Source organism: Streptomyces sp. NPDC031265 (genome assembly GCF_055570295.1).
In genome coordinates this window covers 423142-480812 of record NZ_JBVIHM010000002.1, presented here as the reverse complement: position 1 = coordinate 480812, position 57671 = coordinate 423142, and the positions used below count along the sequence as shown (strand labels likewise).

At 72.1% G+C, this 57671-nt stretch carries 49 protein-coding genes (1 of these 49 running past the window's edge); 19 read left to right on the top strand and 30 right to left on the bottom strand.

Going from position 1 to position 57671, the window contains the following annotated elements:
* Positions 1-564, bottom strand: partial view of an ATP-binding cassette domain-containing protein gene (locus ACZ499_RS06320; protein WP_468672805.1) — the 5' portion only. 462 nt of this gene lie to the left of the window's left edge; only the first 564 of its 1026 coding nucleotides appear in the window; the start codon lies at positions 562-564; the stop codon falls past the left edge of the window.
* A gap of 273 nt (positions 565-837) precedes the next feature.
* Positions 838-1716, bottom strand: a complete 879-nt coding sequence (gene panB, locus ACZ499_RS06315) for a 3-methyl-2-oxobutanoate hydroxymethyltransferase (protein WP_468672803.1) — start codon at positions 1714-1716, stop codon at positions 838-840.
* Between the two features lie 304 nt (positions 1717-2020).
* On the opposite strand from panB, the gene ACZ499_RS06310 reads away from it, so the two are divergent.
* A complete protein-coding gene (locus ACZ499_RS06310; protein ID WP_468672801.1) occupies positions 2021-3043 on the top strand; it encodes an endonuclease/exonuclease/phosphatase family protein in 1023 nt (340 codons plus the stop codon).
* Positions 3044-3061: 18 nt separating this feature from the next.
* Here ACZ499_RS06310 and ACZ499_RS06305 read toward each other — a convergent pair whose 3' ends face one another.
* The 3 genes from ACZ499_RS06305 to ACZ499_RS06295 all read right to left on the bottom strand — a co-directional run bounded on the left by ACZ499_RS06305 (position 3062) and on the right by ACZ499_RS06295 (position 6952).
* The gene (locus ACZ499_RS06305) at positions 3062-4810 is read right to left on the bottom strand and encodes an NAD+ synthase (RefSeq protein WP_468672799.1); all 1749 of its coding nucleotides are present in this window, start codon (positions 4808-4810) and stop codon (positions 3062-3064) included.
* A gap of 78 nt (positions 4811-4888) precedes the next feature.
* Complete coding sequence (locus tag ACZ499_RS06300) at positions 4889-6484, bottom strand: multicopper oxidase family protein (RefSeq protein ID WP_468672797.1); 1596 nt, start codon at positions 6482-6484, stop codon at positions 4889-4891.
* Between the two features lie 66 nt (positions 6485-6550).
* Complete coding sequence (locus tag ACZ499_RS06295) at positions 6551-6952, bottom strand: hypothetical protein (protein ID WP_468672794.1); 402 nt, start codon at positions 6950-6952, stop codon at positions 6551-6553.
* A gap of 70 nt (positions 6953-7022) precedes the next feature.
* Here ACZ499_RS06295 and ACZ499_RS06290 point away from each other — a divergent pair, with 70 nt between their 5' ends.
* The 4 genes from ACZ499_RS06290 to ACZ499_RS06275 all read left to right on the top strand — a co-directional run bounded on the left by ACZ499_RS06290 (position 7023) and on the right by ACZ499_RS06275 (position 9815).
* Positions 7023-7724 (top strand): DUF998 domain-containing protein, encoded by a 702-nt coding sequence (locus ACZ499_RS06290; RefSeq protein ID WP_468672792.1) that lies wholly within the window; start codon positions 7023-7025, stop codon positions 7722-7724.
* Complete coding sequence (locus tag ACZ499_RS06285) at positions 7721-8575, top strand: alpha/beta fold hydrolase (RefSeq protein WP_468672790.1); 855 nt, start codon at positions 7721-7723, stop codon at positions 8573-8575. The genes ACZ499_RS06290 and ACZ499_RS06285 overlap by 4 nt, the downstream gene beginning before the upstream one ends.
* 117 nt (positions 8576-8692) lie before the next feature.
* The gene (locus tag ACZ499_RS06280) at positions 8693-9340 is read left to right on the top strand and encodes an XRE family transcriptional regulator (RefSeq protein WP_468672788.1); all 648 of its coding nucleotides are present in this window, start codon (positions 8693-8695) and stop codon (positions 9338-9340) included.
* Between the two features lie 4 nt (positions 9341-9344).
* Positions 9345-9815, top strand: coding sequence for an NUDIX domain-containing protein (locus ACZ499_RS06275; protein WP_468672785.1), 471 nt, complete (start codon positions 9345-9347; stop codon positions 9813-9815).
* Between the two features lie 200 nt (positions 9816-10015).
* Here the strand turns inward: ACZ499_RS06275 and ACZ499_RS06270 are convergent, their stop codons facing one another.
* From ACZ499_RS06270 to ACZ499_RS06250, 5 genes are all read right to left on the bottom strand, one after another.
* The gene (locus ACZ499_RS06270; RefSeq protein WP_468672781.1) at positions 10016-11926 is read right to left on the bottom strand and encodes a S53 family peptidase; all 1911 of its coding nucleotides are present in this window, start codon (positions 11924-11926) and stop codon (positions 10016-10018) included.
* A 254-nt stretch (positions 11927-12180) separates the two neighbouring features.
* Positions 12181-12813 (bottom strand): DUF305 domain-containing protein, encoded by a 633-nt coding sequence (locus tag ACZ499_RS06265; protein WP_468672778.1) that lies wholly within the window; start codon positions 12811-12813, stop codon positions 12181-12183.
* Positions 12810-13469, bottom strand: coding sequence for a DUF3105 domain-containing protein (locus ACZ499_RS06260; protein WP_468405617.1), 660 nt, complete (start codon positions 13467-13469; stop codon positions 12810-12812). Before ACZ499_RS06260 ends, ACZ499_RS06265 begins: the two co-directional genes overlap by 4 nt.
* A gap of 203 nt (positions 13470-13672) precedes the next feature.
* Positions 13673-13993: a hypothetical protein gene (locus tag ACZ499_RS06255; RefSeq protein WP_468672775.1), complete on the bottom strand. Its 321-nt coding sequence runs from the start codon at positions 13991-13993 to the stop codon at positions 13673-13675.
* Positions 13994-14186: 193 nt separating this feature from the next.
* A complete protein-coding gene (locus tag ACZ499_RS06250; protein WP_468672773.1) occupies positions 14187-16175 on the bottom strand; it encodes an APC family permease in 1989 nt (662 codons plus the stop codon).
* A gap of 274 nt (positions 16176-16449) precedes the next feature.
* Between ACZ499_RS06250 and ACZ499_RS06245 the strand changes: the two genes are divergently transcribed.
* The 3 genes from ACZ499_RS06245 (at position 16450) to ACZ499_RS06235 (ending at position 18767) form a co-directional block, all read left to right on the top strand.
* Positions 16450-17811 (top strand): glutamine synthetase family protein, encoded by a 1362-nt coding sequence (locus ACZ499_RS06245; protein WP_371652380.1) that lies wholly within the window; start codon positions 16450-16452, stop codon positions 17809-17811.
* A gap of 107 nt (positions 17812-17918) precedes the next feature.
* Positions 17919-18263: a VOC family protein gene (locus tag ACZ499_RS06240; RefSeq protein ID WP_468405611.1), complete on the top strand. Its 345-nt coding sequence runs from the start codon at positions 17919-17921 to the stop codon at positions 18261-18263.
* 144 nt (positions 18264-18407) lie between these two features.
* Positions 18408-18767, top strand: a complete 360-nt coding sequence (locus ACZ499_RS06235; protein ID WP_468672767.1) for a 5-carboxymethyl-2-hydroxymuconate Delta-isomerase — start codon at positions 18408-18410, stop codon at positions 18765-18767.
* 104 nt (positions 18768-18871) lie between these two features.
* Here ACZ499_RS06235 and ACZ499_RS06230 read toward each other — a convergent pair whose 3' ends face one another.
* The 7 genes from ACZ499_RS06230 to ACZ499_RS06200 all read right to left on the bottom strand — a co-directional run bounded on the left by ACZ499_RS06230 (position 18872) and on the right by ACZ499_RS06200 (position 29250).
* Positions 18872-19894, bottom strand: a complete 1023-nt coding sequence (locus ACZ499_RS06230; RefSeq protein ID WP_468672764.1) for a TolB family protein — start codon at positions 19892-19894, stop codon at positions 18872-18874.
* Positions 19891-21210 carry an MFS transporter gene (locus ACZ499_RS06225; RefSeq protein WP_468672762.1) on the bottom strand — a complete coding sequence of 440 codons (1320 nt, stop codon included), beginning with the start codon at positions 21208-21210 and terminating at the stop codon, positions 19891-19893. Before ACZ499_RS06225 ends, ACZ499_RS06230 begins: the two co-directional genes overlap by 4 nt.
* A gap of 1 nt (position 21211) precedes the next feature.
* On the bottom strand, positions 21212-22102 hold the full coding sequence (locus ACZ499_RS06220) for an alkaline phosphatase family protein (RefSeq protein ID WP_468405603.1): 891 nt from the start codon (positions 22100-22102) through the stop codon (positions 21212-21214).
* 302 nt (positions 22103-22404) lie between these two features.
* Positions 22405-25395, bottom strand: a complete 2991-nt coding sequence (locus ACZ499_RS06215; RefSeq protein WP_468672870.1) for a bifunctional [glutamine synthetase] adenylyltransferase/[glutamine synthetase]-adenylyl-L-tyrosine phosphorylase — start codon at positions 25393-25395, stop codon at positions 22405-22407.
* 99 nt (positions 25396-25494) lie between these two features.
* Positions 25495-26415 carry a phosphatase PAP2 family protein gene (locus tag ACZ499_RS06210; RefSeq protein ID WP_468672759.1) on the bottom strand — a complete coding sequence of 307 codons (921 nt, stop codon included), beginning with the start codon at positions 26413-26415 and terminating at the stop codon, positions 25495-25497.
* A gap of 155 nt (positions 26416-26570) precedes the next feature.
* Complete coding sequence (locus tag ACZ499_RS06205) at positions 26571-27593, bottom strand: LacI family DNA-binding transcriptional regulator (protein WP_468405599.1); 1023 nt, start codon at positions 27591-27593, stop codon at positions 26571-26573.
* 25 nt (positions 27594-27618) lie between these two features.
* Positions 27619-29250 carry a glycoside hydrolase family 13 protein gene (locus ACZ499_RS06200; protein ID WP_468672754.1) on the bottom strand — a complete coding sequence of 544 codons (1632 nt, stop codon included), beginning with the start codon at positions 29248-29250 and terminating at the stop codon, positions 27619-27621.
* Positions 29251-29569: 319 nt separating this feature from the next.
* Here ACZ499_RS06200 and ACZ499_RS06195 point away from each other — a divergent pair, with 319 nt between their 5' ends.
* From ACZ499_RS06195 to ACZ499_RS06165, 7 genes are all read left to right on the top strand, one after another.
* Positions 29570-30844: an extracellular solute-binding protein gene (locus tag ACZ499_RS06195; protein WP_468672752.1), complete on the top strand. Its 1275-nt coding sequence runs from the start codon at positions 29570-29572 to the stop codon at positions 30842-30844.
* 33 nt (positions 30845-30877) lie between these two features.
* Positions 30878-31885: a carbohydrate ABC transporter permease gene (locus ACZ499_RS06190; RefSeq protein WP_468672750.1), complete on the top strand. Its 1008-nt coding sequence runs from the start codon at positions 30878-30880 to the stop codon at positions 31883-31885.
* A 2-nt stretch (positions 31886-31887) separates the two neighbouring features.
* Positions 31888-32724: a sugar ABC transporter permease gene (locus ACZ499_RS06185; protein WP_468405765.1), complete on the top strand. Its 837-nt coding sequence runs from the start codon at positions 31888-31890 to the stop codon at positions 32722-32724.
* Positions 32725-33354: 630 nt separating this feature from the next.
* Entirely contained in the window at positions 33355-35016 is a 1662-nt protein-coding gene (locus tag ACZ499_RS06180) for a glycoside hydrolase family 13 protein (protein WP_468672748.1), read from the top strand.
* Positions 35001-36038 carry a LacI family DNA-binding transcriptional regulator gene (locus tag ACZ499_RS06175; protein ID WP_468672746.1) on the top strand — a complete coding sequence of 346 codons (1038 nt, stop codon included), beginning with the start codon at positions 35001-35003 and terminating at the stop codon, positions 36036-36038. Before ACZ499_RS06180 ends, ACZ499_RS06175 begins: the two co-directional genes overlap by 16 nt.
* Positions 36039-36175: 137 nt before the next feature.
* Positions 36176-38215: an ATP-binding protein gene (locus ACZ499_RS06170; protein WP_468672745.1), complete on the top strand. Its 2040-nt coding sequence runs from the start codon at positions 36176-36178 to the stop codon at positions 38213-38215.
* Positions 38216-38318: 103 nt separating this feature from the next.
* On the top strand, positions 38319-39911 hold the full coding sequence (locus ACZ499_RS06165; protein WP_468672743.1) for a SpoIIE family protein phosphatase: 1593 nt from the start codon (positions 38319-38321) through the stop codon (positions 39909-39911).
* Positions 39912-39917: 6 nt separating this feature from the next.
* Here ACZ499_RS06165 and ACZ499_RS06160 read toward each other — a convergent pair whose 3' ends face one another.
* The 6 genes from ACZ499_RS06160 to ACZ499_RS06135 form a co-directional block, all read right to left on the bottom strand.
* Entirely contained in the window at positions 39918-40451 is a 534-nt protein-coding gene (locus tag ACZ499_RS06160; protein ID WP_468672741.1) for a GNAT family N-acetyltransferase, read from the bottom strand.
* A gap of 49 nt (positions 40452-40500) precedes the next feature.
* On the bottom strand, positions 40501-41214 hold the full coding sequence (locus tag ACZ499_RS06155; protein WP_468672737.1) for a TetR/AcrR family transcriptional regulator: 714 nt from the start codon (positions 41212-41214) through the stop codon (positions 40501-40503).
* A 13-nt stretch (positions 41215-41227) separates the two neighbouring features.
* Positions 41228-42301 (bottom strand): PDR/VanB family oxidoreductase, encoded by a 1074-nt coding sequence (locus tag ACZ499_RS06150; RefSeq protein WP_468672734.1) that lies wholly within the window; start codon positions 42299-42301, stop codon positions 41228-41230.
* 1 nt (position 42302) lies between these two features.
* Positions 42303-43190, bottom strand: a complete 888-nt coding sequence (locus ACZ499_RS06145) for a metal-dependent hydrolase (protein ID WP_468672731.1) — start codon at positions 43188-43190, stop codon at positions 42303-42305.
* Positions 43191-43277: 87 nt separating this feature from the next.
* The gene (locus tag ACZ499_RS06140) at positions 43278-45194 is read right to left on the bottom strand and encodes a hypothetical protein (RefSeq protein WP_468672730.1); all 1917 of its coding nucleotides are present in this window, start codon (positions 45192-45194) and stop codon (positions 43278-43280) included.
* Between the two features lie 599 nt (positions 45195-45793).
* Positions 45794-46609 (bottom strand): tyrosine-protein phosphatase, encoded by an 816-nt coding sequence (locus ACZ499_RS06135; RefSeq protein ID WP_468672728.1) that lies wholly within the window; start codon positions 46607-46609, stop codon positions 45794-45796.
* 656 nt (positions 46610-47265) lie between these two features.
* Between ACZ499_RS06135 and ACZ499_RS06130 the strand changes: the two genes are divergently transcribed.
* Complete coding sequence (locus ACZ499_RS06130) at positions 47266-47661, top strand: hypothetical protein (RefSeq protein WP_371652356.1); 396 nt, start codon at positions 47266-47268, stop codon at positions 47659-47661.
* A gap of 87 nt (positions 47662-47748) precedes the next feature.
* Here ACZ499_RS06130 and ACZ499_RS06125 read toward each other — a convergent pair whose 3' ends face one another.
* From ACZ499_RS06125 to glnII, 6 genes are all read right to left on the bottom strand, one after another.
* A complete protein-coding gene (locus ACZ499_RS06125) occupies positions 47749-49284 on the bottom strand; it encodes a DUF1996 domain-containing protein (RefSeq protein WP_468672725.1) in 1536 nt (511 codons plus the stop codon).
* 116 nt (positions 49285-49400) lie between these two features.
* Positions 49401-50546, bottom strand: a complete 1146-nt coding sequence (locus ACZ499_RS06120) for a methyltransferase (RefSeq protein ID WP_468672868.1) — start codon at positions 50544-50546, stop codon at positions 49401-49403.
* 213 nt (positions 50547-50759) lie between these two features.
* Positions 50760-51407, bottom strand: coding sequence for a response regulator transcription factor (locus ACZ499_RS06115; RefSeq protein WP_468672723.1), 648 nt, complete (start codon positions 51405-51407; stop codon positions 50760-50762).
* A complete protein-coding gene (locus tag ACZ499_RS06110) occupies positions 51392-52663 on the bottom strand; it encodes a sensor histidine kinase (protein WP_468672721.1) in 1272 nt (423 codons plus the stop codon). The genes ACZ499_RS06115 and ACZ499_RS06110 overlap by 16 nt, the downstream gene beginning before the upstream one ends.
* A gap of 195 nt (positions 52664-52858) precedes the next feature.
* Positions 52859-53446 carry a winged helix-turn-helix domain-containing protein gene (locus ACZ499_RS06105; protein WP_468672718.1) on the bottom strand — a complete coding sequence of 196 codons (588 nt, stop codon included), beginning with the start codon at positions 53444-53446 and terminating at the stop codon, positions 52859-52861.
* 454 nt (positions 53447-53900) lie between these two features.
* A complete protein-coding gene (gene glnII / locus ACZ499_RS06100; RefSeq protein ID WP_468405561.1) occupies positions 53901-54929 on the bottom strand; it encodes a glutamine synthetase in 1029 nt (342 codons plus the stop codon).
* Between the two features lie 188 nt (positions 54930-55117).
* Between glnII and ACZ499_RS06095 the strand changes: the two genes are divergently transcribed.
* Together ACZ499_RS06095 and ACZ499_RS06090 are read left to right on the top strand one after the other, a co-directional pair.
* Positions 55118-56068, top strand: a complete 951-nt coding sequence (locus tag ACZ499_RS06095; RefSeq protein WP_468672715.1) for a Gfo/Idh/MocA family protein — start codon at positions 55118-55120, stop codon at positions 56066-56068.
* 145 nt (positions 56069-56213) lie between these two features.
* Positions 56214-56738 (top strand): carboxymuconolactone decarboxylase family protein, encoded by a 525-nt coding sequence (locus ACZ499_RS06090; RefSeq protein WP_468405557.1) that lies wholly within the window; start codon positions 56214-56216, stop codon positions 56736-56738.
* Between the two features lie 20 nt (positions 56739-56758).
* Here ACZ499_RS06090 and ACZ499_RS06085 read toward each other — a convergent pair whose 3' ends face one another.
* Positions 56759-57118 (bottom strand): arsenate reductase family protein, encoded by a 360-nt coding sequence (locus tag ACZ499_RS06085; protein WP_468672711.1) that lies wholly within the window; start codon positions 57116-57118, stop codon positions 56759-56761.
* A gap of 140 nt (positions 57119-57258) precedes the next feature.
* Between ACZ499_RS06085 and ACZ499_RS06080 the strand changes: the two genes are divergently transcribed.
* Complete coding sequence (locus tag ACZ499_RS06080) at positions 57259-57540, top strand: hypothetical protein (RefSeq protein WP_468672709.1); 282 nt, start codon at positions 57259-57261, stop codon at positions 57538-57540.
* Positions 57541-57671 lie beyond the last annotated feature (131 nt).

The window sequence follows — 57671 nt, the reverse complement described above, 5'->3', positions numbered from 1 at the left end:
CTCGTCCCACACCTCGTTGCGGGTGCGCGGGTCGAGACCGGTGGTCGGCTCGTCCAGGTACAGCACGGCCGGGTTGCCGATCATCGAGGCCGCGAGGTCCAGGCGGCGGCGCATGCCTCCCGAGTAGTTCATCGCGGGCCGCTTCGCCGCCTCGGTGAGCGAGAACCGCTCCAGGAGCTCGTCGGCGCGGGCCCTGGCGTCCTTGCGGGACAGATCGAGCAGGCGCCCGATCATGTACAGGTTCTCCCAGCCCGACAGCTTCTCGTCCACCGAGGCGTACTGCCCGGTGAGGCCTATGGTGCGGCGCAGCTGGCGGGGCTGCTTCACCACGTCGTACCCGGCGACGGTGGCGGTGCCGGCGTCCGGCACGAGCAGGGTGGAAAGGCAGCGGACGAGGGTGGTCTTGCCGGCGCCGTTGGGCCCCAGGACTCCGAGGACCGTGCCCTCGCGTACGTCCAGGTCCACGCCGTCCAGCGCCTTGGTGTCGCCGAAGTGCTTCACCAGCCCCCGCACCGTGACGGCGTTGGCCGCGCCGTCCTCGGGGTTGTTGTCGATTCGCGTCATGACCACAAAGGTGCCAGGCGCCACCGACAATCCACCGACAGCGCACCTACAGGGACCGACAGCGCGCCGACAGAGACATCGTGCCGAGCTCCGAAGGCGGCTGCTGCGGACCGTGGGTGGCTGGTCGCTCCCCCAAGTTCTCGGCTTCGCTCGAACAGGGGGACGCCCATCGCGGCGGAGCCGCACATGTCACAGCCCCGCGCCCCCAGGTGGTCAGGGGCGCGGGGAACTGCGCGAGCAACCCAGCACGGTCCGCAGCCAACCAACCACGCACTAGTGGAACGTGTGCTCCTCCGCAGGGAACTGCGAACCGATCACCTCATCGGCGAACGCCTTGGCCGCGTCCCCGAGCACGCCCCGTACGTTCGCGTACTGCTTGGTGAAGCGCGGCACCTTCCCCCCGGTCAGCCCCACCATGTCCGTGTAGACCAGGACCTGCGCGTCGCACTCCACGCCCGCCCCGATCCCCACGGTCGGGATGTGCAGCGAGCGGGTGATCTCCGCGGCCACCTCGGCCGGTACGAGTTCGAGCACCACCGCGAACGCGCCCGCGGACTCCGCGGCCTTCGCGTCGCGCAGCAGCTGGTGCGCGGCCTCGTCGGAGCGGCCCTGCACCCGGTAGCCCATGGCGTTCACGGACTGCGGGGTCAGGCCCAGGTGGGACATGACCGGGATGCCGGACTGCACCAGCAGCTCGGTCTGGGGCAGCGAGCGCTCGCCGCCCTCCAGCTTGACGGCCCCGACGCCGGTCTCCTTGATCAGGCGGGTGGCGCTGCGCAACGCCTGCACCGGGCCCTCCTGGTAGGTGCCGAACGGCAGGTCCGCGACGACGAGGGCGCGCTTGGTGCCCCGTACGACGGCGGCGGACAGCATGGTCATCTCGTCGAGCGTGACCGGGACGGTCGTGTCGTAGCCGAGATGGCAGTTGCCCATCGAGTCGCCGACGAGCAGCACCGGGATCCCGGCCTCGTCGAAGACGGACGCGGTCATCGCGTCGTACGCGGTGAGCATGGGCCACTTCTCGCCCCGGGCCTTGGCGGCGGCGATGTCGTGGATCGTGACGCGGCGCGTGGACTTGCCTCCGTACAGCGCCTTGCTGCTGTCGGAACGTTCTACGGGCGGATTCTGCGCAGCCTTGAATTGTTGCGTCATCGCAACGGCTCCTGTTCGTCATCTCGAAGCGCCCTGACGGCGTCTCCGGACCACTTCCATGGTGGCATCCCACCCCCGCCGACGGGAAGTGGGTGCCTCAGTCACGCAAATACATGAGCTTTAAACCACCTGCCTGGCAAATATGCGCGTTTTGTCACAGCCACCCCCTCAACCGTGACCTGCTGGAACCCGGCGAGGTGCCCTGTCGTCATCGAGGCAGTACGACGACAGGGAAAGCCACCCTCCATCGCCTAGGGTCATCGGTGCGGCGGAGTGCGAACGGCAAGGCAGTGAGGACGACGGTATGACGCGGGCGTACGTGACGGAGACGGGGATCGGCAGCGCGGAGGGCGAGCGCTCCGGATCCCGGGTCCGGCGCCTGCTGGACGGCTGGAAGAACGATCCCGGCATCTGGCGGCGGGGCCTGGTCCTGGCCGGGCTCGCGGTGCTCATCGCCCTGGTCATGCTGGTCCACGCCAAGATCCCCAACCGGATCGGCAACCTGGGCAGCCTCACGGAAACCTTCCTGCCGTGGCTCGGGATCTTCGTCCCGGTGCTCTTCGGCCTCGCCCTGTGGCGCCGCTCGGCGACCGCGCTGATCGCCCTGGTCCTCCCGGCGGTCGTCTGGCTCAATCTGTTCGGCGGGCTGCTCACCGACAAGGAGAGCAAGGGCGGCAACCTGGTCGTCGCCACGCACAACGTGAACGCCGACAACCCCGACCCGGCCGGCACCGCCCGCGACCTCATCGCCTCCGGCGCCGACGTCCTCGCCCTGGAGGAACTGCCCGGCAGCAGCGTCGGCGCGTACGAGAAGGCGCTGGCCGGGACCTACCCGCACCACTCGGTGCAGGGCACGGTGGGCCTGTGGTCCAGGTTCCCGCTGAGCGACGCCGAGCCGGTCGACATCAAGATGGGCTGGACCCGCGCCATGCGGGCCACGGTGAGCACGCCCGCGGGCCGGGTGAAGGTGTACGTGGCGCACATGCCCTCGGTACGGGTGAAGCTCAGCGCCGGGTTCACCGCGCGCCAGCGGGACGCCAGCGCGGACGCCCTGGGCGACGCGATCGCGAGCGACCCGCTGAAGAAGGTGGTCCTGCTCGGCGACCTCAACGGCACCATGAACGACCGCGCCCTGAACAACATCACCTCGCAGATGCGCTCCACCCAGGGCGCGGCGGGCAACGGCTTCGGCTTCACCTGGCCCGCGTCGTTCCCGATGGCCCGGATCGACCAGATCATGGTCAAGGGCGTCGAGCCGAAGTCGTCGTGGACGCTGGGCCGGACGCCGAGCGACCACCTGCCGATCGCGGCCAGGCTGAAGATCTGAGCCAGGAGCCGATATCTGTCAGGCCGACTCGCGCCACCGGTTGGTGATCGGCAGCCGCCGGTCCTTGCCGAAGCCCTTCGCGGAGATCTTGGTGCCCGGCGGGTACTGGCGCCGCTTGTACTCGGCGGTGTCGACAAGGCGCAGCGTCCTCGCCACCAGCTCCGCGTCGAACCCCGCCGCCACGATCGCCTCGCGGCCCTGGTCGCGGTCGACGTACATGGCCAGGATCGCGTCCAGGACCGCGTAGTCCGGCAGCGAGTCCGTGTCGACCTGGTCGGGGCGCAGCTCGGCGCTGGGCGGCTTGGTGATCGAGTTCTCCGGGATGGGCGGAACCTCGCCCCGCCCGGCCGCCGCCTTGTTGCGCCAGTTGGCGAGGCGGAACACGGTCGTCTTGTAGACGTCCTTGATCGGGCCGTACGCGCCGACCGAGTCGCCGTACAGGGTCGAATACCCCACCGCCAGCTCGGACTTGTTGCCCGGCGCGAGCACGAGGTGGCCCTCCTGGTTGGAGATCGCCATCAGCATGGTGCCGCGCAGCCGCGACTGGAGGTTCTCCTCGGCGAGCCCCGTGAGGCCGAGCGAGGCCATGTACGCGGTGAACATCGGCTCGATGCTCACCGTGCGCAGATTGAGGCTGGTGCGGCGGGCCAGCTCGGCCGCGTCGCCCTTGGAGTGCTCCGAGGAGTACTTGGACGGCATCGACACGCCGTACACGTTCTCCGCGCCGAGGGCGTCGCAGGCGATCGCGGCGACCAGCGCCGAGTCGATGCCGCCGGACAGGCCGATCAGGACGGACCGGAAGCCGTTCTTGGCGACGTACGCGCGCAGCCCCGTGACCAGCGCCGAGTAGACCTCCTCGTCGTCGTCGAGCCGCTCGGCCTGCCCCCCGGTGAGCTCCGGCTCGTACGCCGGGACGGGCTCCTCGGAGAGGATCACGTGCTCGATCCGCAGACCGTCGTCGACGGTGCCGGACGGGACCGGGCCCGCGGCCGGCAGCTCCAGGTCGAGCAGCACACCGCCCTCGGCGAACTGCGGGGCGCGGGCGACGACCTCGCCGTTCCGGTCGACGACGATCGAGTCGCCGTCGAAGACCAGATCGTCCTGGCCGCCGACCATCGCCAGGTAGGCGGTGGTGCAGCCCGCCTCCTGGGCCCGCTTGCGGACCAGTTCGAGCCGGGTGTCGTCCTTGTCCTGCTCGTACGGCGAGGCGTTGATCGAGACCAGCAGCCCGGCCCCGGCGGACCGGGTGGCCGGGACGCGGCCGCCGTCCTGCCAGAGGTCCTCGCAGATGGCGAGGGCCACGTCGATGCCGTGGACCCGGATCACGGGCATGGTGTCGCCCGGCACGAAGTACCGGAACTCGTCGAAGACGCCGTAGTTGGGCAGGTGGTGCTTGGCGTATCTGAGCACCACCTCGCCGCGGTGCAGCACGGCGCCCGCGTTGCGCGGGGCGCCCGCGGGCTGGCCGTAGCGGGGCTGGGTGTCCGACCGGTCGAGATAGCCGACGATCACCGGGAGCTCCCCGAGGCCCTCGGCGGCCAGGCGCGCCGCGAGGCCGGTCAGCGCCTGCCGGGACGCCTCGACGAACGAGGAGCGCAGCGCCAGGTCCTCGACGGGATAGCCGGTCAGCATCATCTCGGGGAAGGCGGCGAGGTGCGCGCCCTGCTCGGCGGAGTGCCGGGTCCAGTGCACGACCGCCTCGGCGTTCGCGGCGATGTCGCCGACCGTCGAGTCGATCTGATTCAGAGCGAGACGTAGTTGAGGCACCCCGCCAGTGTAATCGTCAAAGCGACGCGATGGGGGGTGGAGCGGGCGTGCGGCGCCCGGCTCCACCCCGCCGGCGGGCTACTTCCGGTAGCCGAGGACCGTCATCATCCCGGCCTCCGAGTGGTAGACGTTGTGGCAGTGGACCATCCACAGCCCCGGGTTGTCCGCGTCGAAGTCCACGGTCAGCGTCCGCCCCGGCAGCACCAACGCCGTGTCCTTGCGAGCCCCGCCGGCCCCGCCCGCCAGCGCGAACGTGTGGCCGTGCAGATGCACCGGATGCCACATCGACGTTGTGTTGGCGAAGACCATCCGCACCCGCTCGCCCGCGCTCACCGGGTGCCGCGCGTCCGGCCGGTACGGCTTCCCGTCGAAGGCCCAGTCGTACTTCGCCATCCCGCCGGTCAGCGTCAGCCTCACCGTCCGGTCGGGCGCCTTCGGCGGCAGCGCCACGGACGCGTCCGGCGCGAGCCGGTCGGCCGTGACCAGCCGCCCGGTCAGCTCCTTGGGACGTACGGAGGCGGTGGGCGCGGCCCCGCCACCGGTGCGCAGCACCGCGAGCGCCGCCGCCTTCTTCCCCTCGGCCTGCGCCACCAGCGGGAACGCCCCGTCGCCCGCCGTGACCAGCACGTCGTATCGCTCGCCCATGCCGAGCAGCAGCGCGTCCGCCGTCGTGTGCCGGACCGGGAAGCCGTCCGTGTGGGTCACCGTCAGCTCATGGCCGCCGAGCGCCACCCGGAACGCGGTGTCGCCGCCCGCGTTGACGATCCGCAGCCGGATGCGCTCGCCCGGCTTGGCCGTGAAGGAGGAAGGAGCTTGCGGCGTACGGCCGTTGACCAGGTAGTACGGATACGCGACGTCGCCCGCGTCGCCGCCGAGCAGCTCGCTGCCGGCGCCCATGAGCATGCGGGAGGGACCGGCGGGGGGTGTCCGCGTCGGCACGCCACCCATGTCTCCCATGTCGTGGCCGGAGTGGTCCATGCCGCCTCCGCTGCCCATCCCGCCCCTCAGCTCCGCCAGCACCGCGTCCGGCGTCGAGCCGTCCACCCCGTCGACCCAGTCGTCCAGGACGACGACCCACTCCCGGTCGTACGCCAGCGGCTCCTTCGGGTCCTCGACGATCAGCGGGGCGTACAGACCGCGGTCCTGCTGGACGCCGGAGTGCGGGTGGAACCAGTACGTGCCGGGGTGGGCGACGGCGAACCGGTAGGCGAACGACGCCCCCGGCGCGACAGGCCGCTGGGTCAGACCGGGCACGCCGTCCATGTCGTTGCGCAGGGCGAGGCCGTGCCAGTGCAGCGAGGTCGGCTCGGGGAGGTGGTTGGCGAGGGTGAGCGCGAGCGTGTCGCCCGCGGTGACCCGCACCTCCTGCCCGGGCAGCCGGTCGCCGTACGCCCAGGACCGGACCGTACGGCCGCCGCCCAGGTCGAGCGGGGTCGCGGTGGCGGTCAGCCGGACGTTCCGGACGGGCCCGGAGCCGCGCAGGGCCTCGGCGGCGACGACCTCGGGACCGGTGGGGTCGACGAAGCCGCCGGGAGTCGCCGAGGACTTGGAGCCGTGGTCCATGCCGTCCATGCCGTCCATGGAGCCGGAGCCCGAGCAGGCGGCGAGCAGGGCGCCGCCCGCGACGGCGGTGGTGGCGCCGAGCGCGGCGCGGCGGGTGGGGTGTGCGGACATGACTGGGTGCACCTCGTGGTGTGGGCATGCGGAAAAGTAGGGGCGCGTGTCCTGCTTCGCGCGCTCCTACTGCCGCAGCACCGACAAGGCGGCGACGGAACTCCCGTAGGGAGGGGTTGGGTTGGGCCACAGGGGCCGCGGGATCCGGCCGCGTCCGGCGGTCGCGCCCGGCGTCCGGCCGCGCGCCGACAGCAGCCGTACGGCGAGCAGGGCGAGGCCCCACACCCCGAGCACCGCGAGACACACGGAACCGGGGTCCATCCCGCGCATGGGCTCGTGGCGGGGAGCGGCGGCCCGGTGGTGACCGGCCGTCGCGGGCGCGGCCATGGCCATCGAGGCGTGCTCCCCGGCCGTCGGCGCGGTGTGCTCCGTCGGATGCCCGACCGTGTGCATCGTAAAGATGCCGAAGAGCAGCGCGGCGCAGAGCAGAAGCTGCCCGTACGCCGTCGTCCTCCTCGCGGTCACCATGGACCGCACCTTACCCCCGCCCGGTATCGCCCGACGTGCGGGACCGGCGTGCCCCGGCGAGCATGACCCCATGACGACCACGGACGCGGCCGAAGAGGACGTACCCACCTCGCGCGTCCGGCCCGCGGTGGTCCTGCTGGCACTCGGCGCGCTCGCGTACACCGCGTGGGTGCTCGAAGTGGTCGTCCACACCGGTCTCGACCCCGTACAGACGTATGTGAGCGAGCTCGCCGCGGCCGACCAGCCGCTCGGCGGGCTCTTCCGGGCGACGGACCTGACGGCCGGGGCGCTGGTGTTCGCCGGGTCGGCGGGGGCGCTGTGGCGGTGCGACCGGCGGCCCTGGCCGGTGGCCGGGTGGGCGGGGCTCGTGCTGTTCGGGGCGGCGACCGTGGCCGACTCCCGGCTGCCGCTGAGCTGCGCGCCGACCGTCGACCCCGAGTGCGCGGCCCGCGAGACGGCCGGTCTGGTCCCGGCCACGCACACCGCGCACGCGGTGAGCAGCAGCGTTGCGATGACAGGCGCGCTGGTAGGCGTCGTGGCGCTCACCGTCGCGGCCCGCCGCTACGGCCGATGGGCCCCGCCGGCCTGGTTCGGGCCGGTCCTGGTGGTGCTCGAACTGGCCGTCACCGTCTGGACGCTGACCGCCATCGCCGCGTTCGAGGCCGGGCGCGGCACCTGGTCGCTGGGGGCCGGACAGCGGTTGCAGGTGCTGTTCGTGGCGGTGTGGCTGGGGGTGCTCGCGTACGCGGTCGCGCGCGAGAATCGAGTATGACGTTCGTACGGATCGACGGGGTGCCGCACCATGTGGTGGTGGCGGGCAGCGGTCCGCCCGTGCTGCTCAGCGCGGGCCTGGGCATGGCCTGGTTCGACTGGGACGAGGTGGCGGCCCTGCTGGCCCCCCACCGCACGGTGGTCCGCTTCGACCGCCCAGGCCACGGCCTCTCCGGCCCGGCGGTGGCGCCGCCGACGGCCTCGGGGGAGGCGCACCGGATCGCGGCGGTGCTGGACGCGGTGGGGGTTTCCGGGCCGGTGACGGTGGTGGGGCACTCGATCGCGGGCTTCCACGCGGAGGCGTACGCCCGGCTGCACCCGGACCGCACGGCCGCGCTCGTCCTGGTGGACTCCAGCGTGGAGCCGGAGGCGAGGGTGCCGGTGGCGGCGGGGACGCGGGTGGTGTCGGCGCGGGTGGCGGGGGCGGTGCTGGCGGCGGCGGGTCTGCCGGCGGCGCTCGGCCCGCTGCTGCGCCGGGCCACGGTCCGCCTCTCCCGCACGGGCGGCGCCGACCCGGCCCCGCGCGCCTTGGTCCGCCGCTGCTACCGCACCTCCCGGTTGTGGCGGGGCCTGCTCCTGGAGAACGCCCGCTACCGCCCGGTGGCAGCGGAACTCCTCACCCTCCGCGACCTCTTCCCCCTGCCCCCGATCCCGGTGACGGTCCTGGCGGCCGCCACCGGCGGCCCGTCGTGGCTCGCCCGCCAACGTGCCCTGGCGGACACGCTGCGGGGCGACCTGCAAGTGGCGGAGGGGGCGGGGCACTTGGTGATGCTGGACGCGGCGGGGGTGGTGGCGGAGACGATCCTGAGGGCGGTTTCCCCCACCCCGCCCGTGACCGAAGTTCCAGAGTAGGGGTTCTGTCCCGCCCGGCGGTCGTGGTCTCTTCAAGGCTTGTCCCGTCGGGCAGCGCTGCCCCGTACCGAGCGAACAAAGGGCGGACGCGCCGGTATAGGAGTCTTGGTCAGCCGAATGCGTCGGCGGGCAGTACGGGTGTCGCGCTCTCCTGTGCGAGCGTCAGCGCCTCGCACAGCTTCACAGCAGAGCCCATGCGCAGTGCGCCAAGCTCGACGTACGCGCGCCCCCGCACGGGCCGTGAGCCCGGAACTCGTGGCGCTGTACGGCCAGCGGGCGGACGTGCCGGTGTCCGTGTACGTGGATCTCCTTGCGACGGCACGGGAGCAGATCGACGTGTTGGTGTACGCCGCCGTGTTCCTTCACGAGGCCTACCCCCGATTGAATGACTTGCTCAGAGAGGGTGCGGCCGGAGGGTGCTCAGTACGGATTGCCCTGGGCGACGCCGACAGTGCAGACGTTCAACAGCGCGGTCAGGAAGAGAAGTTCGGCCACGGCATCGAGAGCCGTTGCCGTCTGGCACTCATGCACTACCGGCTCTTGCTGGAGGTACCCGGCATCGAGCTGCGAACCCACGCGACTACGCTCTACAACAGCGTGTACCGCGCTGACGACCAGGTGTTGGTCAACGCCCACGTATGGGGCGTGAACGCCTATGGTGCGCCTGTATGGCATCTCCGGCGCCACGGGAGCGGGGGCATGTTCGACACCTACGCGGAGAGCTTCAACGCCGTATGGGAGATGGCCCGCCCCGTGGAAGGGTGATCGCATGGCACGGACCGAGTACTACGACGACCCGAACGCACCGAAGCCCGACAGCCTGGTCGTTGCCGCCTCTGCCGTCGTCACGGACGACCAGGGACGCATCCTGCTCCAGCGGCGCCGGGACAACGACTTGTGGGCGCTTCCCGGTGGAGCCATGGACATGGGGGACTCGCTGCCCGGTACGGCCGTCCGGGAGGTCAAGGAAGAGACGGGCCTGGACGTGGAGATCACGGGGTTGGTCGGCATGTACACGGACCCCCGGCACATCATCGCGTACAGCGACGGAGAAGTTCGCCGGCAGTTCGCCGTCGTCTTCACGGCACGCGTGGTCGGCGGGAAGCTCGCCATGTCGGACGAGTCGACAGAGCTGCGCTACGTCCCGCCCGACGACTTCGACGTGCTGCCCATGCACCACACCCAGCGGCTACGGCTGACGCACTACCTGGAGCACCGGGATCGGCCCTACCTCGGCTGAGCCACCGAGGTTCGATCGGCTTCGCGGGGTCCGGGGCGGATCCCCCGGGGAGGCCGCCCTTACCCCTTCCGACCCCGGCGCGGCAAGAAACCCGCCCCGGAACCGAATCCGGTCCCGGGGCAGGCGTACTGCCAAGGGGCGCGGGCAACTGCGCGACCAGCTGAAGACGGCCCGCAGTCGACAGCGCACCCAGCGAACAGCTAACGGCGCCAGCCGTAAGACGCCACGTAGCCGCGGGACGGGGTGCCTACGCCCGTCACGTCGTCGTAGCCGCGCACCGCGTGCAGCGAGCTGTCCTTGCCCAGCGTGCGCACCGACGTCGCGAGACCGCCCGCCGCGTCGACGCTGTTCACGAAGTCCACCCGCGCCACCGCGAGGTCACGCGCACCCAGCGGGTGGTCCGTGACGTCGTGGTACAGGGGCGAGCCGTAGCGCGCGTAGATCGACGGGTTCGCGAAGCCGATCGGGAAGTGACGGGCCTGCTGCGCCAGCGCCTGGACGCCCGCGATGACCGGCGCCGCCAGCGACGTGCCGCCGATGCGGTACTCGTCGTACTTCACCGCACCATCGGGGAACGTCTGCGTCTGGCCGACCAGGAAGCCCGTGTTGGGGTCCGCGACCGCCGCGATGTCCGGGATCGTACGCATGCGCGACGAACCGTTCGCCTTCGCCAGCGCGTCCGGGACCACTCCCCGCTGGTAGAACGGCTGCTTCACCGTCGAGCTGGTGCCGCCGCCCGCGCCCGAGGTGTACGCGCCGGGGAAGGCTGTCCAGCTCTTGCCGTCCGCCGCCAGCGAGGCCTTCAGCGTGCCCCAGCCCGTCTCGAACTTGTACGTGTCGCCCTTGCCGACCGCCAGCGAGGTGCCGCCGACCGCCGTCACCCACGCCGAGTTGGCCGGGGTGTCGACCTGCTTCTTGCCGGTGTTGGCGACCTCGTCGCCGTCGTCGCCGGAGGAGAAGTAGAAGCCGATGCCCTCGACCGCGCCCAGCTTGAACGTCTGGTCGTAGGCCGCCGCGACGTCCGGCGTCTCGTTGGCCTCGATGTCGCCCCACGAGTTGGAGACGATGTCGGCCAGGTGGCTGTCGACGACCTTGTTCAGCGCGTCGAGCAGATCCGGGTCGTTGCAGGACGCGCCCGCCACGTACACGATGTCCGCGTCCGGCGCGACCGCGTGCACGGCCTCGACGTCCAGCGACTCCTCGCCGTACCAGCCGGCCGCGTCGCACGCCTCCACGCTGTTGTAGTCGGCGGGCTTCACCTCGCTGTACTGGCCGTGCCTGTACGACTTGTCGCCGTTGCGCAGCGCGTACTGCTGGGCGTCCTTCGCCATCGTCGGCGAGGCGTACGCGTCGGTGATCGCGACAGTCACGCCCTTGCCGGTGTAGCGGCCCGCGCCGTACGCCGCCCGCAGCTGCTTGCCCGTGTACCCCTTGACCGCGTACGGGACCTTGGTGCCGTACGCGTCCGGCAGGGTGGTGGCGATGTTCGAGCCGTAGTACGTCGAGAACGGCCCCGAGTTCTTGAAGGCCGGGCCCGGCGCGGGCAGCGTCTCGTGGTGCGTCGCCTTGTGCGGGGCGTTGTCCAGACCGGTCACGGTGAGCACCGCGTCGGCCAGCGCGCCCGGCGCGGAGGCGGTCTTCACCGGGGCGCGGTAAGTGCGCCCGCTCTTGCGGTAGTTGTGGAGCGGGGTGGCGAACGCCTTCTCGGCGGCGGCGACGTCGCCGGAGACCGAGATGTAGTGCTGGTTGGTGCCCGTGACGGTCAGCCCGGCCGACTTCAGCCAGCCGGTGACCGCCGCGATCTGCTCCTTGGTCGCCCCGAAGCGCCGCTGCGTCTGCGCGGGCTCAAGGAACTTCCCGTACGACGCCGAGCGCGGGTCGGACACGGCCGCGGCGTACGCGGCGAGGCCCTTGGCGTCGCGGCCCGCGAGGTAGACCCGCGCGTCGAGCTTGTTCGTGGTCGCCGTGGCGCCCTGGTCGGCGGCGCCGGTGGCCCACGCGGGCTTCGTGCCCGTGAGGGCGGCCCGCCCGGACGGCACGGGGTCCGCCGCGTGGGCGGACGGTATGCCGAGAGCGAGCGCGCCGGCGAGCAGAGGCAGTGTCGCTGCCATGCTCACGGCACGCCGCCTGGTGCGGCTGGTTCTCAATGTGACCCCCTGCATGAGGCTCTTCACCTGGGAGGCATGCGCACTTGATCTGCACATGCACAGCGTCACTCTGGTGAGGAACGGTTCATGCGGGGGACATGCGAGTCCCAAGAGAAACCCAAGTCCCGCCGGGGTGGTGGGACTTGGGTTCTTTTGGTGACTGAAATGCCGACTCGGGCGGATTGTGTACACCGCCCGGCCCGGGGCCGCTCACCGCGTTACGTACGCGGGGTGGCCCCCCGCGCCTTCAGCATCCCGGCCATCAGGTCGATCTCCGACTGCTGGGAGTCGACCATGCCCTGCGCCAGAGCGCGCTCCACCCCGGTCGTACACCGCTGGGCGCACCCCTGGGCCATGTGGATACCGCCCTTGTGGTGCTCGGTCATCAGCTGGAGGTAGAGGATCTCCGACTGCTTGCCGTCGGCCGCGCGCAGCCGGTCGAGCTCGGTGTTGGTCGCCATGCCGGGCATCAGCGCGCCGTCCGCGCCGGGCTCGCTGCCCATGCCCATCCAGGCCATCGGCAGCCGGTCCGGCTCGGACTTGGGTAGCCCCCACAGGTCGAGCCAGCCGATCAGCATGCCCCGCTGGTTGGCCTGGGTGTTGGCGATGTCGTACGCGAGGCGGCGGACCTCCTCGTCCTTGGTGCGGTCGCGCACGACGAACGACATCTCCACCGCCTGCTGGTGGTGGACGGCCATGTCGCGCGCGAATCCCGCGTCCGCCGAGGCCGCCACCGGGGTGTGCTCGGCCGGCTCGGAGTCCCCGCCGGTGGCACTCGCGACCGTGGCCACCGTCGCGAACACCAGGGCCGCCACGACCGCCGCGAGGGAGGCCCAGTAGGTGCGGTTCACTTCTGGTCCAGCCCGCCCGTGCACGCCGCGCCCGGCTCCGGCGTCTGCGCGCCCTGCACGTACTTGGCGAAGAACTGGTTGACCCGCGGGTCGTCCGCGCTGGTCACGGTGACCTGCTTGCCCCAGGCGCTGAGCATGATCGCCCCGGCCTGGTCCTGGTAGGGGCTCATCAGCGAGTACGGCGTCTTGGAGACCTTGTCGGAGAGCTTCTGCACATCGGCGGCGGGCGCCTTGTCGTTGTACGTCACCCACACCGCCCCGTGCTCCAGCGAGTGCACCGCGTTCATGTCGGGGAGCGCCTTCTTGTAGACGACGCCGCCGCAGTTCATCCACACCTGGTTGTGGTCGCCGCCGACCGGCGGCTTCATCGGGTACGACACCGTCTTGGTGACGTGGTTGCGGCCGAGCTTCTTCGGGTCCCAGTCCTTCTCGCCGGCGATGGTCGCCTTGGCATCGGCGGCCTTCTGCGCCTGCTGCTTGTCCTTGTCGTCGGACTGCTTGTTCAGCAGGTACGCGCCGACGCCGACGAGCCCGGCGACGATCGCCACCGACACGGTGACGGCGACGATCTTGTTGCGCCGCTCGCGGGCCTGCTCGGCGCGGCGCATCTCGGCTATCCGCGCCTGGCGGGAGTTCTTCGATTCCTTGGTGGCCATGGGGGCTCAAGTCCTTCTGGTGATGGGGGAGTCGGGGGAGGATCTTCGGACCCCGCGAGGCCCGTTGCCGCTCAGGGGCGCGGGGCTGTGTCATGTGCGGCTCCGCCGCGATGGGGGTCCCCCCTGCTCGAGCGCAGTCGAGAGCTTGGGGGCGCGACCAGCCCAAGACGGTCCGCAGCCAAACAACCGCACAACCAGCGGAGCTACGTCCGCAGGACTTGAAGGACATGAAGGTCAGGGGCCCGGGGCCGAGCCCCGGACGGCGCAGGCGCCCCCGCGGGCGAGGTCGCAGCGGCCCGCACCGCATGTCCGGCCCCCGGCGCCGAGGTGTCGATCGGCGACGGCGCCGTGAGCACGGCCGGGTCGGCGTGCGGGAAGAGCCCGCAGTCGCCCCGGTCGTACGGACAGCTGTACTGCGCCGCGCCGCTCACCGGCATGGCGTGGTGTGCCCGGGGGGCCGGGTCGGCGCTCGCCCCGCCGCCCGCGGTGAGGCAGAGGAAGAGCGCGCCGAGGAGCGTCGCCATGGCGCTCACCAGCGCCACAGGACGTGAGATGCGAAGGCGTCGCACTCCCCCCATAGGCGCAGATGCTAAGCGAGGGAGCGCGACGCGCGGCAGGGCGGGGTCGGCCAAGATCCGGCCACCCGGCCACCGGGCCGCCACGGCCCGGGCAGCCGTGTGGGGCGGTTCCGTCGGCGGCCGGGCCCGGACCCGGAGGTCAGCCCACGTGGACGCGCGGCCGCCGCTTCAGGTCCGGTTCGGCGCGCCGCAGCACCTCGCGGGTCACCGGGGCGACCTCGCCGTCGCCGAAGACCAGGAAGCGCAGCAGATGGCTGAGCGGGTGGCCCTCGGTCCAGTTGAAGTACGCGTGCGGCACCTCGCCGGTGCGCTCGCGCAGCTTCATCATCACCGCCGCGATGGTGTTGGGCACCACCGCGCCCTCCACCCGCAGCCTGCGCACCCCGTGCTTCTCGTCGCCGTGCACGGTCAGCTCGGTGGTGAAGTCCGAGGAGTTCTGCACGAACACCTCCAGGAACAGCACCGGCCGCCCGTCCGGGATGTGGGTCTCCTCGCGCTGGCTGTACTCCTTGGCGCGGTACTCCCGGGTGCTGTGCTCCTGCGGCTCGTTGGCGATCAGCCGCAGCGGCCCGCTCGCGGCCGCCTCGTCGATGAACCGGCTCGCCGCCTCGTCGAAGGTCACCTCGGTGGCCCGCAGCTCGAACGCCCGGTGCACCCGGGACGCGAACGACGACAGCAGGATGGCGAGGATGAACAGCAGTGCGATCTTGAGACCGTCGGGCCGCTCGATGACGTTGGTGACCAGGGTGTACGCGAAGACGGCGGTGATGGCGCCGAACCCGAGGGCGGCGGCCCGCCTGCCCCGGTGCAGTACGGCGACGGTCGAGGCGAACGACGCCGACAGCATCAGGACGAGCACCCCGGTCGCGTACGCGCCGCTCTGCGCGTCGACGTCGGCGTCGAACCACCAGGTGATGAAGAAGGCGATCGCCACGAAGATCAGCACCAGCGGGCGCACCGCGCGGGTCCACTCCGGGGCCATGCCGTAGCGCGGCAGATAGCGCGGAACGAGGTTGAGCAGCCCGGCCGTCGCCGACGCCCCGGCGAACCAGAGGATCGCGATGGTCGACACGTCGTACACCGTGCCGAAGGCCTCGCCCAGGTGCTGGTGGGCGAGATAGGCGAGCGCGCGGCCGTTGGCGCCGCCGCCCGTCTTGAACTCCGCCTCCGGGATGAGGATCGTCGTGGCGAGGCTGGAGACCAGCAGGAAGCCGCTCATGACGAGGGCGGCGGTGGTGAGCAGCTTGCGGGTGTCGCGGATGCGGCCGAACGGCTTGGCGTACGTGTCGGAGGCGTCCCCCGTGATCTGCGGCATCACCGCCACGCCCGTCTCGAAGCCGGACATGCCGAGCGCGAGCTTGGGGAAGACGAGCAGCGCCACGCCGACCATCGCCAGCGGCGAGGAGTGCTCGGCGCTCACCGCGTGCCACCAGTCGTCGACCACCACCGGCTCGGTGGCGATCTTGCCGACGGCGGTGGCGAGGACCACCAGGTTGAGCGTCAGATAGACGGCCACCAGCACCACGGCGACGCCGATGGCCTCCTTGAACCCCTTGAGGAAGACCGCGCCGAGGGCGGCGACCAGAGCCAGCGTGATCCAGAGGCTGGAGCCGTGCAGCCAGTCGGGGGCGAAGGGGTTCTCCACCACGTGGGCCGAGGCGTCGGCCGCCGACAGGGTGATGGTGATCATGAAGTCGGTGGCCGCGAAGCCGAGCAGCACCAGGACGAAGATCTTCCCCGCCCACCAGGGCAGCAGCCGCTCCAGCATGGCGATGGAGCCTTCGCCGTTGGGGGACTCCTTGGCGACGCGCCGGTAGACCGGCAGCGCGCCGAGCAGGGTCAGCGCGATCAGTACGAGAGTGGCCATCGGCGAGAGCAGTCCGGCCGCGAGGGCCGCGATGCCGGGCTGGTAGCCGAGGGTGGAGAAGTAGTCCACACCCGTCAGGCACATCACCCGCCACCACGTGTGGCCCTTGTGTTCCTGCGGCGGGGTGCCGTGCGGGCCGGGGTGGCGCGCGGAGTTCTCGGACAGGCCGTCCAGGAGCCAGGCACGCCAGCGGCGGACGGCAGGCTCCCTCGCAGGCTGGGCGGCGACGGTATCCGGGGGCTCCATCTGGGTGCCGGTCATCCTGCGGTTCTCCATAGACGTACTCGTTGGCAGTACTCGGGTCCGTGCCCGGTGGCCGTAATCGACCGTTGCGGGGACGTTTCTGCATGCGACGAGGAGTGAGTATCCCCCACAGCCTCGCCCCGGGCGGCACCCGGTGCGACTGTGGGGAGGTGACGTGCCGCAGGTCATAGCGGGTGCGTAATGTGGCGGTAATCCCGGGCCCTGATACTGATGTTTCCCCCTCATGCCCGGGCGGTGGTGCACAGACCGTCTGAACTGCAAGGATGTGGCTATGGACAAGCAGCAGGAGTTCGTGCTCCGTACTCTCGAAGAGCGTGACATCCGGTTTGTGCGTTTGTGGTTCACCGATGTGCTCGGCTTCCTGAAGTCGGTCGCGGTGGCTCCTGCCGAACTGGAGCAGGCGTTCGACGAGGGCATCGGCTTCGACGGGTCGGCCATCGAGGGCTTCGCTCGGGTGTACGAGTCCGACATGATCGCCAAGCCGGACCCGAGCACGTTCCAGATCCTGCCGTGGCGCGCGGAGGCCCCGGGCACCGCGCGGATGTTCTGCGACATCCTGATGCCCGACGGCTCCCCGTCCTTCGCGGACCCGCGCTTCGTCCTCAAGCGCATCCTCGCCAAGACCTCGGACCTGGGCTTCACCTTCTACACCCACCCCGAGATCGAGTTCTTCCTGCTGAAGGACAAGCCGCTGGACGGCACCCGCCCGGTGCCCGCCGACAACTCCGGCTACTTCGACCACACCCCGCAGAACGTCGGCATGGACTTCCGCCGCCAGGCGATCACCATGCTGGAGTCGATGGGCATCTCGGTCGAGTTCAGCCACCACGAGGGCGCGCCGGGCCAGCAGGAGATCGACCTCCGCTACGCCGACGCGCTCTCCACGGCCGACAACATCATGACGTTCCGCCTGGTCATGAAGCAGGTGGCGCTTGAGCAGGGCGTCCAGGCGACGTTCATGCCGAAGCCGTTCTCGGAGTTCCCCGGCTCCGGTATGCACACCCACCTCTCCCTCTTCGAGGGCGACCGGAACGCGTTCTACGAGTCGGGCGCCGAGTACCAGCTCTCCAAGGTCGGCCGCTCCTTCATCGCGGGCCTGCTCAAGCACGCCGCCGAGATCTCGGCCGTCACCAACCAGTGGGTCAACTCCTACAAGCGCATCTGGGGCGGCTCGGAGCGCACGGCGGGCGCGGGCGGCGAGGCCCCCTCGTACATCTGCTGGGGCCACAACAACCGCTCCGCGCTGATCCGCGTGCCGATGTACAAGCCCGGCAAGACCGGCTCCTCCCGCGTCGAGGTCCGCTCCCTGGACTCCGGCTGCAACCCGTACCTGGCGTACTCCCTGCTCCTCGCGTCCGGCCTCAAGGGCATCGAGGAGGGCTACGAGCTCCCTGCGGGCGCCGACGACGACGTCTGGGCGCTCTCCGACTCCGAGCGGCGTGCGATGGGCATCGAGCCGCTGCCGCAGAACCTCGGCGAGGCGATCTCGCTGATGGAGCGCAGCGAACTGGTCGCCGAGACGCTCGGCGAGCACGTCTTCGACTTCTTCCTGCGCAACAAGAAGCAGGAGTGGGAGGAGTACCGCTCCGAGGTCACCGCGTTCGAGCTGCGGAAGAACCTGCCCGTCCTTTAGGGGTAGGGCATTCGGGTGAGCCGGGCGGGCGGGTCGGTCCGTCGGGGTATGTCATGGCAGGGGCGGTCGGAAGCCGTCCCGCGCCATGCACTGCGAGGAGCACTCCCATGACCCAAGGCCTCAAGACGATCATCTATCCCGTCAAGGACATCGCCCGGGCGAAGGCCCTGTTCGGCGGGCTCCTGGGCGCCGATCCCGTGATGGACGAGCCGTACTACGTGCAGTTCAACGCGGGGGGCCAGGAAGTGGGCCTCGACCCCAACGGCCACGGCAAGGGGATGACGGGGCCGGTCCCGTACTGGCACGTCGACGACATCAAGAAGTCCGTGAAGACGCTGCTCGAAGCCGGCGCGGAGTCGATCCAGGACGTCCAGGACGTCGGCGGCGGCCGGCTGACGGCGTCGGTGAAGGACGCCGACGGCAACGTCATCGGGCTGGTCCAGCCGTCCTGAGGTACGTACGGGAGGCCCGCCCGGGCGCGTGGGGCGGGCCTCCCGGCGCGTCCGGGACCGGCGGCCGGGGGAATACCGCCCGGCGGCGGCCGGTTGCGGCTGCTGGGAGCCAGCCGGTCCCGCCGTGCGACCAGAGGATTGAGCATGCCGTTCGTCCATGTCGAGTACTCGGAAGGTCTCGCCGAGACCTTCGACCGCCAGGCCTTCGCGCGCGAGGTGCACGCCGCCGCGCCGGGCATCGTCGACGCCCCGGCCGTGGCCTTCAAGACCCGCTTCCGGCGGATAGAGGAGTCGTACTTCGGCGAGGGCGACGAGAACCTCGACGCCCTCTTCATCCAGCTCTCGATCCTCACCGGCCGCACCCGGGAGGCCCGCGAGAAGCTCGCCGAGACGGTCCGCGACATCGCCCTCAAGCAGGCGACGGCCCCGGAGGGCCGCCGGCTGCACGTCATGGTCGAGGTCCGCGAGATGGAGCGGGAGTCGTACCGCTTCCACAAGGACTGACCGCCCCGCTCTTCCCGCACCCCCGGCGCCGCTGCCATCCTTGGCCCCCGTGTCCGTATGGATGGCGTGCGTCGGGGGGCTGTACGGCCCCGCCGCCCCCGGGATCAGCCCAGAAACGCCGGAGCCAGCCCTGCGGTCAGCAGCCGGTGCGGGCTCCCCGTGCCGTCCGCCGGGAGCGTGTACAGGTCGGCCCCGTAGTCGCCCGGCAGGGAGTACGTCACCGTCCTGTCGTCCTGCCAGACCAGTTGGTCGTCCACGCTGCGCGGCTCCGCCAGGGCCGTCTCGTGCATCGTGGTGAGGTCCAGGACGTACAGGCGCCAGGGCGCGTCCGCCGGGAGGCCGGGGACGCGCTTCTTGAAGGCGAGGCGGGTGCCGTCGGGGGAGAGGGACGGGCACTCCAGGTTGGTGCGGAGTGTGGTGACCTTGCGGGCGGGGAGGTCGCCGCGGACCAGATAGGTCTTCTGGCCCGTCGCCATCGTCGCGTAGAAGTGCTCGTCGTCGGCGAAGGTGACGCCCCAGAAGTTCACGTCGGAGGCGCGGTACGGGTGCCCGTCGCGCTCGATCGCGAAGTCCTCCAGGGTCTTGGTCAGCCGGCCCGTGCGGGTGTCCAGGATCGCCGTGCGGGTGGAGAAGTCGGTGCCCGCGTACGAGTCGCCGCCCACGAAGACCGTCCAGGCGGCCAGATGGCCGGACGGGGAGACCCGCGCCCGGGTCGGGATGCCCGGCAGGCTGTAGTGGGCGCGCTCCTTCAGCCGCGCGTCCAGGATCACCGCCCGGTAGCCGTCCTGCACCGCGCCCCGCTCGGCCCGCAGGCACACCCCGGTCCCGGCGGCGGCGTAGAAGCGCAGGCACTTGACCCCGGAGGCGGTGCGCGGCCCCGACGGAACGGCGGCCGGGACCGTGGCGAGCTCGTCGCGGTGCGGGCCCCAGGCCATGTTGCGGAAGACGATCCGGCGGCCGGAGTCCGGGGCGAGCGAGACCTGGCCGCCCTTCACCGGCGGGCCGCCCGCCTGCTCCCGGTTCTTGCGGTCCTCGCGGCCCGCCGCGTGCAGCACGGACGCGGTGGCCACGCCCGCGAGGACGACCAGGGCCGTCACGAGGACGATCAGTTTGCTGCGGAGGGTCATGCGGGCCTTCCCTCGATCCGGGCTGTGTCCGCCGGGCGCAGGAGAACCGCACCCGCCGCGCACACCGCGAGCGCCACGGCCGCCGTGGCCAGGGCTGTGCGGTCGCCCCACGCGGTCCACGCCGCGCCGAAGGCGATCGAGCAGACGAAGCGGGCCGACGCCTGGCCGGTCTGGATCAACGCCAGCCCGCTGGAGCGGAGTTCGGCCGGGACGGCGCCCGCCGCCGCGGCCATCAGGACGCCGTCGGTCGCCGCGTAGAACAGGCCGTGCAGGGCGAGGACGACGTACGGGAGCGCCGCGCCGCGCCAGCCCGGCAGCAGCAGGGCGTACGCGCACAGCAGGGCCGCGTGGCCGCCGAGGAAGACCTGCCAGCGGCCCACCCGGTCGGCGAGGCGGCCCAGCGGGACGGCAAGCAGCAGGAAGGCGGCCGCCGTCCCGAGCGGCAGCAGCGCGAACCAGCGGTCGGGCACGTCCAGGCGCCGCTGGAGCAGGAGGTAGACGAAGGAGTCGCTGACCGTGGCCAGGCCCAACAGCAGGGCACAGAGGGCGAGTCGGCGCACCTCGCGCTCGCCGAGCAGGGCGAGGGCCGCCTTGAGCGAGGCGCGCGGCGCGTCGGGGGCCCGTTCGGGGGCGGTGCGCGCGGGGACGAACAGCACCAGGACGAGGACGCCGACCGCCGCCACGCAGAAGCTCACCGTGAAGACGGCGTCGTAGCCGTCCACCGCTTGACGGAGGATCAGAAACGCTGCCAGCGGCCCGAGCAGGGCGCCCGCCGTGTCCATCGCGCGGTGCACGCCGAACGCCCGCCCGCGCGCCTCGGGCGCCGAGGCCAGCGAGATCATCGCGTCGCGCGGCGCCGTGCGCAGCCCCTTGCCGGTCCGGTCGGCCGCGAGCACCGCGCCGATCACCGGCAGCGAACCCGCCACCAGGAGCAGGGGTTTGCACACCGCGGACAGGCCGTAGCCGAAGACCGCGACGGCCTTGTGGCGCCCGCCCCGGTCGGCCAGGTGCCCGCCGATGAGCCGGACGAGCGCGCTGAAACCGTTGTAGACGCCGTCGAGCAGGCCGAAGCCGAGCGGCGACAGACCGAGGCCGGTGACCAGGTAGAGCGGCAGGACGGCGGTGACCATCTCCGAGGAGACGTCGGTGATCAGGCTGACCGCGCCCAGCGCGAGCACGGTCGGGGCCACTGACTGGAAGGGGCGGCCCGAAGGGCCTCGTTGAGGGGTGGCGGCCGGGCGGCGGGCGGGACGCCGCCCGGTGGTGAGCCGGGCGGCGGGGGCCGCGGGAGTGCTGCGGCTGTCTGCTACGTACACGTCAGGAGGCCCAGATGCCCGTGATGTCCGAGGCGTTGGCGGCCTGACCGGCGTGCGTGGTGCCGTACATGTCCTCGATCGTGCGCAGGACGTTGTAGTGGTTGTACGTCGTCGAGGACGACGAGCCCGGGATGACCTGCTGGCCGTAGAGGACGGTCGCGATCTTGTTGCCCGCGAGCCGGTTGTCCTCGTCGAAGGTGACCACGAGCAGGCTGTTGTGGGTCTTGGCCCAGTCCGCGTACGCCTTCAGGTTGTTCTTCAGCCAGGTGTCACCGGTCGAGACCGAGCAGTCGTGCATGTCGCTGCACAGGTTCGGCACGACGTAGGAGACCTGCGGCAGTGTGGTGAAGTCGGTGGGGAACTGGGTCATCGTCCTGGCCGTGGAGGTCGGCACGTTGCTGAAGGCGAACCAGGGGTTGTGCTTGCGGGCGTATTTGCCGCTGCTGCAGGTGGTGGAGCCCTGGCTGGGCAGGGTCTCGTTGTAGCTGCCCCAGGTCTTGCCCGCGGCGATCAGCTCGGAGCCCAGGTTGGCCGCGGAGCTGAAGCCGGGGGTGTAGCAGCTGTCGTCCGTGACGCCCTGGTTGCTGCCCGAGAAGAGCTGGAGGTAGTTGGGCTGGCTCGGGTGCGTGACGCCGAACGACTGCGTGAGGTTGGCGCCGCCGCTCTTGAGCGAGTTGATGTAGGGGGCGCTGGAGCTGCCGATGACCTGGTTGTACGCGTGGTTCTCGAAGACCACGACCACGGTGTGGTCGGGGGTGGGCACGGTCGCCGTCGTCGAGGCGGCGGACGTGCCGCCGAGCCCGGCCCACAGGCCGGCGGACGCGGCCGCGAGGCCGACGGCGGAGAAGAGGGCGGTGCGGGTACGGCGGCGGGGTATGGACCAGCCGGACACGGCGGTACCTCCGGTGAGGGGGGGAATGTGGGGGGCGGTGCACCGAGAGGTTAGGGCGGGCAGTTGAAGACGGGAAGATCCGTGCGGGTGAAGGACTGGGGAACGGTTGGGTGAGGTTGTGGCTGCGTCCCTTTTTGGCCCGGCCTTTGTCTGCGGGTCGTGGGTGGCTGGTCGCGCAGTTCCCCGCGCCCCTAAGAATGCCGCTGCGCGGCAATCCCCTGGGCGTCCCGAAGGGGCGCATCTCAGGGGCGCGGGGAACTGCGCGAGCAACCCAGCACGGCCCGCAGTCGCGCTCGAAAGGGTTATGCCCCGTAGAAGAGGCGTTCTACCACCGCTCGCGCCCGCCGCGTCACACGGCGGTAGTCGTCCAGCATGTCCCCGACGTGGCCCGGCTCGTACCCGAGATAGCGGCCGACCGCCGCCAGCTCCCGTCCGTCGGACGGGAACGTGTCGCCGGCGCGGCCGCGCACCAGCATCACCCCGTTGCGCACCCGCGTCGCCAGCACCCAGGCGTCGTCCAGTATCACCGCGTCCTCGGTGGAGATCAGGCCCGCCGCGTGGGCGGCGGAGAGCGCGTCGCGGGTACGGGTGGTGCGCAGGCCCGGCTCGGCCCAGCCGTTCTGCATCTGGAGCAGCTGGACCGTCCACTCGACGTCCGAGAGGCCGCCGCGCCCCAGCTTGGTGTGGAGCGTGGGGTCGGCGCCGCGCGGCATCCGCTCCGACTCCATCCGGGCCTTGAGGCGCCTGATCTCGCGCACCGCGTCGTCCCCGAGCCCCTCGGCCGGGTAGCGCAGCGGGTCGATCAGCTCGATGAACCGCCGCCCCAGCTCCTCGTCGCCCGCCATCGGCTCGGCGCGCAGCAGCGCCTGGCTCTCCCACACCAGGGACCAGCGGCGGTAGTACGCGGCGTAGGAGGCCAGGGTGCGCACCATCGGGCCGCTCTTGCCCTCCGGGCGCAGATCCGCGTCGATCAGCAACGGCGGGTCGGCCGTGGGGAGTTGGAGCAGCCGGCGCATCTCGGCGACGACCCGGTGGGCGGTCTGCGTGGCCTCCTGCTCGTCGACGAACTCGCGCGGCTCGTGGACGAACAGGACGTCCGCGTCCGAGCCGTAGCTCAGTTCGTGCCCGCCGAAGCGGCCCATGCCGATGACCGCGAACCGGGTGGGCAGGAGCTCGCCCCACTCCGCCCGCACGGCCGCCCGCAGCGCGCCCGCGAGCGTCGCCGCGTTCAGGTCGGTCACCGCGTTCCCGACCCGGTCGACCAGCGCCCCCGGGTCCTCCTCGGCGGGGCGCTCCTCCGTGCCGTACGAGCCGATCAGATCGGCCGCGGCGGTGCGGAACAGCTCTCTGCGCCGTACGCCACGGGCCGCCGCGACCGCGCCCTCGGCGCTCTCGGAGCGGCCCACCGCGGCCAGCACCTCCTGCTCCAGCGGCTCGCGGACACGCGGCTTGAGACCCTCCGGGTCGCCCAGGATCGCCACCGCTTCCGGGGCCCGCAGCAGCAGGTCCGGGGCGAGGCGGCCGGCCGAGAGCACCCGGGCCAGGTTCTCCGCCGCCGCGCCCTCGTCGCGCAGCAGCCGCAGGTACCAGGGGGTCTTGCCGAGCGCGTCGGAGACCTTGCGGAAGCCGAGCAGGCCCGCGTCCGGGTCGGCCGAGTCGGCGAACCAGCCGAGGAGGACCGGCAGCAGGGTGCGCTGGATGGCGGCCTTGCGGGTCACGCCCGAGGAGAGCGCCTCCAGATGTCTCAGCGCCGCGGCCGGGTCCGCGTACCCCAGGGCCTCCAGGCGCTGTCCGGCCGCGCGCGGGCTCAGCCGGGTCTCGCCGGGGGAGAGCTGGGCGACCGCGTCGAGCAGCGGCCGGTAGAAGAGCTTCTCGTGCAGCCGTCGCACCACGGAGGCGTGCTTCTTCCACTCCCGGTTGAGGGTGCTGACCGGCTCGGTGCGCAGGCCGAGCGAGCGGCCCAGACGCCGCAGATCGGCCTCGTCCTCGGGCACCAGATGGGTGCGGCGCAGCCGGTACAGCTGGATGCGGTGCTCCATCGCGCGAAGGAAGCGGTACGCGTCGTCGAGCTGGGCGGCGTCCGCGCGCCCCACGTACCCACCCGCCGCGAGCGCGCCGAGGGCGTCCAGGGTGGTGCCGCTGTGCAGGGTCGCGTCGCCGCGCCCGTGCACCAGCTGGAGCAGCTGTACGGCGAACTCGACGTCCCGTAGCCCGCCCGGCCCCAGCTTCAGCTCGCGGTGGACCTGGGCGGCCGGGATGTTGTCGACGACGCGGCGGCGCATCTTCTGCACGTCGCCGACGAAGTTGTCGCGCTCGGCGGCCTGCCACACCAGCGGCGACACCGCCTCGATGTACGAGGCCCCCAGCTCCGGGTCCCCGGCCACCGCCCGTGCCTTGAGCAGCGCCTGGAACTCCCAGGTCTTCGCCCAGCGCTGGTAGTACGCGAGGTGCGAGGAGAGCGTGCGCACCAGCGGGCCGTTGCGGCCCTCGGGGCGCAGATTGGCGTCGACGGGCCAGATGGTGCCCTCGACGGTGGTCTCCGAGCAGATCCGCATCAGGTGCGAGGCGAGCCGGGTGGCGGCCTGGAGCGCCTTGCGCTCGTCGGCGCCGTCCGCGGGCTCCCCGACGAAGATCACGTCGACGTCGGAGACGTAGTTCAGCTCGTGGCCGCCGCACTTGCCCATCGCGATCACCGCGAGCCGGCATATCGCGGCGTCGTCGGGGGCCGCGGTCCGGGCGATGGCGAGGGCCGCCCGCAGCGTGGCGGTGGCCAGGTCCGCGAGCTCGGCGGCCGCCTCGGCCACATCGGTCGTCCCGCACACATCGCGGGCCGCTATGGCCAGCAGGCAGCTGCGGTAGGCGACCCGCAGCGACACCGGGTCCTGGGCCCGCGCCAGGCCCCGCTCGAACTCAGCGACCCCCGGATGCAGGTCCACGGCCTCGTAGGTCACGAGCGCGTGCCAGTCGCGCGGATGCCGGGCCAGATGGTCACCGAGCGCCTCGGAGGCTCCCAGGACCCCCAGGAGGCGGTCCCGCAGCGGCTTGGCGGTGATCAGGGTGTCGAGCAGCGCCTGCCGCTCGGCCGGGTCCTGCGCCTCCACGATCCGTACCAGCCCGGCGAGCGCCAGATCGGGGTCGGCGGTCGCCCCCAGCGCGTCCAGGAGCACCGGATCGGTCCGTACGGAGGCGAGCTCCGGGGTGTCGAGCAGCCGCTCGGCCGCCGACGGATCGGTGAACCCGAACCGCAGCAGCCGTGTGAAGGTGCTGCTCCTGCGCCCCGGCACCGCCGTCATCCCGCCGCCTCCCACTGCCACCGCGCCCGGCTCCGCGCCGGATCAAGGTCGGATCCGAGCCTATCCGCAGGGAGCCGGGTCGGGGCAGGCGAGGAACGGCTACGCGCGTGCGGGGCCGGTCGCCGCGCGGGCGCGTGGCGTGTCCTCGACCTGCCTCGCCAGGCGGTGCGGCAGCTTCCCGTACCAGGCGTACGAGACGAGGAAGCCGAAGGCCAGGCAGAGGATGCCGCCCACCGCGTCCAGCCAGAAGTGGTTGGCCGTCGAGACGATGACGACCAGGGTCGCCGCCGGGTAGAGCAGGCCGAGGATCCGTGCCCAGGGCGCCTTGGCGAGCGCGAAGACCGTCAGGCCGCACCACAGCGACCAGCCGATGTGCATGGACGGCATCGCCGCGTACTGGTTCGACATGTTCTTCAGGTCGCCCGAGGCCATCGAGCCCCAGGTCTGGTGGACCAGGACGGTGTCGACGAAGTTCCCGCCGTTCATCAGGCGGGGCGGGGCCAGCGGGTAGAAGTAGTAGCCCACCAGGGCCACGCCGGTGGTGGCGAAGAGGATCAGCCGGGACGCCGCGTAGCGGCCGGGGTGGCTGCGGAAGAGCCACACCAGGACACCGATGGTGACGACGAAGTGGAGTGTGGCGTAGTAGTAGTTCATCCCGGTGATGAGCCATGTCACCGAGTTGACGCCGTGGTTGACGGACTGCTCCACCGCGATGCCGAGGTGCTGCTCGACCGACCAGATCCAGTCGGCGTTGTCGAGCGCCTGCGACTTCTGTTCGGGGGCGGCGTTGCGGATCAGTGAGTACGTCCAGTAACTCACCGCGATCAGGAGGACTTCGAACCAGATCCGGGGGCGGCGCGGGGTGCGCAGCCGTTGGAGCAGCGTGGTGGGCGGTGCCGGGACCGGCGGCGTCGGCGCTTCGGTGACGTGCTCTTCGGAAACGGGTGTGGGCGCAGCCGACGCGGCGGCCGACGGGGTGTCCGCCGTACCTTCCAGAGTCTTCACGGTCATTTCACCCATAGCGAGAGAGTCTGCCAGATGGACCCACGCCCCGCAGATCGTCCTCCGGTCGGGTTCGGTCCGGATTCCTACTCCCCGTGGAGGACTCCTTACGGAGGAGGGGCCGACTCTTCCCCCGATTTTATGCCGAACCGGGCAGCCGCCCCACTGGAGAGCTACTTGGGAGCCGGTCCAGAAGCGGTTGAACCGCGTACCACCAGCTCGGGCATGAACACGAACTCGCTGTGCGGGGCCGGGGTGCCGCCGATCTCCTCCAGGAGGGCGCGGACCGCCGCCTGCCCCATGGCCGTCACCGGCTTGCGGATCGTGGTCAGCGGGGGATCGGTGAACGCTATGAGCGGGGAGTCGTCGAAGCCGACCACCGAGATGTCCTTCGGCACGTCGAGCCCGGCCTGGCGGGCCGCCCGGATCGCGCCCAGCGCCATCATGTCGCTGGCGCACACCACCGCCGTGCACCCCGCCGCGATCAGCGCGGTGGTCGCGGCCTGGCCGCCCTCAAGCGTGTACAGCGAGTGCTGGACCAGCGCCTCGGCCTCGGCCGTGGTCAGCCCCAGCGAGTCCTCCATCGCGGCCGTGAACCCCTCGATCTTGCGCAGCACCGGCACGAACCGCTTGGGGCCCACGGCGAGCCCGATGCGCGTGTGGCCGAGGGCTGCGAGGTGCGTGACCGCGAGCCGCATCGCCGCCCGGTCGTCGGGGGAGATGAAGGGCGCCTGCACCTTCGGCGAGAAGCCGTCCACCAGCACGTACGGCACGCCCTGGGCGCGCAGTTGCTCGTAGCGGTCCATGTCGGCCGTGGTGTCGGCGTGCAGCCCGGAGACGAAGATGATGCCCGAGACGCCCCGGTCGACCAGCATCTCGGTGAGCTCGTCCTCGGTGGAGCCGCCGGGCGTCTGGGTGGCCAGGACCGGGGTGTACCCCTGGCGGGTGAGGGACTGGCCGATGACCTGGGCGAGCGCCGGGAAGATCGGGTTCTCCAGCTCCGGCGTTATCAGACCGACCAGACCGGCGCTGCGCCTGCGCAGCCGTACCGGCCGCTCGTAGCCGAGGACGTCGAGCGCGGCAAGCACGGATTCACGGGTGCCCGCGGCCACACCGGGCTTGCCGTTGAGCACGCGGCTGACTGTGGCTTCGCTGACCCCCGCCTGGGCTGCGATGTCGGCAAGCCGTGCGGTCACGGGATTGGACTGTACCGGTCGCACGTCAGATTGCCCACCAGACTGCGGATTCGGCGGGGATCGTGACGTTACCGCCGGTGAACTCCAGCGCCGAGGTCGAGAGCAGCGGCCGTCCGGGCACCGGAAGTCGGGCCGCCCCGGCGCCCGTGTTGACCGTGCACACGAACCCCGGCCGCGTGAACGCCAGCACGTCCTCGGGCGCCTGGAGCCACTCCATCTCCCCGTCCCCGAGCCCCGGCAGCTCCCGGCGCAGGGTGAGGGCCGAGCGGTAGAGCTCCAGGGTCGAGCGCGGGTCGCCGGTCTGCGCCTCGACGGACAGACCGCGCCAGGAGCCGGGCTGCGGCAGCCAGCTGCCGCCGCTGCCGAAGCCGTACGAGGACCCCTCGGCGGTCCACGGGATGGGCACCCGGCAGCCGTCGCGGAACCCCTCCTGGCCCTCCGCGCGGAAGAACGACGGGTCCTGGCGCACCTCGTCGGGCAGGTCGGTCACCTCGGGCAGGCCCAGCTCCTCGCCCTGGTAGACATAGGCGGAGCCGGGCAGCGCCAGCATCAGCAGGGCCGCGGCCCTGGCCCGGCGCAGGCCCTGCTCGCCGCCGCCGTAGCGGGTCGGGTGGCGCACCACGTCGTGGTTGGAGAGCACCCAGGTGGTGGGCGCGCCCACCGAGCGGGTCGCGGCGAGCGAGGCGTCGACGACCGCGCGCATCTGTGCCGCGTCCCACGGGCAGTTCAGGAACTGGAAGTTGAAGGCCTGGTGCAGTTCGTCCGGGCGTACGTACAGGGCGAGCCGCTCGGGCGAGGGCGCCCAGGCCTCGGCGACCGCGATGCGCTCCCCCTCGTAGGAGTCGAGCAGCCGGCGCCAGGTGCGGTGGATCTCGTGGACGCCGTCCTGGTCGAAGAACGGCAGCTCCTGGGCGCCGATCAGCTTGGCCTGCTCCCGGGCACCGATGTCGGGCAGCCCGGCCGCCTTCACCATGCCGTGGGCCACGTCGATACGGAAGCCGTCGACGCCGAGGTCGAGCCAGAAGCGCAGCACCGACTCGAACTCGGCCCGCACCTCGGGGTGTTCCCAGTTGAGGTCGGGCTGCTCCGGGGCGAACAGGTGCAGATACCAGTCGCCGTCCTCGGTACGGGTCCAGGCCGGGCCGCCGAAGACCGACTCCCAGTCGTTGGGCGGAGCGGCGCCGCCCTGGGCGGGCACGGCGGCCCGCTTGCCGGGGTGGAAGTGGTAGCGGTCGCGCTCGGGGCCGCCGGCGAGCGCCGCGCGGAACCAGCTGTGCTGGTCGGAGGTGTGGTTGGGGACGATGTCGACGATCACCCGCAGGCCGAGCCGATGGGCCTCGCGGACCAGGTCGTCGGCGTCCTGGAGGTCCCCGAAGAGCGGGTCGACGGCCCGGTAGTCCGCCACGTCGTAGCCGCCGTCGGCCTGCGGGGAGGCGTAGAAGGGGGTGAGCCAGACGGCGTCCGCGCCCAGCTCGGCGAGGTGCGGCAGGCGGGCCCGGATGCCGGGCAGGTCACCGATGCCGTCGCCGTCGCCGTCCGCGAAGGAGCGGACGTACACCTGGTAGATGACGGCGTCGCGCCACCAAGGGGTGCTCCCGGGGTCCCGGCCCTGGCCGCGGCCCGCGACGGCGGTGGTCGTGGTGAGCTCCTGCGTCATAAACGGGTCCCTCTCCAGTGGCCTGCGCGATGTTCTGCGTTCTGCGACTACGGGATCAACGCGGCTGCATCCCGAAGGTAACAGTCCTGCAAGGTCTTGCGGAAGCCTTGCAAAGGTGGTGTCGACCTCCCGGACGTGCCCATGGAGTACGGAAAGGCCTCCTGACAAGGCGCGCATCGGCAACCGTGTGGACACGCGGATGTAACGATCCACCGGCCTTGCAGAAATTCTTCGCAAGGTCTTTCGGTCTTCTTTCATCCTTGTTACGTTCCTGGCGATCCGGCGCCGTGATGGCGCGGCACCCGTTGAAGGAGTTCACATGCGACGTGGCATAGCGGCCACCGCGCTGGTCGCGACCCTGGCGCTCGCGGCGACGGCTTGCGGCGACAGTGACAGCAGTGACAGCGGTGACAAGAAGAGCTCGGGCGAGCTCTCCGGCACCGTCACATGGTGGGACACCTCGAACGACACCGAGAAGGCGACGTTCAAGAAGATCGCCGAGGACTTCCACGCGCAGCACCCCAAGGTCACCGTCAAGTACGTCAACGTGCCGTACGGCGACGCGCAGAACAAGATCAAGAACGCGTTCAGCAGCGGCTCCGACGCGCCGGACGTCATCCGCGCCGACGTCGGCTGGGTCGCCGACTTCGCCTCCCTCGGCTACCTGGACAAGGTCCCGGACGCCAAGGCCAAGGAAGTGGACTCCGCCTTCCTCAAGCAGGCCGCGGCCAGCGGCAAGTACGACGGCCAGATGTACGCCGTCCCGCAGGTCATCGACACCCTCGGCCTCTTCTACAACAAGAAGATGCTGAAGGACGCGGGCGTGGAGCCGCCGAAGTCGCTCGAAGAGGTGAAGACGGCCGCCGCGGCCATCAAGTCCAAGACCGGCAAGACCGGCCTGTACCTGCGCGGCGACGACTCGTACTGGTTCCTGCCGTTCATCTACGGCGAGGGCGGCGACCTCGTCGACGCCAAGAACAAGAAGGTCACCGTCGACTCCCCGGCCGGGGTCAAGGCCTTCAAGGCCGCCCGGGACCTGGTCACGTCCGGCGCCGCGATCACCAACGCGACCGACGGCTGGAACAACATGGAGACCGCCTTCAAGTCGGGCAAGGTCGCCATGATGGTCAACGGCCCCTGGGCGGTGGCCGACGCCTACGCCGGCGACGAGTTCAAGGACAAGGCGAACCTCGGGATCGCCGCGGTCCCGGCCGGTTCGGCCGCGCAGGGCGCCCCGCAGGGCGGCCACGACCTCGCGGTCTACGCGGGCTCCAAGAACCGCGACGCCTCGCACGCCTTCGTCGACTACCTGACCTCGCAGACCGTCCAGGTGCAGACCACCAAGGCGCTCAGCCTGCTGCCGACCCGGACCGCCGCGTACGACCAGCCGGACGTCAAGTCCAACGAGATGGTCCAGTTCTTCAAGCCGGCCGTCGACAAGGCCGTCGAGCGCGCCTGGATCCCGGAGAACGGCGCCCTGTTCGAGCCGCTGAAGCTCCAGTTCACCAAGGCCGTGACCGGCGCCTCCTCGCCCGAGGACGCGGCCAAGGCCTCCGCCACCGCCTTCCACAAGATCCTCAAGGACTGGAAGTAGCGGACGGGCAGCGGGAGACGGGTACTGACTGACATGACTGTCCACACCGGCCAGTCGACGGCGAAGGCCGCGGGCGAGGGCGCCCGCGGCCGGGGCCGCGCGACCGGCGAGCGCCCCGGCCGGCTCCGGCGGGCGTTCTCGACGCACTGGTACGCCTGGACGATGGTCGCCCCCGTGGTGATCGTCCTCGGCGTGATCATCGGATGGCCGCTCGGCCGCGGCATCTACCTGTCGCTGACCGACGCCAACGAACGCAACGTCGGCCGCACGATCGGCGCCAACCACATCGACGCGACGTACAAGTTCGTCGGGCTGGACAACTACGTCGACGTGCTGAACGACCCCGTGTTCATGCAGCGGCTGGTGTGGACCGTGGTGTGGACGGTGTGCTGTGTCGCCTCCACGTTCCTGCTCGGCCTGGTGCTGGCGAACATGCTCAACCGGGAGTTCCGCGGCCGTGCCGCGTACCGGATGATGCTGATCCTGCCGTGGGCGGTGCCGGGCTTCGTCTCGGTGTTCGCCTGGCGCTTCCTCTTCAACCGCGACAACGGCCTCCTGAACAAGGTCCTGGACGGCGGCGGCATCTCGGCGGTGCCGTGGCTGGACGACCCGACCTGGGCGAAGTTCTCGGTCATCGCGGTCAACGTCTGGCTCGGCGTGCCGTTCATGATGGTGGCGATCCTGGGCGGCCTGCAGTCGATCCCGGGTGAGCTGTACGAGGCGGCGGAGATGGACGGGGCCGGGCCCTGGAAACGCTTCGTCTACATCACGGTCCCGGGCCTCCGCTCGGTGTCATCGACGGTGATCCTGCTCTCCACGATCTGGACGTTCAACATGTTCCCGGTGATCTTCCTGCTCACGCGGGGCGGTCCGGGCGACTCGACGGAGATCCTGGTGACCCAGGCGTTCCGGGAGGCCTTCGTGGAGAGCCCGCGGGACTTCGCGGGGTCGGCGACGTGGGGCGTGCTGATCCTGGCGGTGCTGATGATCTTCGCCTTTGTGTACCGGCGGTCGCTTCGCAAGCAGGGAGAGGTGTGGTGACGATGTCATCGGTACGGGGCAAGCGGTCACCGTTGGCTTCGGTCGGCCTGCACGCCACACTCATCGGGGCGTCGGTCATCGCCGTCTTCCCCGTCCTGTGGGTGCTGCTGACGTCGCTGAAGCCGGCGAAGTACGCGATCACCACGGACTTCTTCAAGGACACGACGCTCGACAACTACCGCTATCTGGTGGACAAGACGAGCTTCTTCACCTGGTTCGGGAACTCGGCGCTGATCGCCGGGGTGACGACGCTGCTCGGCGTCTTCATCTCCGCGACCACGGGCTACGCGGTGAGCCGCTTCAAGTTCCCCGGCATGCGCCCGCTGATGTGGACGCTGCTGGTCACCCAGATGTTCCCCATGGCGATCCTGATCGTCCCGCTGTACAACCTGATGGGCCAACTGGGGCTGCTGAACCAGCCGGTGGGCCTGATCATCACGTATCTGACGATCGCCGTCCCGTTCTGCGCCTGGATGATGAAGGGCTTCTTCGACGGGATCCCGGTGGAGATCGACGAGTCGGGACGGGTGGACGGGCTGAACCCGTTCGGCACGTTCTGGCGCCTGATCCTGCCGCTGGCGAAGCCGGGCCTCGCGGTGACGGCGTTCTACTCCTTCATCACGGCGTGGGGCGAGGTCGCGTACTCGTCGGCGTTCATGGTGGGCGACGAGAACCTGACGCTGGCGGGCGGGCTGCAGACGTTCGTGACGCAGTACACGGCGAACTGGGGGCCGATGACGGCGGCGTCCGTGCTGATCGCGGTGCCGGCGGCGGTGTTCTTCCTGTTCGCGCAGAAGCACTTGGTTGCGGGGATGACGGCGGGGGCGACGAAGGGGTGACGTGTTTATGCCCCCACCCCGCCCGTTCCCTCAAGCCCTGGGCGGGCGGCCGGGCGGTGGGCTGCGCCCCCGGGCCCCCGGGCGGGGCCTGCGGCCCCTGCACCCCGCCGTCGTCTGTCCGCGGGCCGGTGGGGGCTGGTCGCGCAGTTCCCCGCGCCCCTGAAGACCGGCACCTCCAGCCCTTCCGGCGTGCAGGGAGGGGGCCTGCACCTCCAGCGCCTTCGGTGTGCAGGGAGCGGGGCCCGGACCTCCAGCCCTTCCGGTGTGCAGGGAGCGGGCCCGCGCCTCCAGCCCCTCCGGCGTTTCGAGGAGCGGGGTCCGGCCAAATCCAGCCCCTCCGGCGTTTGAGGAGCGGGGTCCGGGGCGGAGCCCCGAAGGGGGGCACAGCCCGGTCACCCACCCACCCCAGCGCCGGGGTCCGGGGCGGAGCCCCGTAAGCGGGGTGCAGGGGCCGCAGGTCCCGCAACGGGGGTCCGGGGGCGCAGCCCCCGGGAAACCCCACCTCAACCCCCACCCACCCCCGGAGGGTTCAGGGAGGGGGCGGGGAGGGGCCCAGCCCGCCGCAGGCGCCCCGCCCGCACCTGAACCCACCCACCACCCACCACACCCACCGACCGACCCAGGGACAAAATGACCCCGCACCTCACCGCCCCCGCCACCACCCCCGGCCACGCCGGACCCCGTACCAACTGGTGGCAGGACGCCGTGATCTACCAGGTCTATCCGCGCAGCTTCGCCGACGCCAACGGCGACGGGATGGGGGACCTCGACGGCGTACGCCACAAGCTCCCGTACCTCCGCGACCTCGGCATCGACGCCGTCTGGCTCTCCCCCTTCTACGCCTCCCCGCAGGCCGACGCCGGCTACGACGTGGCCGACTACCGCGCCATCGACCCGATGTTCGGCACCCTGCACGACGCCGACGCCCTGATCAGGGACGCCCACGACCTCGGGCTGCGCATCATCGTCGACCTCGTCCCCAACCACTCCTCCGACCAGCACGAGTGGTTCAAGCGCGCCCTGCGCGAGGGCCCGGGCTCGGCGCTGCGGAGCCGGTACCACTTCCGTCCGGGGCGCGGCGACGACGGCCAACTGCCGCCCAACGACTGGGAGTCCATCTTCGGCGGCCCGGCCTGGACCCGTACCGCCGACGGCGAGTGGTACCTGCACCTGTTCGCCCCGGAGCAGCCCGACTTCAACTGGGAGCACCCCGCCGTCGCCGACGAGTTCCGCTCGATCCTGCGGTTCTGGCTGGACATGGGCGTCGACGGGTTCCGCGTCGACGTCGCCCACGGGCTCGTGAAGGCCGCCGGGCTGCCGGACATCGGCGGCAGCGACCAGCTCAAGCTGCTGGGCAACGATGTCATGCCGTTCTTCGACCAGGACGGCGTCCACGAGATCTACCGCTCCTGGCGCCTCATCCTCGACGAGTACCCCGGTGAGCGCATAGCCGTCGCCGAGGCGTGGACGCCGACCGTGGAGCGCACGGCCCACTACGTACGCCCCGACGAGCTGCACCAGGCCTTCAACTTCCAGTATCTGGGCGCCCCTTGGGATGCCGACGAACTCCGTAACGTCATCGACGTCTCGCTCGCCGCGATGCGCCCGGTCGGCGCGCCCGCGACCTGGGTGCTCTCCAACCACGACGTGACCCGCCACGCCACCCGCTTCGCCAACCCGCCCGGCCTCGGCACCCAGCTGCGCACCCCGGGCGACCGTGAGCTCGGGCTGCGCCGGGCGCGCGCCGCGACGCTGCTGATGCTGGCGCTGCCCGGGTCCGCGTACCTGTACCAGGGCGAGGAGCTCGGCCTCCCGGACGTCACCGACCTGCCCGACGAGGTGCGCCAGGACCCGTCGTTCCTCCGCGCGGAGGGCCAGGACGGGTTCCGCGACGGCTGCCGGGTGCCCATCCCGTGGACCGCCGAGGGGCCCTCGTACGGCTTCGGCAGCGGCGGCAGCTGGCTGCCCCAGCCCACGTCGTGGGGGGCGCTCTCCGTCGCGGCCCAGACCGGCGACCCGGACTCCACCCTGGAGCTCTACCGCGCCGCCCTCGCCGCCCGCCGCGAGCACCCCGGCCTCGGCCCGGGCGACGCGGTCCGCTGGCTGGACGCGCCGGAAGGCGTCCTCGCCTTCGCCCGCGAGGGGTTCGTCTGTACGGTCAACCTCACCGGGGAGGCTGTGCGCATACCCGCGCCCGGCAAGCCCATCCTCTCCAGTGCCAGCGGTGAAATCGCCGTCGACGGCGGCGAGTTCGTGCTCGAAGCCGACACCACCGTGTGGTGGGCGGTGTGACCGAATCCGGGCCGCGCCTCGCCGACATCGCCTCCCAGGCGGCCGTCAGCGAGGCCACCGTCAGCCGGGTGCTCAACGGGCGTCCGGGCGTCGCCGACGCCACCCGGCAGCGGGTGCTCGCGGCCCTGGACGTCCTCGGCTGGGAGCGGCCCGCCCAGTTGCGCCACCGCAGCGCCGGACTCGTCGGCCTGGTCACTCCGGAGCTCACCAACCCCATCTTCCCCGCCTTCGCCCAGGCCGTGGAGCAGGTGCTCGCCGGGCACGGGTACACCCCGGTGCTCTGCACCCAGCTGCCCGGCGGGGCGACCGAGGACGAGCTGGTCGAGCAGCTGGAGGAGCGCGGGGTCAACGGCATCGTGTTCCTGTCGGGGCTGCACGCCGACACCGCCGCCGATCCCGCCCGCTATCTGGCGCTCACCGAGCGCGGGGTGCCGTTCGTGCTGGTCAACGGGTACAACGAGCGCATCCGCGCGCCTTTCGTCTCGCCCGACGACCACGCGGCGATGGCGATGGCGGTGGGCCATCTCGCGGATCTCGGCCACACCCGGATCGGCCTCGCGGCCGGGCCGCTCAGGTACGTGCCCTCGCGGCGCAAGGCCGAGGGGTTCGCGGCCGCGCTGGGGGAGCGGTTCGGGCTGCGCGCCGAGGAGGCCGCCGCGTACATCGGGCACACCCTCTTCAGCGTCGAGGGCGGCCAGGTGGCGGCGGGCGCGCTGCTCGACCAGGGCTGTACGGGGGTGGTGTGCGCCAGCGACATGATGGCGCTCGGCGCGGTCCGCGCGGCGCGCGAGCGCGGGCTCGCGGTGCCCGCCGAGGTGTCGGTGGTGGGCTTCGACGACTCGCGGCTGATCGCGTTCACCGACCCGCCGCTGACCACCGTCCGCCAGCCCGTGCGGGCGATGGCGACGGCCGCGGTGGGTGCGCTGCTCGAAGAGATCCGGGGGAACCCGGTGCAGCGCACGGAGTTCGTGTTCCAGCCGGAGCTGGTGGTGCGGGGATCCACCGCACGCGTACGAGAGTGACCGGCCGGCGTTCACCGGTGTTCTCCGCATGCATGGAAATGGCGTTGAACTGACCGCTCATGGCCTCTTTGCGACTGATTCTGGTTGAACAGTGCCATCGTGTCTGGACCAGGCCGTTTCTGGTCCAGACTGTGCCCGTGTTGGGGAATCTTCCAGCGGAGACCACGAGCTTCGTCGGCCGGTCGGTGGAACTGGCCAACCTGGACGGCCTGTTGCGGGGCCACCGGCTCGTCACGGTCACCGGCCCGGGCGGCGTGGGCAAGTCCCGGCTCGCCCTGCGCGCCGCACGCGAGCGCCGCGCCTTCTGTCCCGACGGGGTGTGGTGGGTCGAGCTGTCCCCCCTGTACGACCCCGAACTGCTCGCCGCCACCGTCGCCGACCACCTGGGCGTCACCGACCAGACCACCCGCACCGCCGCCGAGGCGCTGTGCGGCTGGCTCGCCGACAAACGGCTGCTCCTGGTCCTGGACACCTGCGAGCACATGGTCTCCGCCTGCGGCCACCTCATCGGGGAGCTGCTGCAGACCTCGCCGGGGCTCACCGTCCTGGCCACCAGCCGGCAGTCCCTGGGCCGCCCGGAGGAACGTGTCTTCTCCCTCGCCCCGCTGCCGCCCGAGGGCGCCGCGCTCACCCTCTTCAAGCAGCGTGCCGTCGACGCCGTGCCGCACCTGTCGCTGAGGTCCTTCGAGAACCCGGCCCGCGCCGCGGCCGCCGCGGCAGTCTGCCGCAGACTCGACGGCATCCCGCTCGCCATAGAACTCGCGGGCGCCCGGCTGCGGATGTGGAGCGTCGAGCAGCTCGCCGAACGGCTCGACTCGCGCTTCGAGGTCCTCTCCGACACCCGGACCGCCCGGCTGCCCCGCCACCAGACCATGCGTACCACCATCGGCTGGAGCCACGAGCTGTGCGCCCCGCTGGAGCGGCTGCTGTGGGCCCGGCTCTCGGTGTTCGCCGGGAGCTTCGGCCTCGAAGCCGCCCAGGACGTCGCCGCGGGCGGCCCGCTCGCCCCCGAAGCCGTCGGGCCCGCGCTCGCGGGCCTGGTCGCCAAGTCCGTCGTACGGGCCAAGACGCACTGCGGCCGGGCCGGTTACCGGATGCTCGACACCATCCGCGAGTACGGCCGCCAGTGGCTCGGCGAGCTCGGCGAGGAGGCGGCCGTGGCCCGGCGCCACGCCGAGCGCTGCCGCCGCCTGGCCCGCGCCGCCGAGGCCGACTGGATGGGCTCCGGCCAGGTCGAGTGGTACGAGCGGCTGGCCGCCGGGCACGCCGATCTGCGCACCGCCCTCGATCACCTGCTGGCCACCGACCCCGGCGCCGCGCTCGGCATGGCCTCCTCGCTCTGGTTCTTCTGGTTCTGCTGCGGGCACCTGCGCGAGGGCCGCGGCTTCCTGGAGCGCGCCCTCGCCCTCGACCCCGAGCCCGGTCCGCGCCGCGACGGCGCCGAGTGGGCGCTCGGCATGACCGCCCTCCTCCAGGGCGACATGGAGACCGCGCTGCGCCAGGGCAGGCGGTGCGTGAGCGCCGTCGACCCCGAGTCCCGGCTGCGCGCCGCCTATCTGCTCGGCGCCGCCATCCTGATGCCGGGCGACGCCGAGGGCGCCCTCGACGTGTGCACCCCGGCCATCGACGCGGCCGACGACGACTTCTCGCCCGGCCTCGCCCTGTGCGTGCTCGCCCGCGTCTACGCCCTCAACAACCTCGGCCGCTACCGCGAGGCCGCCGCCGAGGGGACCTGGCTGCGCGACCAGTGCGCGAGCCGGGGGGAGCGCTGGATGCGGGCGTACGCCGACTACATGCTCGCCGTCACCGCGCTGGCGCTCGGCCGCGCGACCGAGGCCGCCGAGCACGCCCGCGCCATGCTGGCCGGCAAACGGCTGCTCCACGACAGCTTCGGCATCGCCCTCGGCCTCGACCTGCTCGCCTGCGCGCTGGCCGCCCGGGGCGACGGTGAGGAGGGCGCCCTGGTCCTCGGCATCGGGCAGGAGTACTGGCGTACCGTCGGCAAGGCCCAGATGGGCGCGCCCAGGCTGACCGCCGTGCGCGAGGAGTGCGAGCGCCGGGCCAGGGCCGCCCTCGGGGACCAGGCCTACGACACCGCCTTCCGCCGGGGGGCGCGCGCCGGGCTCGACCAAGGCCTCAGCTATGCCCTCAAGGGTGATTTCGCACAGGGAAGTTGACCCGGGGCCTCCGCGGGCGGCCCGCGCGCTACGGTGTGGACGTACCCGCCGCCCGATCCGTACCACGCCCACCGGGGCCCGACGGCCCCACGGGGGATGCGCCGTGAACCCGTCCCACACCACCGTACTGGTCGTCGACGACATCGACGCCAACCGCTACGCCATGGGCGCGGTCCTGCGGCGCGCGGGCCACCGGGTGGTGCCGCTGGCCACCGCGGCCGCGGCCCTGGTCGAGCTCGACACCCGGGTCAGGAACGGCGCCCTGCCCGACGCGGCCCTGGTCGACGTGGGCCTGCCCGACATGGACGGCTTCGAACTGTGCCGCCGCATCAAGGCGCACCCCGAGATCGCCACCATGCCCGTGGTGCACTTCTCGGCCGCGGCCACCACCCCGCGCGACCGCACCAGGGGCCTGGACGCGGGCGCCGAGGCCTACCTCGCCGTGCCCGTCGAGCCCGAGGAGATCCAGGCCGTCGTCCGGGCCGCCCTGCGCGGCGCCCGCTTCCGCCACGACGCCGACGCCCGCGCGGGCCGCCTCGCCCGCCTCGCCACCGCCACCACCGCGCTGTACGGGGCGAGTTGCCCCCAGGAGCTCGCCGACACGGCCGCCGCCGCGGTCACCGCCCTGATCCGCTGCCGGGCCGCCGCCTACGTCTTCGGTGCCGACGGCACGCTCCACGCGGGCGGCCCGGCGCGGGGCGAACACGCCGGCACCACCGCCGCGGTGGCCCCGCTGCTCCAGCGGGCCATGGCGGGCTGCACCGGCGTACGGTCGCGGATCGCGCCCGCGCCGCTGTGGCCCTCCGGCGTGCTGCCGACCGGCGAGGAGGACGGCGACGCCCGGCTGATGCTGGCCCGCAGCAACGCCGACCAGCCGCCGGTCTGTCTGGTCACCCCCGTCCACGCCACCGGGAACCAGGACACCCGCGCCCTGCTCGCCCATCTCGCCGAGGCCACCGCGCTGGCCGCCGAGTCGCTGCGCAGTGCCGCCGAGGAGCGGCACATCGCGCTCACCCTCCAGCGCAGCTTCCTGCCCCAGCACCAGCCCCGGCTGCCCGGCGCCGACGTCGCCGTGCGCTATGTGCCCGCCTCCACCCGCGCCGAGATCGGCGGCGACTTCTACACCGCGCTGCCCACCCCCGACGGACTCCTCGTCGGGGTCGGCGACGTCGTCGGCCACTCGCTCGACGCGGCCACCGTCATGGTCGAACTGCGCCACGCGCTAAGGGCGTACGCGACCGACGAGCGCGACCCGGCCGTCCTGGTGCGCCGCCTCGACCGGATGCTCCAGCTCTACCACCCGGAGGCCACCGCCACCCTCTGCCTCGCCCTCATCGATCCGCTGCTCGGCCGCGCCCGGATCGCGAACGCGGGCCACATACCGCCCCTGGTCGTCCCCGGCCGGGGCGAGGCGGACTACCTCGACGTCCACGGCCCGCTGCTCGGCCTCGGCCTCGACCACCCGGACCCGTACCGCCACCAACTGACCTCCGACGACGTCCTGTTGATGGTGACGGACGGCCTCATCGAGACGCGCGGCACCGACCTCGCGCTCTCCATGGAGCGGCTGCGCCAGCTCGCGGCCGCGAACGCCTCGCGCGGCACCGGCGCCCTGTGCGACGCGCTGCTGAGCGCGTTCGGCAGCCGCGAAGACGATGTGGCACTGCTGGCCCTGCGGCTCACCGGTCTGGTGTGACGCGGTTCAGCCGAGCCGCTTCTCCATCAGCACGACCGCGTAGTTGCTGCCGCGGCCCTCCTTGAACGGCTGCTCACCGGCCACCGCGTACCCGGCCCGCTCGTAGTAGGCGCGCAGCCCGGGGCTGGAGGCCTTGAAGTCCAGCCGGGACAGGGCGCGCCCGGCCGCCGCGATGCGCTGCTCGGCGTGGGCGAGCAGGGCCCGGCCGGTTCCGGCGGGCGCGAGCGTGCGGTCGGTCATCAGCCGGTGCACATAACCCGCCTCCGGCGGCCGCACCCCCCAGGCGGGCTCGTCCCGCCACCACAGCTCGTACGCCCCGGCCGCGCGGCCGTCGGCGGTCAGGGCGAGCCAGACCTCGCCCTCGTCGATCCGCAGCCGGAAGTGCGCCGCGTCCTTCTCGCCGGGGGCCCACTGGTCGATGCCGCTGCCCCGCATCCACCGCGCGGCCCCGTCGTACAGGCCGGTCAGCGTGGCCAGGTCGGCCTCGGAGGCGAGGCGGAAGGTGAGGCCCGGGGAGAGCGCGTCCGTCGGTGTCGTCATGGTGATCAAGGTACGGGGGCGGGCCCCGCGCTCACCGTACGGGTGCGGCTCAGCCGGAGCCGTCGGCGGGCGCGAGCGCCAGCAGCCGGGCCACCAGGTCCCCGAACGGCCCGTCCGCGGGCTCGTCCGCGAGCATCCGCAGCACCACCGCCGCCATCTCCGCGTCATAGGCCGCGCTCACCGCCGTCAGCGCCGCGAAGTCGTGGACCAGCTGCAACTCCAGCTCCGAGCGCGGGATCCGGCGCCCGTCCAGCCAGATCAGGGCCGTCGACTCGGCGAGGGAGACCCAGGAGCGCACCACCAACTCCAGGCGCGCGGGCGGGTCCTGGACGCCCAGGTGGGCGAGGATCTGGAGGTACGCCGCGTGCCGGACCTCGTCGATCATGGCGTTGGCGGTGGTCGAGCCGCCCGCCGAGGCCGCGGGCCCGCCCCGCATCAAAGCGGCGAAGCCCGGTCCATGGCCCTCGACGAAGTCGAAGAAGCGGCCCATCACCCGCAGCAGCCGGGCTCCCAGCGGCCCCTCCTGCGGCTCCACGAACCGGCCCGCCAGCTCGTCGGCCGCCAGCCGCAGCGCCGCCTCGTACAGGCTCTGCTTGCCGGGGAAGTAGTGGTAGACGAGCGGCCGCGATATCCCGGCCGCCGCCGCTATCTCGTCTATGGAGACGTCGTCGGGGGAGCGGTGGCTGAACAGCTCCAGCGCGACCCCGATCAGCTGCCGCCTGCGCTCCTCGACGCCCATCCTGCGCCGCACCCCGGTCGTCATGCGAACAGAGTACCTACAGGTCGAGCACGAGTTTCCGCCCGAGGCAGCGCGATACGCAGATCAGCATCGAGTCCTGCCGCTCCGCGTCCGTGAGCAGCTCGTCCTGGTGGTCGATCTCCCCCTCCAGGACCCGCTGTTGACAGGTTCCGCAGAAGCCCTGCTCGCACGAGTACGCGAGGTCCGGCAGCTCGTCGCGGACCGTGGCGAGCACCGAGCGGCCCGCCGGGACCGTGAGCGTACGGCCCGTGCGGCGCAGTTCGACCTCGAAGGTGCCGAGCTGCGCGGTGCTCGCGCCGGGCGTGAACCGCTCCAGGTGGAGGGCGCGCCCCTCGGGCAGGGCCGCCGCCACCGCGTCCATCAGCGGCTCGGGCCCGCAGCAGTACACCGCCGCGCCCTCGCCCGAACCCGCCAGGAACACGGCCGCGTCCGGCAGCCCCGCCTCGTCCTCGGCGACCACCGTGACGCGCCCGCCCGGGGCCCCCAGCTTCTCGATCTCGTCCAGGAACGGCATGGTGGCCCGCGACCGCCCGCCGTACAGCAGCCGCCACTCGGCGCCCGCCGCCTCGACGGCCCTCAGCATGGGCAGAATCGGGGTGATGCCGATGCCGCCGGCGACGAACGCGTACGACGGCGCCTGGGCCAGCGGGAAGCGGTTGCGCGGCCCGCGCACGACCAGTTCGGCGCCCTCCCGCAGCTGCTCGTGGACCTCGCGCGAGCCGCCCCGCCCGTCCTCGATCAGCCGGGTGGCGACGGTGTACGTGGCGCGGTCGGCCGGGTCGCCGCAGAGCGAGTACTGGCGGATGAGGCCGGACGGCAGCACCAGGTCGAGGTGGGCGCCCGGCCGCCACTCGGGCAGCCGCGTTCCCGCCGGGGATTCCAGCCGCAGCAGCGCCACGCCCTCGGCGGGGACGGCCCGTTCGGCGACGGTGAGCCGCAGCGAGGGCGCCCGCCGCCCGCCCTGCCCCGATACGGGCGTCTCCAGCGCGGGCATCGGCCACAGCGGGGACGCGGCGATACGGCGGCGCACCGCCCGCCGCACGAGCAGCGCCGCCCCGGCCGCCAGGACCACGGACCTCGTACGCGGCATGTCAGCGGCCTCCGTTGGCGCCGGGCGAGCCCGCCAGATAGGCCACGGCCTGCGCGGTCGAGCCCTCCTGCGAGGGGTGGTACGTACGGCTGAGATAGCGCGGGATCGAGCGCGCCATCGCGGCGGCGGTGGGCAGCGTGCCCTGCCGTCCGGCGCGCAGGAAGTCCCGGAAGGTCGCCCGGCCGTCCAGCAGCGAGGGGTCGTTCTCCATGAAGAACCGGGCGCCGCGCTGCCAGAGGAAGACCAGCGCGGTGAACGCGGTCGCCCAGGTCCGGGCCCGGCGCCGGTAACTGCCGTCCACGTGCATGAACAGGTCGAAGGCGACCGACCGGTGCTCGACCTCCTCGGCGCCGTGCCAGCGCAGCAGGTCCAGCATCACCGCGTCGGCGCCGCGCTTGTCCAGGGAGTCGGCGTTGAGGATCCAGTCGCCCAGGAACGCCGTGTAGTGCTCGATCGCCGCGATCGTGGCGACCCGCTCCATCAGCCACCACTCGCGCGCCCGCCCCGGCGGCAGCGTCCGGTCGCCGAGCAGCTTCTCGAAGAGCCAGTCGACCTGCGCGGTGTACGGGGTGGGGTCCAGGCCGAGCGCCTTGAGGTGGGGGAGCACGTCGTCGTGGGCGGCCGAGTGGGTGGCCTCCTGCCCGATGAACCCGATGACGTCCTCGCGCAGCCGATCGTCGCGGATGTACGGCAGCACCTGCTTGTACACGTGCACGAACCAGCGCTCGCCCGCCGGGAGCAGCAGGTGCAGCACATTGATGGTGTGGCCGGTGAACGGGTCGCCCGGGACCCAGTGGAGCGGCGTCTTCTCCCACTCGAACGAGACGTTCCGGGCCTTGAGCTCTATGTGCTCCGAGACCACCGGAGCGGGCTGCGGCGTATTAGACATGGCGTCAATGTACTGACGGGTAGACGTCTGGCAACAGGGTTGTGCGAGGAGTTGTTCGTACGGAACCGGTCACCGGTGTCCACGGGTTCAGCGCAGGGCGGCGACCCCGGTCCCGTCCGCGAGGCGGCCTTCGAGCTGCGCCCGGGCGCCCTCCTGGGTGCGCACGGCGAGCAGATGGCCGCGCTCGGCGGCGTCGACGCCGCCGGAGACGGCCACCCGGGCCAGGTCCTCGCTGCCGGCCGCCAGCACGTACCAGTGCCCGCCCCGGGACTTCCACAGCACCCCGGCGAGCACACGCGGCTCGTGCGTGCCGCAGGCGGCGCTGTTCTCGGCGCGCGCGGCCACCGCGCCCGCCGTGGCCTTCCCGGCGCCCGGCGCCTGGAACTGGGCGAGCACCCGGCTGTCCGTGCCGGACCAGGTGTCGGCCCGGGTGCACAGCCAGGCGGCCGTGCCGTTGGCCTCGGGCAGCTGCTGCCTGGCGAACTGCCACGCGTTCACGGTCCGCACGCCGTGCGAGCGCACGGTCGGCAGCAGACACGCGGTACGGGCCCAGGCCTCGCGGGCGGCGGTGCCCGTGACGTCCTTGGGCGTGTCCGGCGGCCCCCAGGTGAGCCGGGCGGGCGCGAGCTCCCCGAGGTCGGTCAGCAGCCGCCCGGCCGAGTCGTCGCGCAGCTGGAGCACGTCCCAGGAGGTGCAGTCGCGGGCCTGGGCGGGTGAGACCAGCGGGGAGGTCACGCCGTCCCGGTCGCGGGGGAGCGGGCGGGGCGCGGCGGACGGGTCGAGCAGGTCCCGTACGGCCGCCTCGCGCACCCAGGGGGCGGTCAGATAGCGGACGTTGCCGTCGGTGCGGCCGACCACGAGCGCCCCGGCGGAGGCGGCGTCGGTGCCGTCCACGCGCGCGAAGTCGAGCGCGGCGCCGGAGGTGCCGTCCACCGGCTCCGCGTACCGGGCGACCCGCAGGCCGTCGTAGAACAGCACGGCGGAGACCCTGTCGACGCGGCCCGCGTACAGCAGCTGGGGCGCGCCCATCGGCGGCCCCGACGGCGTCCCCGGCGTGGCCGAGACCTGCACGGAACGGCCCGGCCGGGCCCAGACGGCGAGCGCGCGCCGCAGCAGCGCGGAGTCGCCGGTGAGGGAGCCCCGGGCGGGCCAGACGGAGAAGTCGGTACGGGCCGAGGTCCGCCACACGGCGCCGTCCACCCGGACGACCCGCGCCGGGTCGAGGGCGGCCTCGGCGGCGGGATTGCGGGCGTACGGGGGTGCGGCCGCCCCGTCCGGCCCCCAGCCGTCACCCGGGAGCCCCAGGAGCGTGCCGCAGACCATGAGCGCGGCGGCGGCGACGAGGGCGGCGCGCAGGTGCTGGCGGCGGCGCATCAGGTCGGGGGGCCGGGCCTGGAGGGAACAGGGGTCGAACTCGGCGGCTTCGAGCAGCGCGGCACCGTCCCCCGGGTCTCCCGCCTCCTCGACGGCGCCGTCGGGGTCCTCGACCCCGAGGGCATCGAGCTCTTTCCGTACCTCGGCGTCACTGAGCCGGTCGAGGCCGCGCAGTACGAAGGCGGCTCTTGCGGGTCCGCTGAGCGCGGAGAGCCGCTGGTCCAGGGCGAGTTCATCGGCCCCGCCGGAGCGGGGGAACAGCCGCAGCCCCCACACCTGCGGCAGCACCGGCGGCAACTGCGCCCGCTTGGGCCAGGCCCGCCGCCGCAGCGGCAGCCCGGCCTCCAGCGCCTGCCGCACGACCTGCCGCCGCACGAACCCGTACCCCGGATCCCCGTGCCGCGGCGCCGGAATCGCGGCCTGGGCACCCCCGTGCTTCCTGGGCAGCGACCGCTGCACCAGCGCGTGCGCGGTCAGCACCCGCCGGTTGCGCCCGAGGGAGGGCGGCAGCACGAGATAGGCGAGCCGGGTCAGCCGGGGATAGTGCTCGACGAGAGCGGCTTCGGCCTGCTCGATGCCGATGGGGGTGGGACGGCTGAGGATGTCCTGGGGCGGGGCCACGTTCAGCAAAACGAGCGAATCGTGGGATGGTCACCGGGGTGCGGGTCGCGGGCTCGTCTGCGGGCCCGGTGGGGGCGCGGCCCTTCTCGGCCCGGTGTCCGTCTGCGGGTTGTGTTCGGCTGGTCGCGCAGTTCCCCGCGGCCTTTTTCGGCCCGGTGTTTGTCTGCGGGTCGGCTGTGGTTGCTCGCGCAGTTCCCCGCGCCCCTGAAGACAGAACGGGGCCTGGCCACATTTCAGCCCTCGGGCGTTTGAGGAGAGGGGCGGGGGCGGAGCCCCCGAACGCGGGGTGCAGGGGCCGCAGGCCCCGCCCTCCAGGGGCGCGGGGAACTGCGCGACCAGCCCAAGGCGACCTGCAGACGAACGGGGTCCGGGGGCGGAGCCCAGGTAACCGACCCACCCCTTGCACGGGGTCCGGGGGCGGAGCCCAGGTAACCGACCCACCCCTTGCACGGGGTCCGGGGGCGGAGCCCAGGTAACCCACCCACCCCCTGCACGGGGTCCGGGGGCGGAGCCCCGAAGCGGGGTGCAGGGGTCGCAGGCCCCGCAACGGGGGGCCGGGGGCGTAGCCCTCGGGAAGCGAGCCTCAACCCCACCCACCCCCGGAGGGTTCAGGGAACGGGCGGGGTGGGGGGATCCACCAAGCGGGAGCGGAGCCGCCGCACCACCCTCTCCCCCACCCCCAACCCCTCCCGCACATACGCCCCCATCGACCCGTACCGCGACGCCACCTCCCCCAACCCCGCCGCCAGATACTCCGGCACCACCCCGATCACCGCGAGCGCGATCTCCGGATCACCCCCCTGCGCCGTGAACCCCTCGATCAGCGGCGCGAACGCCTGCCGCACCGCCCCGTTGACCGACAGGTACTCCCGCTCCACCACCTCCGACGACGCCCCCAGCAGGGACAGCAGCACCGTCGCCCCCCACCCCGTACGGTCCTTGCCCGCCGTGCAGTGGAAGAGCACAGGACCCGCGTCCTCGGCCGCCAGTTCGAGCAGCAGCGTCCGGTACGCGGCCCGGGCCGACGGCGACGACACCAGGCCCCGGTACAGGTCGCCGAACACCACCTGTGCCCGGCCCCCGCCGAGGTGCTGCTCGGCCGCGACGGGGTCGGCCAGCACGTGCCGCAGCTGTGCGGCAGCCGGCGCCCCGGACCCGCTCACCGCGTTCGCCAGCACGTCCGCGACGACGAGCCGCGCCCCGTCCGGCAGCCGGTCGGGCCGCTCGGCCCGCTCGGCGTCCGTACGGAGGTCGACGACCGTACGGATCCCGAGCCCGGCCACCGCCGGGTCCCCGCCCGGGTCGAACCGTTCGAGTGCCCCGGCCCGGAAGACCAGGCCGGGCCGGACCGTACGGCCCCCGGCGAGCGGCGTACCGCCGAGATCGCGGAGGTTGGCGACGCTGGTGGCGGGGATCGCGGTCATGGGCGGACGCACTCCTGTACAGGGGGAGAGGGGGCGGGGAACATGGCCTGGACTCGTCCATGTGTGCCCCCATCCGCCCCGAAACGTAACAACACCCCCTGCACCACCGCCCAACCCCGGAACTCCGCCGTCCCCCGCGCCCCACTGCCCCCATTGGCCGCACTCATGAACAGCCCCGCGTCCTGGACGGCGGCCGTCCCCGGCACCGTCACCGTGCCTACCGTCTGACGGCTCGCCCCGGCGTCCGTCGAGCAGGCGCCGGCCGGTGACCCGGAAGCGGTCGGGGCCGCCGTCGGGCAGCGGGATCAGCCGGGATCCGGTCGGCGTGCTCGGGCACGAGCCGGACGAGGGTGTCCCGGGCGGGTCCGGTGTCGAGCAGGTGTGCAACTGCGGAGGGTGCCGGGGCCGCGTGCGCGGGGGGTGCCGCCCCGACCGCGGCCCCGGCGCCGATGGCTCCCGCGATGCTCAGCACCGTACGTCTCGACGCGTTCGAGGGACTCGGGAGCTCGGTCATGGGCTCGGCGCTCCTCGTGTTGTTGGGGTGACAACAGGCGCGTGCGGAGCGCACGTCAACGGCGCGGCGGGTGCCGGGCAATGGGGCCACTGAAATGGCCAAACGCCCACGGGGAGAGAGTGTTTGAAGGCACGATGGACGCATGCGCACTCTTGTACGAGCGGCCCTGGCGGCCGCGGTCGTGACCCTAGCCGCGGGCTGCGGAGGGCACGGCCACGACGCGCCGAAGACGGCCGGCGGAACCCTCGAACAGATCGCGGCCCAGGCCGCCTGCAAGCCGAAGATCTCCACCAACGCGGCCGAGCTCCGGCAGGCCAACTGCGACACCAAGGACGGCCGTTATGTCCTGGCGACCTTCGCCACGGACCGCGGCCAGCGGGAGTGGATCAATGGCGCCAAGGACTACGGCGGCGCCTATCTGGTGGGCCGCAAGTGGGTCGCCGTCGGCGACGAGAACGTGGTCAACGCGCTGCGCGGCCGGCTCGGTGGCAGTGTCGAGACCGGGACCAACCATTCCGGACACCACCACATGAGCTGACCGCGCAGGGGATGCTCCCCCGGGTGGGGTGACCCGGGGGAGCCAATCAGGGGGAGCGGGTTTCCAGGCGCGTGCGCGCCCTGTCGGTCAGGCGCAGCTGCGCCCCGTGTTGATGCAGGTCACCGCCTTCCTCATCAGCTGATCGCTGAAGACGTTGATGAAGTCGCCGTGATCGGTGACGGGCTTGTGGAGCTGCTCGGGGAACGAGTCGACGGCGAACCCGGGACCCGGCGGCACGGCGTACACGATCCGCTGCTGGAGCTGCGGGATCGCCTTGAAGCCGCGCGCGCACGCACCGTTCTTGCCCGCGAAGGCGACGTGCGTCCGGTGGTTCGCGCTGTCCGTGTTCTTCCCGTCCCAGCAGCTCTGGAAATTGAAGGTGCGGACTACTTTGCTGCCCTGGGGACAGATCGGGTATTTGTCCTTGAGCTGGCGGTTCTCGAATCCGGTGCAGCTCCAGGACGCGTTGGCATTCGCGTTGCCGTTGGTGAATGCCTTCGCGTCGCCGGTGATGATCCGCAGAAAGCGCGGCATCGCGGTGACCTTGCTGACCGGATTTCCGGCGAACTTGATGGTGACCTGGACGGGCGTCTGGATCTTTCCGACGTTCTTGTCCTTGCCGCCGCCGTCCGCGTTGGCGTCGTTCTCGTTCTGGCCGTTCTGCAGACGCACTACGGGCCAGTAATACGTGGACTTGTCGCCCTGATTGCGGCAGCTCGTACCGCCATTGGCCAGAACGGCGTCGCTGGCGAAGGCGTCGTTCGCCTGGTTTCCGACATAGTCGTGCATATGGTGGGCGCCATTGCTCACACCGGGCGCGACGATGACGTTGTCCGGATTCCGCTTCGCATTCTGGTTGACGCCGCAACTACTGGTGAAGAGGCCGGTCGAGCCGTTGCGCTGGGTGCGGGGGGTCCGCACATTCGGCTGTACGGACCGGATGTCGACGAAGTCGCTCTTCGCGGGCCCGTTCCCAACGCCCTGCGCCTGACCACCGGCGCCCTGGCCCTGACCTTGGCCCTGCCCTTGGTTCTGTCCTTGTCCCTGGCCCTGGTTCTGGCCCTGGCCGCCCTGGCCCGGCCATTGGCCCTGGCCCTGGTTCTGGCCCTGGGCCTGCCCGGCCGCCTGGGCGGCTCCCTGGCCGCCTCCGCCGCTGTCGTCGGCGCGCAGGGTGCACGGGGCGAGCCCCTGCATTCCCTGCGGCTGCCGTCCGCCGCCGCGGCCGACGGCGCCGGCGATCCGGTCGAGCGAGGCCGTCCGCTTGTCCTTCAGCGGATCGAGTACGACCTGCTGGCCGTATCCGGGATCCCGGTCGACACGGTCTTTGTTCGAGGCGAACTTCTCGTATGCGTCGGTGATCTGCGTATCAATGGCGGCCAGTTCGCGGTCCACCTCGGGGCGGGCCGAATCCGGCACGTCCGGCAGGCTGTTGGACACGTCCGGGCAGTCGATCGTCGACACATTCCGCACCGGGGCGGCCCGTACTTGGGCCTTCCCCGGGTCGTCACTGGCCGAGGCGTACACATTCACCGCGACAAGGCCGCCCCCGCCGATGAACAGTGCCGCGGCGGCCATCGTCATCCGCCGGGGGAAGGTCGGCCGTTTTCGTATTGAGCGTCCCATGGAACTCCTTCGCTTGAAGCAGCGCGTCGTTCCATACGCATGGGGCGCGTGGGGCGTTCAACGCCCCGGCTATTTCGTAGGTATCTCCAGAAACACCGGTCGCCCGGATCGGACGTTCAGCGCTTGACCGCGCGCAGCACCACGAACTTCGGGTCGCTGGCGACGAGTTCGCTGTTGCCGAAGAGCCGCTGGAGCTTGAGGTGGTAGCCCAGGTGGCGGTTGCCCACGACCCACAACTCGCCGCCCGGCCGCAGCGCTTCGCGCGCGTCCGTGAACATCCGCGTGGAGGTGCGGTCCGTGGTGGCCTGATGGGTGTGGAACGGCGGGTTGTTGAGCACCAGGTCGGCCGTGCCCGGCGGGAACCCGCTCAGCCCGTCGCCGAGGCGGAACTCGGCGTTGTCCTCCCGGGCCGCGCCCGTGCAGAGCCGGAACGTCGCCCGCGCCGAGGCGATCGCCTGGTGCGACTCGTCCGTGAACACCACCGTCGCCTCGGGGTTGGCGAGCGCCGCCGCCGTGCCCACGATGCCGTTGCCGCAGCCGAGGTCGACGACCCGGTCCGGGCCGGAGCGGGCGGGCAGGTGCTGGAGCAGGAAGCGGGTGCCCATGTCGAGGCGGTCGGCGCAGAACACGCCCGCGTAGTTGGTGACGGCGAGCCCGGAGGCCGGGCCGATGCCCATCTCCAGGGAGTACGTCAGCGGCCACGGGTTCACCGGCCGGGCGAGCTCCGGGTCCGGCTCGCAGAAGATCAGCCGGGCCTTCTTCTCGGCCAGCGAGGTCTTCGTCGGGCCGAGGAGCCGCTCGAACAGGTTCAGCGTGGAGGTGTGGATGTCCTTCACCATGCCGGTGCCGACGACCACGGTGTCCGCGTGCACGCCCGGCGCGAGCCGGTGCAGCTGGTCCTCCAGGAGGGCCAGGCTCTTCGGTACGCGGACGATCAGCACGTCCACCCGGGCGGGCGGCTCGTCGTGGGTCGAGAGCAGCGTGACGGCGTCCTCCGCCACCCCCGCCCGCGCCAGGTTCGCCCGGGTCGCCTCCTGGCCGAGGAAGGACTCGCTGATCTGCGTGAGGGAGCCCGCCCCCCGGGCCGCGAGGGCGGTCGTCAGGGCGCCCCACCGGTCACCGAGGGCCACCACGGACCCCGAGAGGTCCGTGTCCTCCAGGTGCCGCAGCAGGTACTCGTCGGCGGCGTCCCAGGCCCGCAGCTGATCGCGCGGGTCCTCGGGAAAGCGGGTCAGGTCGTACGGGCCCCAGGGCGTGTTCATGCGGTTCATTCCGGCCAGGCTAACCCGCCGGGGGCCCGCTCCCGCGCCACCCACGCGTGGGAACGGGGCTGGGGGCGGCCATGGCGGTCCTTCGCGGTCCCGGCCCACCCCACCCCCTTGGGGCGCGGGGCTGTGACATAGGCGGCTCCGCCGCGTGGGCGCGACCGGCCCCCCACGGTCAGCAGCCGAACAGAATCCGCACCCGTGAAACGGTCACGCTCGCTCCAGATAAGCCAGCACGGCCAGTACCCGCCGGTTGTCATCGTCGGAAACCGGCAGCCCCAGCTTCGCGAAGATGTTGGACGTGTGCTTGGCGATCGCCCGCTCCGTCACCACCAGCTGCTGCGCGATCGCCGCGTTGGAGCGGCCCTGCGCCATCAGCTCCATGACCTCCCGCTCGCGCGGGGTGAGGCCGCCCAGCGGCTCGTCCCGGGACCTGCGCGTCAGGAGCTGCGAGATCACCTGAGGATCCATCGCGGTGCCGCCGCCCGCCACCCGGCGCACCGCGTCCACGAACTGCTCCGCGTCGAAGACCCGGTCCTTGAGGAGGTAGCCGACCCCGCCGTTCCCGTCGGCGAGCAGCTCGCGCGCGTACAGCTGCTCCACGTGCTGAGACAGGACCAGGACCGGCAGCCCCGGCCGGGCCCGCCGGGCGGCCAGCGCACACTGCAGGCCCTCGTCGGTGTGCGTGGGCGGCAGCCGTACGTCGACGATGGCCACCTCCGGGTCCGACTCGGCCAGGGCCCTGGTCAGTTCGGGCCCGCTCTCGACCGCCGCGACTATCTCGAAGCCGAACGCCTCAAGGAGCCGTACGAGCCCGTCGCGGAGCAGGAAGAGATCTTCGGCTAGGACAACGCGCAAGGGATCTCCATGGTCACCATGGTGGGGCCGCCCACGGGACTGCTGACGGCCAGGACGCCGTCGAATGTACCCAGTCGCCGCTCCAGGCCGCTCAGCCCCGAGCCGCCGCCCACCCGTGCCCCGCCACGCCCGTTGTCGGTGACCGAGATGCGCAGTGCCCCGCTCGCGTACGAGAGGTCGAGCCAGATCCGGTCGGCCTCGGCGTGCTTGACCGCGTTGGTGAGGACCTCGCTGACCGCGAAGTACGCGGCCGACTCGACCGGTGCCTCGGCGCGCCCGGCCGGCAGGTCCACGTCGCACTCGACCGGCACCGGCAGGCGCAGCGCCAGGGCGCGCACCGCGTCCCCGAGGCCGCGTTCGGCGAGGACCGGCGGGTGGATGCCCCGGACCAGGTCGCGCAGTTCGGTGAGCGCCTCGGCGGACGACTCGCGCGCCTTGACGAGCAGCGCCTTGGCCTGCGCGGGGTCCTTCTCGATCAGCGCCTCCACGGTGCCCAGGCTCATGCCCATGGCGACGAGCCGGGCCTGGGCCCCGTCGTGCAGGTCGCGCTCGATGCGGCGCAGTTCGGCGGCCGAGGTGTCCACGGCGTCGTGCCGGGTCTCGGTGAGGCGCTCCACCCGCAGCGCGAGCTCCTGCTCCCGGGTCGGCGCCAGGGAGAGGGCGGCGAGCCGGAAGTGGGCGCGGATCAGGGCCGGGTTCACGAAGAGGCCGAGGAGGGCGTAGGCGGCGCCGAGGGCGACGGCCATGTTGGCGGTGGACTGGGAGGTGATGTGGAGGAAGGTGAACCACTCGCCGCCGCCCGCCCGGTCGATGGGCTCCCAGACGCCCGCGGCGAGCACGATTCCGTACACGAAGTAGAGCGGCAGCACGGGCGCCAGGATCGCGATGAGGAAGCCGGCCGTCATGTCGGTGAACATCCACTGGAGGTCGCGCCAGGTCGCCGGGTCCTTCAGCAGCAGTCCGCACCGCTCGACCGTCCCGGTCACCCCGGACCGCGGATCGCGGGGGAGCGGGCGGTAGGGGACGGGGATGGTCACGCCCGCCCACTCCTTCGCCCACACCCGGTGCCGGTTGGCGTGGTCGCGCACCAGCTTCAGGACGTGCGGGGTGGTCAGCACGCCGATGCCGACGGGTATCAGCGCGATGGACACCACGGCCCAGGTGAACAGCGTGATGGAGACGACGACGCCCGACGCCGAGAGCACCGACCCGCGCCGGGCCGCCACCAGGGCGTCCCGTGCCTTTGTCACGATCATCGTCGTCCTCTTCCTCGCATCGCTCTTCCGGGTCCCCAGTCTCGCCGCACCACCCGGGCGCGGTCACGGGGCCGGTCCCCCCAGCCCGGGGTGTACCTACGTACACCCCTTGACCTGGTATTCAGCCCGGAAAAGGGACTGCCCCCGGCACGGAGGTCCGTGCCGGGGGCAGCCCGGTGAGCGCGTACGGGCGGATCAGGGCGCGTACTTGTACCCGACCCGCCGGATCGTCTGGATCGCGTGGCGGTGCTGTGTGCCCAGCTTGCGGCGCAGCCGGGCGACGTGGACGTCCACGGTCCGGCCGTCGCCGACGTGGCCGTACCCCCACACCGTGGTCACCAACTGGTCGCGGGTGTGCACCCGCTGAGGGTGCGCCACCAGATGGGCGAGCAGCTCGAATTCGAGGTACGTGAGGTCGAGCACGCGCCCGTCGACCTCGGCGGTCCGGCGGACCGTGTCGATGCGCACGAGCGCGTCGCCGCCGCTCGCCGCGTCCGCGTACGGCTCCTCGGCGACCGGCCCGGGCTCGGCGGCGAGCAGCGGCTGCTGGTCGGCCGGGACGAGCACCAGATAGCCGACCATCGGCGGCCGGCCGGGCAGCGCGGGCAGGGTGTGCTGGGGCGCGGGCAGCCAAGTGGCGCCCGGCGGAAGGAAGTCGGCGACCGTGCCGGTGGCGGCGACCTCGTCGCGGTCGACGGCACGGAGTCGATGGCGTCCCAGGGGTGCGGGACCGGGGCGGTCAGCGGTCGCGGCGGAGGCGGGGAAGGTACGGGCGTTCGCCATGACAGGTCAGCTCTTTCGCGCGGAGTCGTCGGCAGGGGACGTACGTCGTTGCGCGCGGGCCGAAGGCCTTCGGTTCAGGGAGGCTTTAGAGGGCCGGCGCGTTCATCGCGCGGCAACACACCCGGTCGAAGTCGTGGTCCTGACGAGACGGCCAGAACGGCTCCAGGTCGCTGCGACCTGTGGCGGGGTTCGGGTAGCTGGCCATGCGCCCATTCAACCAGATCCTCCCGCCGCTGAGCAGCGCCCTCCCACAGGCTGATACGGAACCTTGGCGCACGGTGACCGGAACCAGGGCCTGTCCTGCGGATCTGGTCGGCACGCGGCGAAAAGGCGCCCAGGGCCGAGGCCGGCCGGATCCGCCGGACAGGCCCCAGCCCTGCCACAACGCCCGGAGGGCGCCCACCGCGTGTGCGGTGGACGCCCTCCGGGACGGTTCCTGCGAGCCGGGTCCGGCTCAGACCTGGCCGGCCTTCTCCAGGCCGGTGCAGCAGGTCTCGACGATCAGCCGGGTCACGACGTACGGGTCGACGTTCGCGTTCGGGCGGCGGTCCTCGATGTAGCCCTTCTTGTCCACCTCGACCTGCCACGGGATGCGGACCGAGGCGCCGCGGTTGGAGACGCCGTACGAGTACTCGTTCCACGGGGCGGTCTCGTGCAGGCCGGTGAGGCGGTCGTCGATGCCCGCGCCGTAGTGCTTGACGTGGTCCATCGGCTTGGAGCCCTCGCCGAGCGACTCGCACGCGGTGATGATCGCGTCGTAGCCCTCGCGCATCGCCTTGGTGGAGAAGTTGGTGTGCGCGCCCGCGCCGTTCCAGTCGCCCTTCACCGGCTTCGGGTCGAGCGTCGCCGAGACGTTGAAGTCCTCGGCCGTACGGTAGAGCAGCCAGCGCGCGATCCACAGCTGGTCGGAGACCTCCAGGGGGCCGACCGGGCCGACCTGGAACTCCCACTGGCCGGGCATGACCTCGGCGTTGATGCCGGAGATGCTCAGACCCGCGGCGAGGCAGTGGTCGAGGTGCTTCTCGACGATCTCGCGGCCGAAGATCTCGTCGGCGCCGACACCGCAGTAGTAGCCGCCCTGCGCGGCCGGGAAGCCGCCGACCGGGAAGCCCAGCGGACGGGCGCCGTCGAAGAACGTGTACTCCTGCTCGATGCCGAAGATCGGCTCCTGCGCGGCGAACCGCTCGGCGAGCGGACGCAGCAGCGCGCGCGTGTTGGTCTCGTGCGGGGTGCCGTCGATGTCGAAGACCTCGCACAGGACGAGGACGTTGTCACCGCCGCGGATCGGGTCCGGACAGGAGAAGACCGGCTTCAGCACCCGGTCGGAGGCGTGGCCCTCGGCCTGGTTGGTGGAGGAGCCGTCGAAGCCCCACACCGGCAGCTCGGCGCCGTCGGGCACACCCGCGATGATCTTGGTCTTCGAGCGGAGCTTGGCCGTCGGCTCGGTGCCGTCGATCCAGATGTACTCAGCCTTGAACGTCACGGAAGCCATCCTTTGCGGGAGCTGCTGGTGGTGCGGAAGCCGGTGGGGCGCCGTGCGGGGCGCCGCGGCTGTTGCGGGCAGCCTCACATCCCGGGATTTCCCGTCCGTTGCCCGTTTGTGAACCCGGTGTTACTCAGGTTTCCTTCATCGCGCCGATTTTGTTCGCCGCGCTGAGCACACTTGTCCGTATGACCAACGCATCCGGCACCGCCGCCCGCCCCGCACCCCTTCGGATCGGACTCCTCGGCACCGGCCCGTGGGCCGTCGCCGCCCACGCGCCCGCGCTCGCCGCACACCCGGACGTCGAGTTCGCCGGCGTGTGGGGGCGCCGCCCCGAGGTGGCGGCCGCGCTCGCCGCCGAGCACTCCGTCCCCGTGTACGGGGACGTGGACGAGCTCTTCGCGGCCTGCGACGCGGTCGCCTCCGCCCTGCCCCCGGACGTCCAGGCGCCGCTCGCGGTACGGGCGGCGGCGGCCGGGTGCCATCTGCTGCTCGACAAGCCGGTCGCCACGGACACCGGCCGCGCGCGCGAGGTCGCGGACGCGGCGGAGCGGGCAGGAGTCGCCTCCGTGGTCTTCTTCACCCTGCGCTTCGACCCGGGTACGGCCGGATGGATCGAGAGCCGGGCCGCGCTCGACGGCTGGTTCACCGGCCGCGCGCACTGGCTCGGCGCGCTGTTCACCCCCGGCGCCGCCCCCAGCCCGTACGCCGCCTCGCCCTGGCGCCGCGAGAAGGGCGCGCTCTGGGACGTCGGCCCGCACGCCCTGTCGGTCCTGGTGCCGGTGCTCGGCGAGGTGACGGCGGTGACGGCCGCGCCCGGCCCCGGCGACACGGTCCATCTGATCCTGCGCCACGCCTCGGGCGCCTCCGCCACGGTGACGCTCGGCTTCACGGCGCCCGAGGCCGTGGCGGGCGTGGGCGTGGAGTTCCTGGGCGAGCCGGGCGTGGTGGCGATGCCGCAGCCGGACGGCGTGGACGGGGCGTTCGCGGCTGCCCTGGACGCGCTGCTGCACGCCGTGCGCGGCGGGGCGCCGCATCCGTGCGACGCGGGGTTCGGGGCGCGGGTGACGGAGGTGCTGGCGGACGCGGAGCGGCAGCTGGGGAAGGGCGAGGGTTTCCGGGGGGATCCTCCCCGTTGAGTACCAATTGTTTCGCCCGAAAGTATGACAACGGAACGGGGTCGGACGGGCTCGGGGGGCGGGCTCGGGGTCCGGAAATTGACCCACCTTTCCGCCCCGGAAATGCACCTGTGGGCCGGTCGCCCGACCCCGTAGATTAATGATCATGACGACGACGCAGATCGCCCCGAAGACGACCGACATCAACGAGACCATCGCCCGGGCCGCCGCCCAGAACCCCGTACGGATCGACTTCGCCAAGGCCAACCCGAAGGCGTTCAAGGCGATCATCGCCATGAACATTGCGGCCACCGAGCACCTCGACCCCGCCCTGGTGGAGCTGGTGCAGATACGGGCCTCGCAGATCAACAACTGCGCGTACTGCCTCCACATGCACGTCAGCGACGCGCACAAGGCGGGCGAGAACCCGGAGCGCCTGCACATGGTGGGCGTGTGGCGCGAGGCGGCGCACTTCTTCACCTCGCAGGAGCGCGCGGCGCTCGCCCTCACCGAGGCGGTGACACTGATCGCGGACGGCGAGGTGAGCGACGAGGTGTTCGAGGAGGCCGCCGAGGAGTTCAGCGAGCAGGAGCTCGGCGGGCTGCTCGCGCTGATCTTCACGATCAACACGTGGAACCGCCTGAACGTCACCGCGCGGAAGGTGGCGGGGACGGACGAGCGGGTTCGTTAAGGGGGCGGGGCCCCCAGGCCTCACCGGGAGAGCGCGTCCCGTACCGCCTCCTCGGTGCGGCCCACCACGGCCGTACCGTCCTCCGCCGTGATGATCGGCCGCTGGATCAGCTTGGGGTGCGCGGCGAGCGCCGCGATCCAGCGGTCGCGCGAGGCGGACTCGCGCGGCCACTCCTTGAGCCCGAGCTCCTTCGCATCGGCCTCCTGGGTGCGCGTGATGTCCCACGGTTCGAGGGCGAGCCGGTCGAGCACGGCCCGGATCTCGTCCTCGGACGGCACGTCTTCGAGGTAGCGGCGGACGGTGTACGAGGCGCCCTCGGCGTCGAGCAGTTCGACGGCGCTGCGGCACTTGGAACAGGCGGGGTTGATCCAGATCTCCATGGGGGACAAGGTACCGCCGATACGGCTGTGACCTGCTCAAAGCCCCTTCGGTCAGCTGCGGTTGGCAGCGGCGATTGTCAGTGGTGGGCAGTAAAATTGAGGCAGTTCGTGAGGGTTCCCGACTGCCCAGGAGGATGCCCATGGCCGCTGCCGTACTGACTTCGCGTGCCCCGCAACAGCTGTCCCTGATGTCCCTGAAAAAGGTGCCGCTCCCCGCCGGGCGTCCACGTGCGTGGTACGAGACGCACAACAGGCGCCTCAAGGCGATGCGCCTGGCCATCGCGCTGCTCGACACGGGTGTGTACCAGCCGGAGCACGCGCCCGACCGCAAGATACGGAGCACGGCGGAGCTGATCGGAGTGCACCCGCCGTCCGACACGACGTGCCGGATGGTCCGGGCGCTGATCCGCTCCGGCCGCTGACGCGCGGGTGGGGGGGGGGGGGGGGGGGGGGGGGGGGGGGGGGGGGGGGGGGGGGCGTCGGGGGGGGGGGGGGGGGGTGGGGGGGGGGGGGGGGGGGGGGGGGGGGGGGGAGGTGGGGGGGGGGGGGGGGG

Coding starts and splice junctions, on each gene's coding strand:
- ACZ499_RS06145 (WP_468672731.1), bottom strand. CDS start 43,190: ATGTCTAATACGCCGCAGCCCGCTCCGGTGGTCTCGGAGCACATAGAG.
- ACZ499_RS06235 (WP_468672767.1), top strand. CDS start 18,408: ATGCCGTTCGTCCATGTCGAGTACTCGGAAGGTCTCGCCGAGACCTTC.
- ACZ499_RS06310 (WP_468672801.1), top strand. CDS start 2,021: ATGACGCGGGCGTACGTGACGGAGACGGGGATCGGCAGCGCGGAGGGC.
- ACZ499_RS06190 (WP_468672750.1), top strand. CDS start 30,878: ATGACTGTCCACACCGGCCAGTCGACGGCGAAGGCCGCGGGCGAGGGC.
- ACZ499_RS06215 (WP_468672870.1), bottom strand. CDS start 25,395: ATGACGGCGGTGCCGGGGCGCAGGAGCAGCACCTTCACACGGCTGCTG.
- ACZ499_RS06110 (WP_468672721.1), bottom strand. CDS start 52,663: ATGATCGTGACAAAGGCACGGGACGCCCTGGTGGCGGCCCGGCGCGGG.
- ACZ499_RS06230 (WP_468672764.1), bottom strand. CDS start 19,894: ATGACCCTCCGCAGCAAACTGATCGTCCTCGTGACGGCCCTGGTCGTC.
- ACZ499_RS06135 (WP_468672728.1), bottom strand. CDS start 46,609: ATGACCGCGATCCCCGCCACCAGCGTCGCCAACCTCCGCGATCTCGGC.
- ACZ499_RS06195 (WP_468672752.1), top strand. CDS start 29,570: ATGCGACGTGGCATAGCGGCCACCGCGCTGGTCGCGACCCTGGCGCTC.
- ACZ499_RS06210 (WP_468672759.1), bottom strand. CDS start 26,415: ATGGGTGAAATGACCGTGAAGACTCTGGAAGGTACGGCGGACACCCCG.
- ACZ499_RS06125 (WP_468672725.1), bottom strand. CDS start 49,284: ATGGGACGCTCAATACGAAAACGGCCGACCTTCCCCCGGCGGATGACG.
- ACZ499_RS06185 (WP_468405765.1), top strand. CDS start 31,888: ATGTCATCGGTACGGGGCAAGCGGTCACCGTTGGCTTCGGTCGGCCTG.
- ACZ499_RS06240 (WP_468405611.1), top strand. CDS start 17,919: ATGACCCAAGGCCTCAAGACGATCATCTATCCCGTCAAGGACATCGCC.
- ACZ499_RS06120 (WP_468672868.1), bottom strand. CDS start 50,546: ATGAACACGCCCTGGGGCCCGTACGACCTGACCCGCTTTCCCGAGGAC.
- ACZ499_RS06200 (WP_468672754.1), bottom strand. CDS start 29,250: ATGACGCAGGAGCTCACCACGACCACCGCCGTCGCGGGCCGCGGCCAG.
- ACZ499_RS06250 (WP_468672773.1), bottom strand. CDS start 16,175: ATGACCGGCACCCAGATGGAGCCCCCGGATACCGTCGCCGCCCAGCCT.
- ACZ499_RS06150 (WP_468672734.1), bottom strand. CDS start 42,301: ATGCCGCGTACGAGGTCCGTGGTCCTGGCGGCCGGGGCGGCGCTGCTC.
- ACZ499_RS06285 (WP_468672790.1), top strand. CDS start 7,721: ATGACGTTCGTACGGATCGACGGGGTGCCGCACCATGTGGTGGTGGCG.
- panB (WP_468672803.1), bottom strand. CDS start 1,716: ATGACGCAACAATTCAAGGCTGCGCAGAATCCGCCCGTAGAACGTTCC.
- ACZ499_RS06105 (WP_468672718.1), bottom strand. CDS start 53,446: ATGGCGAACGCCCGTACCTTCCCCGCCTCCGCCGCGACCGCTGACCGC.
- ACZ499_RS06260 (WP_468405617.1), bottom strand. CDS start 13,469: ATGGCCACCAAGGAATCGAAGAACTCCCGCCAGGCGCGGATAGCCGAG.
- ACZ499_RS06270 (WP_468672781.1), bottom strand. CDS start 11,926: ATGGCAGCGACACTGCCTCTGCTCGCCGGCGCGCTCGCTCTCGGCATA.
- ACZ499_RS06090 (WP_468405557.1), top strand. CDS start 56,214: ATGACGACGACGCAGATCGCCCCGAAGACGACCGACATCAACGAGACC.
- ACZ499_RS06275 (WP_468672785.1), top strand. CDS start 9,345: ATGGCACGGACCGAGTACTACGACGACCCGAACGCACCGAAGCCCGAC.
- ACZ499_RS06085 (WP_468672711.1), bottom strand. CDS start 57,118: ATGGAGATCTGGATCAACCCCGCCTGTTCCAAGTGCCGCAGCGCCGTC.
- ACZ499_RS06160 (WP_468672741.1), bottom strand. CDS start 40,451: ATGACGACACCGACGGACGCGCTCTCCCCGGGCCTCACCTTCCGCCTC.
- ACZ499_RS06280 (WP_468672788.1), top strand. CDS start 8,693: ATGCGTCGGCGGGCAGTACGGGTGTCGCGCTCTCCTGTGCGAGCGTCA.
- ACZ499_RS06155 (WP_468672737.1), bottom strand. CDS start 41,214: ATGACGACCGGGGTGCGGCGCAGGATGGGCGTCGAGGAGCGCAGGCGG.
- ACZ499_RS06255 (WP_468672775.1), bottom strand. CDS start 13,993: ATGGCGACGCTCCTCGGCGCGCTCTTCCTCTGCCTCACCGCGGGCGGC.
- ACZ499_RS06130 (WP_371652356.1), top strand. CDS start 47,266: ATGCGCACTCTTGTACGAGCGGCCCTGGCGGCCGCGGTCGTGACCCTA.
- ACZ499_RS06295 (WP_468672794.1), bottom strand. CDS start 6,952: ATGGTGACCGCGAGGAGGACGACGGCGTACGGGCAGCTTCTGCTCTGC.
- ACZ499_RS06290 (WP_468672792.1), top strand. CDS start 7,023: ATGACGACCACGGACGCGGCCGAAGAGGACGTACCCACCTCGCGCGTC.
- ACZ499_RS06095 (WP_468672715.1), top strand. CDS start 55,118: ATGACCAACGCATCCGGCACCGCCGCCCGCCCCGCACCCCTTCGGATC.
- ACZ499_RS06300 (WP_468672797.1), bottom strand. CDS start 6,484: ATGTCCGCACACCCCACCCGCCGCGCCGCGCTCGGCGCCACCACCGCC.
- ACZ499_RS06245 (WP_371652380.1), top strand. CDS start 16,450: ATGGACAAGCAGCAGGAGTTCGTGCTCCGTACTCTCGAAGAGCGTGAC.
- ACZ499_RS06080 (WP_468672709.1), top strand. CDS start 57,259: ATGGCCGCTGCCGTACTGACTTCGCGTGCCCCGCAACAGCTGTCCCTG.
- ACZ499_RS06180 (WP_468672748.1), top strand. CDS start 33,355: ATGACCCCGCACCTCACCGCCCCCGCCACCACCCCCGGCCACGCCGGA.